Genomic DNA, 57671 nt, shown 5'->3' on the forward strand with positions numbered 1-57671 from the left:
CGCGCCTTGCCGGTCTCGGCCTGCGCGATGTCCATCAGCTCCTGCGCGTTGGCGTAGACCAGCTCGGAGAAGGCGGCGAGCACCTCGGCGCGTTCCGCCGGGGTGCGCTTGGCCCACCCTTCCTGCGCGCTTCGCGCCCGGGCGACGGCCTTCTCGAGGTCGTCGGCGGTGGCGACCGGGATGGTGGCCATCTCGACGCCGCTGAACGCCTCGAGCACCGACCGGGTCGGACGGTCGGCGGCGTTGTCGATCGCGACCAGCGCACCCAGTCGGGCGAAATACTCTGCGGTTGGCTTCGGCATGGTGCGGCCTCCTACTGCTCGGGTCCGACGAGCACGATGCCGTCGTCGTCGGAGTACACGATGTCGCCGGGAGTGAAGGTCTCGCCGCCGATGGTCAGCGGGATGTCGCGCTCGCCGACGCCGGTCTTGGTGGACTTGCGCGGGTTGGTGCCCAGCGCCTTGACGCCGATCTCCATGCCGCCGATGGTCTTGGCGTCCCGGATCGCGCCGTTGACGATGATCCCGACCCAGCCGTTGGAGCGGCCCAACTCGGCGATGATGTCCCCGACGAGTGCCGTGTGCACCGACGCCTCACCGTCGATCACCAGCACACCGCCGGGGTTCGACTCCCCCAGGATCGACTTGAGCAGCGCGTTGTCCTGGAAACACTTCACCGTGGTGACGCGTCCGACGAACTCCCGATTGCCCCCGTACTGGGTGAACTGCAGATCGCAACTACGGACGGAATCGCCGATCTCGTCGACCAGGTCGGCGGTCGGGGTGAAGGTCAACTCGCTCATGTCGACCAGCATAGGTGTAACCGCAAGTAGCGGGTTACTGGTGGGTAGGTTCTGGCGCCGCACCCCCGCCGCCGGCATGTGCTCGCGTGTCTACCGCTTGCGCGCGATACATCCCGAGCAGATGGGAGAAACGCGAGCACTTGGCCACCGGGGTGTCCGGTGGCCAAGTGTCGAGCGCCGCCTACGAGCTGCAGATCCGGTTGATGATGGCCCGGTTCACCGGCGAGGTGGTGGGCAGTGAGTAATAGGTCCGCCCCACCCAACGCACATTCTTCTTCAGCTTCGGCGACCACACCGCGTTGTCACGGATCCCCAAGATCACACAGCCACCCATCTGCGCCGCCCTCTTCAACTCGCCCGAAGTATGCAGCCAGCGCGCGATACCGGCGTAGGGAAGTCCCGAACTCCCATAGGCCGGGACAAGTCCGGTCTCGTACAGCGTTCGTGTCTGAGCGGTGGTCAGCACAGTGTTCTGCTCCATGACAACACCCGCGTCCGGCCAGTACCGCGGCCCGTAGACCGCGGGGAAGGGTGGCCACCCAGGTACGGCCGCCGGTGTCGCCTCCGCAGCGAAAAGCACCCCATCGGCTCCGCGATTCTCCGGTGGCGCGGCGACGGCCACAGCGCTGAATGCACCCGTCAATGCGAACGTCGCCGAGATCACGACCAATGCCATTCGTGTCCATGTCCTCATGTCGTACCTTTCCATTCGTAGTGAGCTGTTCAGTAGTTGGAATTGTTTTGTCCGCCGTCGACGCCAGAGTTCGTGCGACCGCCTCCGTCAACGCCAGAGTTCATGCGGCCGCCGCTGCCACGATGGAAGATCAGTTCCCCGCCGCAAATCTTCTTGTTTCGTACGCCGTACAACGTGGCCGTCGGCACACCAAGGCGACACACTCGGAACTTCGAGACGCCGTACCTGGGTAACCGCCAGGTGTTGCGGGCGTCGATCTTGCCTGTGGATTCGAGCGTGCCGAGGTTGCGCCACAAGCCATCGGGAGCGCCGACGCGGACATGCTTGTGCGCCAGTACCACGACGTAGACGCCACCTGTGCGGAACAGTGCCCACACGCCTCCGTCGTTGTCAGTGGCTGCGAGCCACCCGATCGCCTGGCCTGAGGGTTCATCGACTCTCCACCACTGCAGCGGTTCAACCGCCGACGCTTGCCCTGTCCCGACCAGCGTGCCCACTGCCATCGCAGCTGCGGTGGCGAGGCCTACGATGAATTTCTTCAAGGTTGTGTGCTCCTGTCGTGAAGCGAGGCCCGTCCCCCGCTTCACCGATGGTCACAACGGAGAAGTCGACACACTAGATGCCCGACTACGCACTTCTGCGTCTGCGACTACGCATGTCCCCGACCGCCCACCTTGTCTCGGGCACGCAATGCGTGACCGTCAACGGTCGGGATGCTGATTCCGAGCCGGTCTGCGATCTCCCGTCGGGTGAGTCCCGCATCGACCATGGCGAGGACTTCCTGCTCGCGGATGGTGAGCACCGCGTCGAACGCGGCGGCCCGGATCGCCGGGGTGATCAGCCCGTCACACCGAGCGCACAGTTCCGCCAACCGGGGCCGTAGTCTGCGTGCCTCACGCGGGCGGCCGTCCTCGATCAGGATGGTGATCGACTGCGCCAGCGCGTCGGCGGCGTGCGTCGGGTACCCGAGCGCCTCGAAGGCAGCCGATACATCCTCGACGGCCCGCGCATCGCGATCACCGATCGATCGGCCATATCCCGCGTAGACCGGCATCAACTCCCCATCACATTGCCGCGCATACTCTTCGACGACCGAGGCTGCTTCCCGGTCACCGAATCGCAGCGCCCAGTGCGCGGCCTGGGCCGCGAAGACCAGGCGACCCTCGGCCGCGGCAACACCCACGGCCTCACGGGCACGCGCAATGGGGATGGTGATCTCCCCACCTGCCATGTGCGCGAAGCCATCGGCCAGGATTCCGAACACCGCGCTGCCGTTGCGCCCGGCACCCACGAGCCGTCCGCATTCGTCGGCGGCCCGACGTGCACCGTCGGCATCGGAGCGCAACGCGCTACCCATCGTCGCCAGATAGGTTGAGCCACAACGCAGGCCCGAACGGTCTCCCTGGGCGAAACCCGCGATCGCACTGTGCGCGAATCGCTGCGCCTCCGCGATCCGGCCCGCAGCCAAAGCAGTCGTCGCCAACGCATTGCACGCCACGGCCTGCTCCACCGGAAGCCCCACCGTCGCGTCGAAGAACTCCTCGGACCAACGCTGCGCCTCGTCGAGCCGGCCGGCGGCGTAGAGCCCCTGCGCGATCGTCGTTCGCACCGCGATGCTGATGAGCGGATCGGCCGCGGTGGCGTCCTCGAGCGCCTTGCGCGCCGTCGTCAGTGCCTCGTCCAACCGGCCGAGTTGATACAGGGCCTCGCCGGCCTGAAAGCCCGCGGTCGCGTCCGACCACACGGTGGCTGCCGGATCGGCGAGCACGGCTCGCGCGAAATCCAGTGACTCGACCAGCTTTCCGGTTGTCATCAAGATCGATCCACGCATGGCCGTGACGGCGAGACGAAGCTGCGGGGTCGCGATGCGGGGCTCGAACTTCTCCACCAGCTCGAGGGCCGCCGGCGCATCATCGAGGTAGGTCAGCTGATTGTTGGCGGTCGCGACCGCGTACACCGTCAGGTCCATCTCGGCCAGCGAGTCTGGATCGACCTCGGCGAGAAGGTCGTCGGCCTCCTGCGCCCGCCCCATCGAACTGACTGTCCGCGCGAGCAGCAACCTCGCCTGCACGTCGGCGCCGGCCGTCATCGCCGCACGAGAAAGCCTCTCGCACAACGCCCGATCACCAAGAGTGTGCGCATGGCGGGCACACTTCACCAGTTCCTCCGCCGGTAGCGAGTGGCCGACGTCGACGCAGATCTGAGCCCGATGCAGTCGCTCGGATCTCGTGAGACGCACGCGGCCCAGGGCATCGACCAGGGTGGCCGCCAGATGACCGCGCTCGATGGCGCCCATCCGATCCCGGACCACCTCGATCAACACGGGATGGGCGGGCCGCATCCGACCATCGGCCACCACGGCCAGGAACTCTCCTGCGTGCGGCTCGTAGGAGACCCCAGCACATCCCAACAGGCCCAGAATCTCCACCGACAGCGGACTCATCAGGCTCAGAAACCGCAGGAGTTCAAGCACTTTGGGGGGTGCTGCGCGCAATGCGCCCGCGGTCGCCTCGCGGATCTCGTCGGTCATCACGAAGTCCGACGAGAGCACCCACCGTCCGTCGGCGATCTCCGCCAGATGCCCTGATGCCAGCGCACCGCGAATCAACTGGCGAAGGTAGAAGGGATTGCCCTCGGACGTGACGTGCACCCGCTGCACCGTCAAGACGTCCACGGGGCCACCGAGATACTCCTCGATGAGGGCGGTCGTCTCGTCGAAGCCCAATGAATCGAGAGTCACGGTCTGCACTCGCGGGTCCTCGAGGGCGTCGGACAGCGGCGGTGCCACCGGCTCTCCCGCGCGTCGCGTCATCACCACCGACCGTGTGAGGCGTTCCGGGCTGTCCAGGATCGCCGCGATCACCGCGGCAGACGCCCCGTCGAGGAACTGGATGTCGTCGACCACGAGCAATCGTCGGCTCTGGTCGAGTTCGGCGCGCAGCACCTGCACTGCCATCGCGGGATCCGTCAGGCGGTGGTCGAGCGCCATCGAAAGCGCCGACAGCGGAATAGTTTTCGCCGATTGCGCGCCCATCACCCACAGCGTGTCCTGTCGCAGCCGATCACACGCCAACCGCGCCAGCGTCGTCTTACCGATACCTGCCGGGCCGTCGAGGACGACCGCACGACCGCCCGTCACGCCCTGCCGGATCGCCTCGAGCGCCTGCCGGTCGGGACGATACGGCCACGTCATCGAAGCTCGCCGCCGACGGTGAACAGCTCGACGAGTTCACGCCGATTGCGTGCCCCGGTCTTTCCACACGCCCGCAGCACGTGCCCCTCGACAGTGCGCACCGATACCCCGAGCACGTCCGCGATCTCCCGATTGCTGCGGGCGGCCACAACAAGTCGCACGATCTCGTGCTCCCGCTTGGTGAATCGCACGTTCTCGGATGCCACCAGCCCCATCGCCGGCGACGACACCGACCCTTGCCCATCGACGATCGTCCGTGTGCGAGTGGTGCAGGCGATGGCGTGGAATCGATCGCCGTCCCGACGATGGGCGTATGCCGCTTGCGCCATCACATCGGCGGCCGCCATCCCTCGCCCGGCAGCGGTGTGACGGAGCGCTACCCGCTCGAGATCGGCGCCGCTGTACGCCCTCCACGCCACGGCATGCTCGACGAGGAGTCGCGCACGGTCGGTCACGACGTCACCGATGCGAGGGTCCGCATCAAGATCTCCGACGAGCTGTGCAAGGTGGGCCGCATCGGGGGCCGCACCGAATCGCAGGGCGAGCTCGCAGAGCACGATCACCGAGACGAGTTCGCCGCGGTCGCGCGCCGCCGCCGCCGAATCGAGCAGTACTGCTGACGCTGTGTCGACGTCTCCCGCCGTCGCCGACCACCAGGCCCGGTTGATGCTCCGCAGGGCCGAGCGCACACCCCGAAGGGCGACGGGCCCGCCCGGATCGTTGTCTGTGAAGTCGCCGGCCGATGGTTCCGGGCGTTGTCCGGACAGTCTGGACTCAATCTGCCGGAGGAGGCCGTCGGCAGTCTGCGTCCACCCTTCCGGCACGTCCTCGACAACCACCTCACGAAGCTGGTCGGCCGAGACCCGGAGGTTGCCGCCCACCCACTGTGCAAATGCTGACGCCAGCACGACGACGCCGTTTGCCAGCCGTCCGCGGCCATCCTGACTGCGCAATGCCCGCTCGCCGAGCGTGCATGCGTGCGTCGCGTTGCCGCTCAGCGCGGAGATGGCGATCTCGGCGGCATCCAGGTAGGCGACCAGCGTGCCGTCTGCCGTCGCACCGTCGTCGGCCAGTGCCGATCTGGCGAATCGGAGCTGCTGCGCAGCGTCGTCCGAATGTCCGGCAAGACCTTCGCGCACCGCAGCGAACAGCCCCACCCACGCACCGACGTTGCCGCCTGCCTCGATCGCCGCATCGGCATGCGGCGCGCGTCCGGTCGCCGATTCGCCGAGCAGTGCGACCACTGCCGCCAACGATCGCCACTGAGGATCATCCCTCGCCGCGAGGTCACCCAGCATCGCGTGAACCCCGTCGGTGTCACCCAGGTGCAGCCGTGCCCAGCCTTCGATCGGTGTCGGCGACGCGGCAAGTTCGACGCGGCCGGACTGTGCGGAGCCCAGCATCAGCAGGGCCATGTGCGGGTCTCCCCACCGCAATGCATGGCTCGCCGCCTTCGACCGCAACGCCGGTGTCGGCGGCACGGGACCGTCCAGCCGGAGAGCACAGGCCACCAGCGCGGCGCGGCCGCATTCCGGATCCGGGAGCGCAACGGCCAGAATTTCATCGCTGAGCGAGCCGACCAGATGGTGTCGCTCCACGCATCCGAGCCAGCCGGCCGGCGACCGCGCCAAGGCCGGAACACGCAGCCGCACATGGCGATTGCGCGCTTCGATGATGCCGCGACGCTCGGCGCCGATCAGATCGGCAATGTCGGAGCGCGCGGTGAGGGCAGCCAGCGGCAGCCAACCGTCCGCGAACTTCTCCACGACGTCCGAACACGCTCCGAGCAGAGCGACGAGCTGTTGCAAGCCCGGGCCCAGGTCGGCGAGGTCGATGGTCAGACGATCCGCCAATTCGGTGGTGACGGGTGGCATCCCATCGATTCGGGCCAGACCCGACGACGTGTTCCAGGTCCCGTGCTCGGTCGCCGTGGCCACGACGGCGACGAGCCCCGTGGGCGATCCTCCGCAATAGCGCAGCACCTGCCGCACCGTGCTGCCGACCGGCGCGAGTCCCAGCGCGCTCCGGATGTACTCTGCGACGTCGTCCGCATCGATGTGCCGAAGGTCGTATCGCCGCAGATAGCCGTCCTTCCACAGGGCAGTGATCGCCGCCGGGTGTTCCGCGGGCGCCACACGCCGGCACGACAGGTAGACCGGCACCACGTGATGCACCACCAGCGAGAGGACCACCAGCGCACATTCCGCATCGAGCAAGTCCACGTCGTCGATGAACACGGCGGCCGCCGAACGGCCGGCCAGCGCGGTCCGCACGGCGGCCTCGGTTGCAGGCGCGTCGTCGATCATCGAACCGAAGACACCGGTGGTCGTCCGGGCCACCCCGGTCAGCCACATCGCGTCACCGGCGTATGCGTCGTGCAGCGCACGCAAGGCAGTCGTACGGCCGCTGCCGGCATCACCGACGATGACACATCCCTCGGTGCAATCGGCCATGTTCACACCGGCTCGTCGGAGTGCCTGGCGGCCGGTCAGTTCGTTGCCATCGCGGCCCTCGGGCCGTGCTGGGGTGCGATCGGACCCTGAGTCCACCGCAACCGACATATCGCCGAATTCTGCCACCGCGCGAGCATGTCTGTTTGCATATCGTGGATGTCCGATTTGATACTCAACTGTTCGGACGACACACGTTCCGCCCTCACGCCCCCGGCCATACCTCGTCGACGATCCCGGCTACCTCGTCGGGCTTCTCCAGGACCAGGAAATGCCGCGCCTCGACGGTCCTAAGCCGACCACCGACGACGTCGGCGTACCGACGCTGCTTGGCCCGCCAGAACCGTTGCCAGGCGGGCATTCCCGACAGCGCCGCGACCACGATCACCGGCACCGCGGGCATCGGCCGGGTTCGTCGCAGCCGACGCAGCGACGCGTTGATGGTCGGGAACGCGGCGTTCTCGACGAGCGTGGCCAGCACAAACCCGGCGCTGCCGAAGAAGTGGTCGCCCCAGAAGTGCTGGTTCGCGTCGAAACCCTCCGGCGGCGCGGGCAGCACCTTGGTGCGCAGCCGTCCCCGACCGCGAATCCGTATCCGGGTCCGGTCCCCGACCGCCCGCACCGCAGACATCGCCCGGTGCGCATTGCCCACCCGGAATCGCGCAGGCACCAGACGCCACGGAACCAGCACATACGATCCGTCGAGGATCACCACTCCGGCCGTGTTCGACGGGTGCGCGCGCGCGAAACCCTCCACGTAGAGCGACGCCATCGAGTGGCCGACCAGGGTGACCGGCGCCGTCACACCGAGCGATGCGAGCACCTCACTCATGCGGGAGATCTCGGCATCCAGCGTCGGCACCCGACCACGTCGCACCGAATCCGACAGACCGTAGCCGGGCCGGTCGTAGCGGATCACCCGCCACCCGCGGATCACCAGGCGGGTGGCGAGCGGGTCGAGGTCGAACCAGTTGCTGCCGAGCGCGGCCATCAACAGGAGTGGCGCACCCGACCCCTCGTCGACCACGTGCAGCCGATCGCCGTCCACGGTGACAAAACGGCCCGGGGGTTCAGGCATCGGCGTGACTCACGAATCGGCAGGTTTGACCATCGGGAAGGCCAGCGACTCGCGGATGGACTGCCCGGTGATGAGCATGACGACGCGGTCCACGCCGACGCCGAGTCCGCCGGTGGGTGGCATCGCATACTCCAGGGCGGCCAGGAAGTCCTCGTCGAGTTCCATCGCCTCCGGATCGCCGTCGGCGGCCAGAATCGACTGCGCGGTAAGCCGTTTGCGCTGTTCGACAGGGTCGGTTAGCTCGGTATAGGCGGTCCCCAGTTCGACGCCCCACGCGACGAGGTCCCAGCGCTCGGCCACGCCCGGCTTGCTGCGGTGCGCCCGGGTCAGCGGCGACGTCGAGGTCGGGAAGTCGGTGTAGAAGGTCGGGAACGTGGTGCGATCCTCGCCCAGGTGCTCATAGAGCTCCAGAACCACTTGCCCCGCATCCCAATCCGTGCGGTGCGCGATGTCGAGGCGGTCACAGATCGCCCGCAACTCCTCCACCGGGGTCTCCGGCGTGATCTCCACACCGGCGCCCTCCGACACCACCTCGTGCACTGTGCGCACCGGCCACGGCCCGGAGATGTCCACGCGGGTCTCGTTGCCGTCCTCGTCGGTCCGCACGATCACCGGTTCTCCGTAGGCCGCAGTCGCAGCGTGCTGGATCATCTCGCGGGTGAGGTCGAGCATCTTCAGGTAATCACTATGCGCCGCATAGGCTTCCAAGCTCGTGAACTCAGGGTTGTGGCTGAAGTCCACGCCCTCGTTGCGGAAGTTGCGACCGATCTCGAAGACCCGCTCGACGCCGCCGACACAGAGCCGCTTGAGGTAGAGCTCGGGCGCGATGCGGAGATATAGGTCGAGGTTGTAGGCATTGATGTGGGTCTGGAACGGTGTCGCGTTGGCGCCGCCGTGGATCTGCTGCAGGATCGGTGTCTCGACCTCGAGGAAGCCACGTTCGGCGAGGAAGTCGCGCAGTGACTTGACCACCACGCTCCGGATGGCCAACAGCTCGCGGCTGCGCTCGTTGATCGCGAGGTCCACATAGCGTTGGCGCACACGGGCTTCCGGGTCGGTCAGCCCCGACCACTTGTCCGGCAGCGGCCGCAGGCATTTGCCGTTGATCCGCCAGGCGTCGATGAGCACCGACAGCTCGCCGGACCGGCTGGCGCCCATGACACCACGGGCCTCGATGAGGTCGCCGAGGTCGACGTCTGTGCCGAAATCCGGTGTCCCCGGGATGATTCTGGACTCCTCGACCAGAATCTGCACCTGTCCCGACCAGTCGTGCACGTCGGCGAAGGTCACCTTGCCGAAGTCGCGGAGCCGGGTCACGCGGCCGGCGATGGTGACCTGTGTGCCCTCCGGTTCGGCGATCGCCTGCGCGATGGTGTGCGTCGGCGCGTCGGCCGGCGGGTACGGGTCGAATCCCTCCTCGACCAACCGCTCGAGCTTGGCCAATCGGACACGCACCTGCTCGGGCCGATGCACCTCGACCGACGTCCGATCCTCCTCGGCGGCGAGTTCGGCAATCAGTGCCGGTGCGTCCACGCCGGCCGGGATCGCGGACCGTCCCTCGGTGTAGTGACGCCTGCGACCGAACCGGGGAAGCGTGACGAAGCCTTCGGTGACGATCGTCGCCAACCCCACGCGGGGCAGGATGCGGTTGTCCTCGAAGCACAGATACCGCGGTTCCCAGTCGGGCAGATACTTCGCGTTGGACTTGTAGAGCGACTCCATCTGGAAGAACTTCGAGCCGAACATCAACACGGAATACCCGAGACGCATGACGGGTCCGGCGCCGATCTGCGGGCCCTGCTCGAAGAAGGCGCGGAAGGTCGCGAAGTTCAGCGAGATCTCGGTGATGCCGAATTGCTCTGAGCTACGGCACAACTCGGTGACCATCGTCTCGACGACGCCGTTGATCCCGCCGCGATCGCGACGCATCACGTCCAGCGAGACGCCGCGTCGGCCCCACGGGACAAACGACAGCATGCCGATGACCTTCTCGTCGGCGGTGCCCTCGTGCTCGACCGCCTCGACGAGCAGGCAGTCGTCGTCGGCCCGATCCCCGAGACGCCCGAGGGCCATCGCGAAGCCGCGTTCCTCGTCGGTGTCGCGCCACGCATCCGCCCGCGCCACCATCTGGGTGAGCTCCTCGTCAGACAGCTCGCTGTGCCGACGAATGCGGACCGTGACCCCGGCCCGACGGGTGCGGGTGACCGCCTGCCGCACGGCCTTCATCGCCGAACCGCTGATGCTGAATTCGCGGGTGTGCAGGATCGCCTCGTCGCCGATGTTGAGCGAGCCGAACCCGGCCGCGTCGAAGGCGGCCGCGCCCCGGGAACTCGACCCCATCGCGGCGGGATGCCAGCCGTAACGCTCACACAGAGTGAGGAATTCTTCGATCGCCTCCGGCCACGACTCCGGGTCGCCGACCGGGTCGCCACCGACCAGTCCGACGCCGACTTCGACGCGGTAGGTGAGGGCCGCACGCCCGTCGGGTGAGAACACCACCGCCTTGTCGCGGCGGGTGGAGAAGTAGGCGAGCGAGTCGTCGTCGTTGAACCGGGTGATCAGGGCACGGATCAGCTTCTCGTCGTCGTTGGTCATCAGCGATTGCAGCCGCTGCGATCGGAACAGGACGGTCGCGGCGAAGATCAGCGCCAACGCACCCAGAAGGCCGAGCAGGCTGTCGATGAACACGTGGGTGTGGTGTTCGTCGAAGGTGCGGTCGTCGATCGAGCCGAACGTGACGACCCGGTTGAAGGCGTACGGCAACCGCTCGCCGCGTTCGAGAGAACCGGGCCACGCCCACACCAGCGCCCATCCGATGAGGGTCGCGAGAGCCAGGCCTGCCACGAGTGCGCCGAGGGCGCGCAGGATCGCGCCGCGTCGGACGCGTGTGTAGAACTGCCGATAGGTGACGATCAGGAAGATCAGCGCTGCTGCGTCGATGGCCAGACCGATGCCGATCTCGATGCGTTCGGCGCGGTCGACGCCGAACTCGGACGCGACCGGATCGATCAGCAGGATTGCGTTGCCCGCCATGAACAAGACCAAGTAGACGGTCGAGATCCACCAGGCGATGCGCTTGCGCGACGACAACGCAACAGCCAAGAGTGCCAACACGAACGCCCACGCGAAGCTCGTGTTGGGCAGCGAGATGACGTAGTTGTCGATGAAGTCGCGCGGCACATGGATGATGTGGCGGAACAGCGGGAACAGACTCGACAGCAGCGCGATGCCGGCGATGACACCCACCACGCGGCCCGCGATCTTGGGGGCGTTGCTGCCGAAACCGCTGGGCCGCCTGATCTTTTCGAGGAGATCGAAGGACCGGCGGTCGGCTTCCGTGCTCGCCCGGACCGATCCGGTGCGGTGGTGTGCGGGGTCGTCGGTCTCCGTCGGCGAGGGGTGTGCCGCGGGGGTCTCGATGGCCATTGCTCAACCGTAGTCCCCGACACCGCCAATCCGTTCGGATCGAGACGACGATTTCGGGCAAGATCGGTGATCGTGGACGATGTTTTTGACAACCTCGACGACGTTCCGATTCGCGACGACGTGATCCGGCTCGGTCAATTCCTCAAACTGGCGAACTTGATCGAATCCGGCGCGGAAGCAAAAGAGGTGATCGCGGACGGGCTGGTACTCGTCAACGGCGAGGTCGAAACTCGGCGCGGCCGCCAGCTGAACGTGGGCGACGTGGTCGAGTTCGGTGGCGGCGCGGCTCGCGTCAGCCGTGCAGACGCTTGAGCTCGGCCGGGGTGATCAGCCGCTCGGCCTCGGCCGGGAACATGCGTGCGGTGCGGACGCGGCCTAGACGGCCTCCGCTGATCGAGCTCAACATTGAACTGCGACGGGGAGAATGAAGTGTGTCGGCGAACTTCATGACCAATCAATCCCTGGTTGTCTCTACACTGTTTTCGGCGCCGTATCTGATACGGCTCGTTTTCACTATGGCGTAGTGAAACTTTGTCTCACTGTAGTCGGTCGGCTGCCAGGTTGTCTTCACCAATTCGCGTGGCCTTCGCCACCCGCCGGCTGACGACACGGGGTCGATCAACGTACCGGCTACATCGATCGTCGCACGTCAGGTGTTACCCATCGGTGTGCGACGCGCATCACATTCGCGATCGAATGACATTGGATTCTGGATGCAGAATGACTCAGTTAGACTTCGTCGACATCGATGGGATCGGGGGATTCATGAAACTCACTGCAGTACGACTGTGCGCTACGGCAGCGGCGGTTGCTTCCATCGCGGGTGGCCTGACGCTCGCCGAACCGGCAGCGGCGTCGGCCTACCCGAAGTCGGGTTCGTGCGACACGCACGGAAGCAAGGGGCGCAGCCTCGACTGCGACTGGCAAGTCCAGGACTACAACGTCTATGTGACGATCACCAACACCTCGTCGGTGAGCTCGATCCGCTGCGACGTCGAAGGCATCTCCCTCGAGAAGAAGTCGATCGATCTGCGGCCACGCGCCAAGGGCACCGTCGTGATGAAGCGCGACCCGGAGTGGACGCGGTGGTACGACGTCGACTGCAAGAGCTTCACCGACCAGCGCGAGCGCATCGAGCAGACCAGCAGCTTCGCAGTCCGGGGCGACTGAGTCCAGTTCGGGACATGTCCGACGCTCAGCCGGCTTTACACAACCCATCACGATCGGGGGAACGAGATGAAGGGCAACGCAGCACGACTATGCGCCACTGCGGTGGCGGTGGCGGCCGTCGTCGGCGGTGTCACGTTTGCCGCGCCGGCCGAGGCCGCGACCAGCGGTTTGTGCAACTTGTCGGGCACTGAGAACATCTTCGGGCGCCAGATCTGGTGCAAGTGGTCAACGGGCGGCAAGTACGTTTCGATCACACTCTCGAACGCGTCGAAGAGCAAACTTCGCTGCACCATCGACGGGTCTGAGTCGTCTGCCAAGACATACGATCTGTTCTCCGGCTCAGTGAACGATTACTCGGTGGAGCGCGACCCCGACAGTTCCACTCGGGTCGACATCGACTGCACGAGTTTGCCCGGTGAGTCGCAGCAGATACATCAGAAGGGCAGCTTCTCCGCCGACCCACCTGCCGACCAGACAGGTGGGTGCTCGCTGTCCGGAACCGGCTCCAGGATCGGCTGCTCTTGGAAGGCCGACGCGACCACGATCAACGTCACCATCACGAACAATTCGAAGAGCCGGATTGACTGCAAGATCGACGGCTCGGAATCCTCCGCACAGAACTACACGTGGAAGCTCGGCCAGTCGGGCTACGTCGGGGTGAAGCGCGACGCCGACCGCACCACCACGGTGTCGATCGACTGCAAGAACTACTCTGGCGAGCCCGAGCAGGTTCAGAAGACGGGCAGCTTCTCGGTCGCCCGGGCCTCGTGAGACGCCTTCGGATCAGACCCAACTCCGGCCTGATCCGGCCCACAGAAAGTAGGGGAAGAAACTCGTCCCCTACTCTTGGAGTCCTCCCCGCGAATTTTCTAGGGGACGACTACGAACCCCGGGGAAGAAGTTCTTCCCCTAGATTTTGCGGGCACGACGCGGGCCCATTTCCGCAGGTCAGCGGGATTCTTACCGACTCCCCGGATCAGGCCAGCCCCGCCAGGAACTGGTGCGCCCACTGGACTGCGGTGACGCCGGGCTTCACCTGGAAGGTGCGGTAGCTGCCGTGCGCTCCGGACTGCAGGAAGTTGTCGAAGGAGATGATCTGTTCCCGGGCTCGCTTGTTGCTGAGCTCGCCGACGATCTTGCCCGGCCCACCGAGGGTGAGCAGTTCGGCGACGATTGCTCCTGCCTCGGCCTGATACTGCAGGATCTGGCTGGGCGTCGGGTTGCTGGTCTCGGCCAGGTACCCGACGATGCGTGTCAGATACCAGTCGCGCGGAACGTTGCAGTAAATATCCTTGGGTTCACAGATGGTGAAGGCGCGCGGCAGCACCCAGCCCATGCCGTCGAGCCGCGGGCCGCCGCTGCCCTCCCCGCGCACCGGTGGGCCGACGAGATTGTCCTTGCGGGAGCGGCGCGGATCGGAGATCAGCACCACCCCGGCGACCTGACCTGGTCGGATCTCGGCGCGACCGGTGCCGATCTCCGACGCCACGTCACCCGCGGCGTCGGCGCCCTGGCTGTAACCGGTCAGCGCAATCCTGGTGCCCGGACAACGACGCAGCATGCTCAGGGCCAGGCCCTTGGTGTTGGCCACGGCCTGCGCCTTGGACTTGCCGTAGATCGCTCGCTCCCACGGGAACGCCGTGGCGTCGTAGCCGACGAACGACACCTTGGTGTCGGCTCCGAGCCCACTCGTGATCTCCGCCATGATGCCGGGACTGGCGCCGTTGGCCCAGGTCCCCGGAATGGCGAGCACGTAGATCTTGGGGCAGCCCGCCGGTGCGGCGGTCGCGGTCGGCATAACCGACACCGCTACCCCGGCAACCAGCGACAACACCGCGAAACAGGCGGCGACGATTCTCTTCGACATGCGGTTCACCCTCCGGCCGGCACGTGGCTGTAGTGCTCGGCGTTGCATATCGGCGAGTCTAGGACGCCGAGGCGGGTCACGAAACCCGGCATCCGATCCGGCGACGGCGACGAATACACCTGGGAAAGCGACTCCAAGCCGAAAGGAAAGCATGGTCGACGTCAGCCGCTCATTCACCGTCGAACGTCCACTCGCCGAGGTGGCCGCCTACTTGCGGGATTTCGCCAACGCGGTGGATTGGGATCCGGGCACGCAGTCGTGTGAACAGATCGGAACAGATCCGATCAGCCGCGGCACCAAGTGGCACAACGAGTCGCGGCTGTTCGGCATCTCGACAACCCTTGTCTACGAACTCACCCGCGACGACACCGACCACATCGTGTTCACCGGCACCAACAAGACCGCCACAAGCACCGAGGACCTCTCCCTGGTCAGCGTCGACGACAGGCACACCGAGGTCACCTACCACGCGCACGTCGACTTCAACGGGCTTGCGCGCCTCGCCGACCCGCTCGCGCAGCTCGGGTTCAACCGGCTGGCGCAGACGGTGCCGCCGCAGATGACGCGTGCGATCGAAAAGGCCACTCAGTGATCTCGATCTGCAGCCGAACTCCGCTGCCTGAGGCGCGACGAGCGCTGGCGAGGAGCCTCGGAGGCCCGGCGACCGTCACTATCTGGTCGACCAATTAACTTGTCTCACTGTGCGCTTCGATGCTCGCGTAGCTAGCGCTTGCCGCCAGAAACCGCAGGTGCGGCCAGAAACCGCTGGTGCGCCTCGGGTTTCTGACCAGACACGCAGTTTCTGAAATCGCGACACGCCGACCACGCGCCTCGGAGGACGGCGAAGCCGCCCTCGCGGTCAACCATCACAGAGGTCCCCGCCAAGAAACTAGGGGAAGAAAACTCGTCCCCTACCCTTGGTGTCCTCCCCTAGAAATTCTCGCGGACGACTACGAAACTCGGGGAAGAAACTCTTCCCCGAGATTTTGCGGGCAGGCTGCCAGTTCATTTGCCCTGGTCAGCGAGCCGGTCACCCAATTCTTCGAGTCAGGCAACCTCAGCGCTGCGCGACCTGCGTCGGGTAGATCGGGGCGGGCAGGTCCGAGGCACCGGTGAGGAACGCGTCGGCGGCCGCGGCGGCCGACCGTCCCTCGGCGATGGCCCACACGATCAGCGACTGACCACGGCCGGCATCACCGGCGACGAACACACCGGGCTGCCCGACGGCAGCAAAGTTGTCGTCGCGCTTGATGTTTCCGCGCTGGTCGTACTCGACGCCGAGCTTGTCCAGGAAGTCTTCGCGCTCCGGTCCGACGAAGCCCATCGCCAGCAGGACGAGGTCGCATTCGAGTTCGAAGTCCGAGCCCTCGACCTTCTCGAAGCGACCGTCACGCATGACCACCTCGTGCGCATGGAGCGCGGTGACCTTGCCGTCGGCGCCGGTGAACTTCTCTGTGTTGACCGAAAACACCCGCTCGCCGCCCTCTTCGTGGGCCGACGAGACGCGGTACATCAACGGGTAGGTCGGCCACGGGGTCGACTCGGCACGTTCCATGGGCGGACGCGGCATGATCTCGAACTGGTGCACGATCTCGGCGCCCTGGCGCAGTGAGGTGCCCAGGCAGTCCGCACCGGTGTCGCCGCCACCGATGATTACGACCTTCTTGCCCTTCGCGGTGATCTGGCCCTCGACCTCGTCACCGAGCTGAATCCGGTTGGCCTGCGGCAGGAATTCCATCGCCTGATGGATGCCGTCGAGCTCACGTCCCGGGATCGGCAGATCGCGACCGATGGTCGAACCGTTGGCGAGCACCACCGCGTCGAAGTCGGCGCGCAGCTGCTCGACGGTCACGTCCACGCCGACGTTGACGCCGGCGCGGAAGACGGTGCCCTCGGCCTCCATCTGCGCGAGGCGACGGTCGATGTGGCGCTTCTCCATCTTGAACTCGGGGATGCCATAGCGCAGCAGTCCGCCGATCCGGTCGGCGCGCTCGAAGAGCGTCACGTCGTGGCCGGCGCGGGTGAGCTGTTGTGCGGCAGCAAGACCCGCAGGTCCCGACCCGACGACGGCCACCGAACGACCGGTCTTCTCGACCGGCAGCACCGGGGACACCCAGCCGTTGTCGAAGGCGTTGTCGATGAGCTCCACCTCGACCTGCTTGATGGTCACCGGCGGCTGGTTGATACCCAGCACGCACGACGCCTCACACGGGGCCGGACACAGCCGCCCGGTGAACTCCGGGAAGTTGTTGGTCGCGTGCAGGCGCTCGATACCCTCGCGCCACCGGTCCTTGTAGACCAGGTCGTTCCACTCCGGAATGAGGTTCCCGAGCGGGCAGCCGTTGTGGCAGAACGGGATACCGCAGTCCATGCACCGGCTGGCCTGCGTCTGCAGATCCGAGTGCGCGAAGTCGGTGTAGACCTCTTTCCAGTCCAGCAGACGCAACTCCACCGGACGACGGTCCGGCAGGTCACGTTCGGGGTGCTTGAGGAATCCTCTGGGGTCAGCCACGTGCGGCCTCCATGATCGCTTCGTTCACATCTCGTCCATCCCGCTGTGCCGCCTCGATCGCCGCGAGCACTCGCTTGAAGTCACGCGGCATCACCTTGACGAATTGGCTCTGCGTGTCGTCGAAGTCCTCGAGAATCGCAGCCGCGACCGGGGATTCGGTCTCCGCGCGATGCTCGGTGATGATCGCCGACAGGAACTCGACGTCTTCGGTGTCGAGTTCCTCGATGTCCACGAGTTCGGTGTTGAGATTGTCGGCAAACTTGCCCTCGGGGTCGTACACGTAGGCCATACCGCCCGACATGCCGGCCGCGAAGTTGCGCCCGGTGTCGCCGAGCACCACCACCCGGCCACCGGTCATGTACTCACAGCCGTGATCGCCGACGCCCTCGACGACGGCCGTCACACCCGAGTTACGCACGCAGAATCGTTCGCCGACCACGCCGCGCAAGAATATCTTGCCTGCGGTGGCGCCGAATCCGATGACGTTGCCCGCGATGATGTTGTCCTCGGCGACAAAGTCTTCCGGCGCGTTGCGGGCCGGACGGACCACGATCCGCCCACCCGAGAGCCCCTTGCCGACGAAGTCGTTGGCGTCGCCCTCGAGTCGAAGCGTGATGCCCTTGGGGACAAACGCACCGAAGCTGTTGCCGGCCGAACCGGTGAAGTCGACCATGATCGTGCCGTCCGGAAGACCCTGCGCGCCATAGGTCTTAGTGACCTCGTGACCGAGCATCGTGCCGACCGTACGGTTGACGTTGGTGATCTTGGAGCTGAACGACACCCGGGTGCCGTTGTCGATGGCCTCGCGGCTCTGCGCGATCAGCTGCTGATCGAGCGCCTTGTCCAGGGCGTGATCCTGGACGCCGGAGCAGTACAGGTCCTGGTTCATGAACGGCGACTCGGGAGCCGACAGGATCGAGCTGAGATCGAGCTTGCCCGCCTTGGCCGAACCCCAGTGCGCCAACGCCTTTCCGGTGTCGAGCGCCTCCACGTGACCCACCGCTTCCTGCAGCGTGCGGAAGCCCAGCCGAGCCAGGAGTTCGCGCACCTCCTCGGCGATGTAGAGGAAGAAGTTCTCGACGAACTCCGGCCTGCCGGTGAAACGCTCACGCAGCAGCGGATTCTGGGTGGCCACACCCACCGGACACGTGTCGAGGTGGCAGACCCGCATCATGATGCACCCGGAGACCACCAGCGGCGCCGTGGCAAAACCGAATTCCTCGGCGCCGAGCAGTGCGGCCACCACGACGTCGCGGCCGGTCTTGAGCTGACCGTCGACCTGCACCACGATGCGATCACGGAGTCCGTTGAGCAGCAACGTCTGCTGCGTCTCGGCGAGACCGATCTCCCACGGCGCACCGGCGTGCTTCGTCGAGGTCAGCGGGGTCGCGCCGGTGCCACCGTCGTGACCGGAGATGAGCACGACGTCGGCGTGCGCCTTGGACACACCGGCGGCGACGGTACCGACACCGACCTCGCTGACCAGCTTCACGTGGATACGTGCGGCCGGGTTGGCGTTCTTCAGGTCGTGGATCAGCTGTGCGAGATCCTCGATCGAGTAGATGTCATGGTGCGGCGGCGGCGAGATCAGCCCGACGCCCGGTGTCGAACCGCGCACCTCGGCCACCCAGGGGTAGACCTTGTGCGGCGGAAGCTGGCCGCCCTCACCGGGTTTCGCACCCTGCGCCATCTTGATCTGGATGTCGGTGCAGTTGGAGAGGTAGTGCGAGGTGACGCCGAAGCGGCCCGACGCGACCTGCTTGATCGCGCTGCGTCGCCAGTCGCCGTTCTCGTCGTGATGGAAGCGACGCGGATCCTCGCCGCCCTCACCCGAATTCGACCGCCCACCGAGCCGGTTCATCGCGATGGCCAGGGTCTCATGCGCTTCGGCCGAGATCGAGCCGAAGCTCATGGCGCCGGTCGAGAACCGCTTGACGATCTCGCGGGCCGGCTCGACCTTGTCGATCGGGATCGGATCGCGGTCGCCGAAGTTGAAGTCGAAAAGACCACGCAGCGAAGCGATCTTGCGCGACTGATCGTCGACGAGCTTGGTGTACTCCTTGAACACCGAGTACTGCCCGGTGCGGGTGGCGTGCTGCAGCTTGAACACCGTGTCCGGGTTGAACAGGTGGTATTCCCCCTCACGCCGCCACTGGTACTCGCCGCCGACCTCGAGCTCACGATGGGCGCGCTCGGTGGGTCGCTCGGAGAACGCCAGCGCGTGGCGCTTGGCGACGTCGGCAGCGATCTCGTCGAGGCCGATGCCGTCGAGCTGGCTGTTGAGACCGGTGAAGAACTCGTCGACGGTCTCCTGCCCGATGCCGATCACCTGGAACAGCTGGGCGCCGGTGTAGGAGGCGAGCGTGGAGATGCCCATCTTGCTCATCACCTTGAGCACGCCCTTGCCCGCGGCCTTGATGTAGTTGGCGCGCGCCTTCGCGAAGTCGATGTCGCCGAGCGCACCGCGCTCCACCATGTCCTCGATGGATTCGAAGGCCATGTACGGATTGACCGCGGCCGCACCGAAACCGATGAGCGCGGCCACGTGATGGACTTCGCGGCAATCGCCGGACTCCACGATGAGTCCCACGCGCGTGCGCTTGCGCTCACGCACCAGGTGGTGGTGCACAGCCGCGGTCAGCAGCAACGACGGAATGGGTGCCGACTTCTCGTCGGATTCCCGGTCGCTCAACACGATCAGGTTGACGCCGTCGTCGATCGCCGCACTCACCTTGGTGCGGATCTCGTCGAGCGCGCGGCGCAGACCGGCGCCACCCTCTTCGACCGGGTACAACCCGTGGACGTGCAGGCTCTGGAAGTCGGAGATGTCGCGACCGCTGGCGGTCTTGCAGTCCTCGATGTCGACCAGCTTGGCCAGCGCGTCGTTGTCCAGAACGGGCTCGGGAAGCACGATCTGGCGGCACGAGCCCGGGCCGGGATTCAACAGGTCGGCCTCGGCGCCGATGGTGCCACCCAGGCTGGTGACCACCTCTTCACGAATCGCGTCCAACGGCGGATTGGTGACCTGGGCGAAAAGCTGCTGGAAGTAGTCGAAGAGCATCCGCGGCCGCGCGGAGAGCACCGCGATCGGGGTGTCGGTGCCCATCGACCCGATCGCCTCGGCGCCGGTCTTGGCCATCGGCGCCACCAACAGGTTCAGCTCTTCGTTGGTGTACCCGAACACCTGCTGGCGCAACGCAACTCGCTCGTGTGCCATGTGAATGTGCGGACGCGCGGCGATGTCGTCGATCTCCACCAGACCGTCGTCGAGCCACTGGGCGTACGGCTGCTCGGCGGCGAGCTCGTCCTTGATCTCCTCGTCGTCGACGATGCGGCCGGCCGCGGTGTCCACGAGGAACATGCGGCCCGGCTGCAGACGCATCTTCTGCACCACGTCGGAGTGGTCGATGTCGAGGACGCCGACCTCCGACGCCATCACCACGAGACCATCCTTGGTGACCCAGATTCGGCTGGGGCGCAGACCATTTCGGTCGAGCACCGCACCCACCACGGTGCCGTCGGTGAAGCACACCGACGCGGGGCCGTCCCACGGCTCCATGAGCGCCGAGTGATAGCGGTAGAAGGCCTTGTGCTCGGGCTTCATCGACTCGTGCCGCTCCCACGCCTCGGGAATCATCATCAGCACGGCATGCGGCAGGCTGCGGCCACCGAGGTGGAGTAATTCGAGCGCCTCGTCGAATCGTGCGGTGTCCGATGCTCCCGGGCTACACGCAGGGAAGATCTTGGCAGCCGCATCGGGACCGAACGCGTCGGTGTTGATGAGCGCCTCGCGGGCCCGCATCCAGTTCTCGTTGCCGGTGACCGTGTTGATCTCGCCGTTGTGGGCGACCCGGCGGAACGGATGGGCCAGCGGCCACGACGGGAAGGTGTTGGTGGAGAAGCGCGAATGCACCAGGCCCAGTGCACTTTCCACCCGCGAATCCTGCAGATCCACGTAGAAATCGCGAAGCTGCGGGGTGGTCAGCATGCCCTTGTAGACAAAGGTCGCCCCGGACAGGCTCGGGAAGTAGACGGTCTCGCGGCCTGGACCGTCGGCACCGGCACCCTTGGTGCCCAGTTCGTACTGCACCCGCTTGCGCACCACGAAGGCACGCCGCTCGAGTTCCATCCGCTCGTCGTCCGACGGCTCGCCGGCGGCGATGGCGTCGGGCAGCGAGATGAACAGCTGACGGAACGTCGGCATCGCATCGCGCGCCAGAGCACCGAGCGAGGAGTCGACGGTGGGCACCTCACGCCAGCCGAGCAGGCTCAATCCCTCGGCCTCGACGATCTTCTCCACGCCGGCACATGCCTGGCGGGCGTCCTCGGCCCCCTGGGGAAGGAAGGCGATGCCGGTCGCATAGCGGCCCTCGACGGGCAACTCGAAGTCCACGACCTCGCGCAGGAAGCGGTCGGGTACCTGGATCATGATGCCCGCGCCGTCACCGGTGTTCGGTTCGGCGCCGGCGGCTCCTCGGTGTTCGAGGTTGACGAGCGCCATGATCGCCTTGTCGACGATGTCGCGGCTACGCCGTCCATACATGTCGACGACAAACGCGACACCACACGAGTCGTGCTCGTTGCGAGGGTCGTAGAGACCGACCCGGCCCGGAGCATGCTTCATAACTTCGCCTCACTTTGTGTGCCAGATGGGCACACGCATCCACGTCGTCAATGTCTGGGGGACACGCGAGTCCCGTGACCACGCGTCGAGACCTGCCCGAATCGGGGGCTGACCTGGGTAGATCCGACGGTCACATGGTGGTATCTCCCATCAGCGCCGTTGCTGATGCGGCTGCCAGCAGACGCGCACGCCGCCCGGCACCACCCTGCTTCACCCTCAGCTCACGTGCAGCCGTCTCGGCCCGCTCGCAGTCGTATGAGCATTGTCGGCCATTTTCTCACGCCGGGGGTCAACTATTGAAATCCGGCTACCACATCGAGACTGATCACGCAGGTTACACGCGGGTTGGCGCCACATTTACGCCCGATTTCACTCCCTGGCGAACCCTGCCGGACTACTGTCTAGCGCGTGAGCGCAACGTTGCCATTGCCCAATGAGATCGAGCTGTCCCCCGACGGACCGATCCCGGGCGAAGCGCCCGTTGGTCCCCTGGGCCCGGCGGGCAGTCGTGGTTCGTCCCGCGCGAGGGCCACCAACAGTTACCTCGCCCACGTCGCCCGCCCGCTGATGTCGTCGGCCCGGGCGTCCCATCCGAGAATCACCGCGCAGATGATCCGAGCCATGCGGCCCGGGGTCAACCGGTCGCTGACGGCGCTGTGCCCGGTCCCCACCGGCACCCGCGCGGTCGAGATCCGCGAACGCTTCGACGGCGGTGAGGTCCGTGGCGAGTGGGTCACCGGCACGCATGTCGCACCTGGTCCGATCCACCCGGACCAGCGGATCATCTACTACCTGCACGGCAGCGGGTATGTCGTCTGCTCGCCACGCACCCACCGCGGTCTGGTCGCTCGGCTGAGTAACCGGACGCGCATGTCGGCGTTCTCGCTCGACTACCGACTCGGACCCGATCACCGATGGCCGACCGGCGGCGACGACGCCATCCGCGGCTACCGGTGGCTGCTGTCCCAGGGATTCCGGCCGGACCAGATCGTCATCGCCGGTGACTCCGCCGGCGGCCACCTCGCATTCGACCTGCTCGCCGCCAACCATGCGTCCGGCACCGCACAACCCGGGACGATGGTGCTGTTCTCCCCGCTCTACGACCCGACCTTCTCACTCGCCGTCGACTTCCAGCGGGCCGGCAAGCGTGACCCCATCATCGACGCGGTCGCCGCGCAGCGAATCCTCAAGCTGTACACGCACACCGCCGACGCCGATCACCCGCGCATGCGCATTCGGTTGACCCCCGACATGGACCTGCCGAACACGTTGATCCAGTTCGGGGGCCTCGAGGTGATGGGCGCCGACGCTCGAACCGCCCACCGCGCACTGGTCCGCGCGGGTGCGACGTCGGTCCTGCAGGAGTGGCCCGATCAAGGCCACGTCTTCCAGATGTTTTCTCGTCTTGCGCCCGAGTCGCGGCACGCTCTCGCATCGGCCGGTCAGTTCATCAACGCGGCTCATCCCTTCTGACCTGACCGAGCGAGAGGCACATCATGTCCGACGTCGACGAACTCCTGTCCCGGCTCCCGATCGGCGACATCGCCAACCAGTTGGGAACCGATGAGGCCTCGGCGCGCGCCGCTGCCGCCCAGGCGATTCCGGCCCTGCTCACCGGACTGCAGGCCCAGACGCAGGACGAGAACTCTGCGCAACGCCTCGCCTCGGCACTGGAGCAGCACGACAACGACCTCGCCCAGGGCACCATCGACCTCGGCGATGTCGACACCGACGACGGATCGAAGATCGTCGCGAACATCTTTGGCAACCAGACCGACCAGGTGGCGGGGGCACTCTCCGAGCAGGTGCCCGCGGCGTCGGTGGACCAGGGCCTCATCAAGAAGATGCTGCCCATCCTCGCGCCGATCGTGCTGAGTTTCCTCGTCCGCAAGATCACCGGTGGGGCCGGAAACACCACCAACGGCGGCGGTGACCTGGGGTCGGTTCTCGGCGGCGCACTCGGTGGTGGAGGTGGCGCCGCCGGCGGACTCGGCAGCGTGCTCGGCGGCATCCTGGGCGGCGGTTCGGCGGGCGGCTTGGGGGATCTACTCGGATCGATCCTCGGCGGCCGGAAGTAGCGCTGCGGCAAGCGATTCCACCGAGTGATACCCGTCACAACGACGATTTCGCTCGCTCAGCGAATTCATAGGCTCTGCTCACAAACGGCAGGCCTGCACGATCACCGTGACCAGGGAGTTCATCGCCGCACCCACCGGCGCGCGCACTCACCCGACGTCGCCGACGGCGCTCCGAATGTCTGAATTCCCCTGTTCAGCGAGCATGATGGCGCTGTCCGTCGGACGAATGAAACAAGCGACCCAGTCGTACGACTGAACCTGAGTGCATGGTTAATATCCACCCATGAATTCACGCCGCATCATCGCAGCCATCGTGCTGTCCATGTCCCTCGCCCTCGGCGCGTCGCTGTTCTCGGCACCCGCCCCGGCCAAGGCCCAGGAAATCTACTGGGGCGCCATCGCCTACGACAACGACGGCGGCACTGCCGGCGCCTGGAACTATCCGAGCAGCAACTCCGCAGCTCGCGCCGTCCGGTCGCGCTGCGGCTACGACTGCGGCTACTTCACCTTCTACAACTCCTGCGGTGCGGTTGCCTACTCGAACGGCGGAACGCGCGTCGCCTGGGCGCGTGGCTACGAGAGCCCCGGCTCGGCGAAGCGCGCGGCCCTGCGCAAGCTCGGCCTCCGTGGCTACGTCGCCCGCTGGGTGTGCACCGACCGCTACTGACACCTGCCCCATCTGATCGAGAACACTGCGCCCCACCCGCACTTCGGGTGGGGCGCAGTTTCTTTGGTCAGGGCCTGGGCGGGCCGGGCTTGGAGGTGTTGATGCTCAGACGACGCCGCCGATTGGTTCGATCGGGTGACAGATAGCCGACCGGGCATATCCCTATAATCGGGCGATCAACATGCCTGCGCCGGATCCATATGGCTCGCAGCACTTCCCACCGCCGGCAGGAGCGGGCTTTCACCCCCACGCTCACCCCGGTGCCGCAAACCGATCGCAGCGCACCGTTCCACGGGGCTTCGTCGGTGTCGTTGTTGCTTCGGTCGTCTATGTACTGGCCTATCCGGCCAGCCTGGTACTGCAACTCGCCTACGGCAACGGGGAGTTCTTCCAGGGCCGCACCACACCGGTCACCCAGGCAGAAGTGATCACCACCATCTGCATCATCGGCGTCGTGACCTTTCTGCTCTGCGGTCTGCCCGCGATCCTCATCACATCGGGACCGGGAACCCGTCCGTTCGGACGGGCGCTCTCGGCGCGACTGGTGTGGATACCGGCAGTGCTCTCGCTCGGGCTCGTCGCCGCGACCGTGACACCGACCGACGAACCGCCCGACCCTGGGTTCTCATCGTCGGGTTGGTCCAGCTTCCTCACCCTCATCGCACTTCTCGTCGCCTGGATGAGCACTCGGCGCGCCAGCAAATGGGCACTGCTCGCCGCTCCGGTCGGGGGTTTGGTCGCGTTGGGGTGCACTCAAGCCATGGTCTCGGCGCTGAACGGACTCAGTGAGTCCACACGTCCCGGAAACATCTACGAGCAGCTCGACGCCACTCTCTCCGGGACCGAAACCCCTTACGGCGGAATCTTCTTCATCGTCCTGTTCAGCCGCGTTGGTGTGGTTGCCGCTCTTGTCGGCGCAGCCTGGCTGGGTTTCGGAATCGACCGCCTGGTCACGTCGGTCACCAAGCATCCACTGTCCCAGGAGCCGGTCAGTATGTGGGACAACGTCTCCGCCGAACGGTGGCGCGCTCTGCTCGCCGCGGCGAGCGCTCTGAGCGTGGCTCTTCTGATCCCGGCCACAGCGGCCATGGGCTCGGGTAACTGGCAGAAAATGCATGTGGCGTCGGGCGTGCTCGGCATCGTGGTGTGCACCTTGCTCGCGGTCGGCATCAGTTCCGCGGCGCCACAGGAACGTCGCCCTCTCGCGCTGGGCGCGGTCGCCGCGATGACTGTATTCGCGGTGGTGATAGGAGTTTTCGCCATACTGGAGGCACGCGGCGGGACGAGTGCGTGGCCGGCGACGTTGTGTCGGCACCTGTTCCTTGCGGCGTGTGCGGCCGGCTTCATCGTTGTTCTCGCCAAGAGCCTGTGGGCACTGCTCGCCACGCCACTCGTCTTCGCTGCTCCCTGGTCCGGCCTGCCGGATACGCCGCCGGCCGTGTACTCGGATGCCGCCGGCACGATCGCGATCGACGCATTTCTGCTCGCCGCCACTGTCGCCCTGGGGCTGGGGCTTTCGTGGGTCGCCGGGTATGTGCGGGCGCATCCGGAGATGTTCGCCTCCGCGGGCGTGGGTCCTACCCCACCCCCGCCGCTGTATGGACCGCCGCCGTATGCACCGCCCCCCTACGGTCCGCCCCAATCCAGACCGTTCGCGCCACAATCCGGGCCATTCGCGCCGCCGTCCAGGGGGTTCGCTCCGCAACCGCCCCCCGCTCCGGCGTGGCCCACCCCGCAACCGGGGCCGAGCGCTCCCCACCCGTCCGGTCCGCTACCGCCACAGCATGCGGAGCCCCGCACCGAGATCGTGCCCCGGCCCTACAAGTAAAGGTGCTTGCCACTACTCCAGGGGATCAGGCTTCGGCCTGTTGATGCTCAGACGACGCCCCCGCGTCCGGCCGCTCTCGGAGCCGAACCCCTGGACATCGGCCTCGGACGCGAGCCGGCGGTCGAGACTGGTCGGCCACTCTCGTTCGACCTGCTCGTCGAGCGCCTGCAGCCGCTCGATCAGTGGGGCGTCCTGCACGTCGGGGCATTGCGCGATGAGGTTTTCGAAGAGCGCACGGAGCCGGCGCTCGACCTGTGCCGAACCCGCCCCGTACTGCCGGATCTGATCGGTTCCGATGGCGACATAATCTGCCCAGCTGCGACGGTAGCCCCGGATCATCGACAGCGAGCCGGACTGTTGATCGGCGAAGACTCGCGGCGCCAGCATCAGCAGCAGGTTCTCGATGTGATCGAGCGCCTGCACCGCGCGACTGGGATCGTTGATGGCCGGCGACAGTGCCTTGAGCGCAACGTCGGTGATCGCCTGCAGTGCCGCGGCCGGACTCACCTCGGGCAGGTGGGTGTCACCGAACAGCAGGCAGGTGAGCAGTTGATGCGGATGTACCCGGCGACGATCGCCGAACACCTCGAAGACCCCGGCATTGTTCGGGACGAAGTCGCCGATCCCGATCAGCAAGTCCACCTGGACATCCCACCGAATTGCCAGCCGCTGGATACGCGCGAGATCGATGGCGAGCAGCACCCTGCCACGCGTGGGAATGTCCCGCAGGGTGACGATCATTCCCGGCTCTGTGTCGGTGCCCCGATCGTCGTCGGAACCAATGCGCGCAACGGTTCGCTCCATGTCGACAGGCATCTCGTCGGGATACAGCCTGCGGATGGCGCCGCGTCCCTCGGTTTCCACCCAGCGCAGCAGTTGCGACGAATTCAGGATGCTGCCGACCTTGCCGATCAGGATGATGAACATGTACACGCTCAGCAGCGTCATTCCCAGTGCGACACCCGTCGAGATCCCGGGCCCGCCTTCGGCACCCGTGGCCAGGTCGAGCGCGATGATCAGCGTGAACGCGAAGGTCGACAGGAACACCCCGATCGACCACCGCATCACCGGATCCTGCTGGAACATCGGGATCACCCGGACCGAGATCTGCGACGCCCCGAACTGCATCGCCAGGGTGACCGCGGTGAACACCAGGCCGGTGAGTGTGGCCATCGCACCGGCGATCACGCCGAGCAGGGTTGCTGTCGTCCCGACGTCGAGCTCGCGGAGTTCGAGGTCGTCGTCGACCAGCGCGGCAATCACGGCCACGACGATCGAGACCGACACCATGGTGACCGGCAGACGCCACGGCGGCCGGCGCTCCAGATGCCTCCGCGTCCGGCGCCATCGGATGGCCGACGCGACCCGGTTGGGCGCGCGCCGCGGATGCTGCGGGTTCGGCGGCACGACGACGGGTTCGGCGGGTGCTTCCGGAATCCCGAACCGTCCGGCCAGCGCTTCCTGCACCACCACCTTCCACCGGATCAGCGGTTGCCGGTACCGCCGCTCACGTGCCCGCGACTTGGCCATCTTTCCCGGGTGATCGACGTAACGCCAACGTGCCCAGGGGGATTGAGGCCGTGCGACCCGGATGGCGCCGACGATCAGCAGCGGTGAGATGAACAGGCCGAGGAAACCGGTCCAGAGTTTGCCCTTAAACAGGGTGATGATCGCCAGCAGTCCGACGATGGCGACCAGGACGATCACCGCGATCTTCTCCCCGACTGTCGGGGCGTTCTGCACATCGGCGACATCGGCAAACCCCACCGGCCGGAATCCCACCAGGAACAGCAGCACGAACGCGATGGCGACGAACACCGCGTCGACCGACGCGCGCCCCTCCTCCTCCCAGTACACGTCACGCAGGTGGAGGAGCAGTGCGAACTCGTCGAGCACCAGGGCAGAGCCGATCCCGAACACCACGGCCAAGACGCAATCCGCCACGGGGGTATGGAAGTTGGACAGCACCACGAAGGAGAAGCCGGAGATCAGCATCAGCATCACACCGAAGAACTCGTGATGCATGTGCAGGCCACCGGGTGTGACGTTGCCCGGCCACCAACTCACCTCGGCACGGATCATCCGGACGCTCAACCGGATGAACAGGAACGTCAGGACAAACGCGATGAGCAGAAAGAACAGCGGCAATCGCCCGTTGTCGACGATGTCGCGCGCGAACCACTCCGCCATCACAGAAGGCTATCCCTGCATGTCCCCCGATCGGGGGAAGTCCCGTTCATCCGATCCATCAGATGGTTGGCGGAATCCGCCCGGAACCGATCCACGGCAAAGTTCTCGGTGTCAGGCAAGACCACAGGAGAACCCCGCCGCACACCGAGGAGAAACCCATGAACACCACCACCCGCCGCATCACCGCAGCCGCCGCCGGAGTCGCCGGAATCGCCGCCGTCGGAGCAGGATTCGCCGGTATCGCGAATGCCGGCACCCTGCCGGTCACGCACCCCGGCGAGCCGACCATCGCGATGACGATCACCAACCACACCAACAAGACCGAGCATCTGCTCAGCACCGGCACGAGCGGCAACGGGGTCGTCGTCAGCGGAGCCCGCCAGACACTGGCACCGGGCGCCAGCGAGACCATCTCCGTCGTCGCACCGCACGGCACCAAGCTCGCCGCGACCGTCGCCTACCGCATCGGCGTCGGCGGGCCGACCGCCACCTACGAGGTGCTGAACTCGCAGGCCAACACCAACACCGGGACCACCGGTGTGTCGGGTGCGAGCGCCGGCCAGTACCGGATCAACCACAACTTCACCAGCCACTACCCGAACACCAACGTCGGCTTCGACCTCTGGTGAGGACGAACAATCCGGGCCCGTGACCGAGAGGTCGCGGGCCCGGCGCGTCGTCGGATGACATGATCGACGGGTGAGCACAATCGTCTTCGTCCACGCCCACCCCGACGACGAGGGAACGGGCACCGCGGGCACCATGATTCGCGCTGCGCGGGAGGGACATCGGGTGGTCGTCGTCTACTGCACCGACGGCGATCCGGGCGATGACCCAGGTGATCTGGCCCCTGGCGAAACAGTGGCGATTCGACGCCGCGGCGAGGCGGAGGCGTCGGCGGCCATCACCGGTACCGCGCGGGTGGAATGGCTCGGCTACGGCGACTCGGGCATGACGGGATGGTCGCAGAACGGTGCCGACGGAGTGTTCTCACGCGCCGACCTCGGCGAAGCGGCACGCCGCCTGGCCGACCTGCTCGACGAGGAAGATGCCGACGTCGTCGTCGGCTACGACTGGCACGGCGGCTACGGCCACCCCGATCATGTCATGTTGCACAAGGCCACTCGCGCAGCTGTCGACCTGGCGGCCAGAACGCCGCGCTACCTCGAGGTCACGATGAACCGCGATCTCATGCGTCAATTGTTCACGCTTGCAACCGAGATGGGCATGGAAGGGTTCGACCCGGACACCCGCGGCGACGACGGGAACCCGATCGGAACCCCCGAGGCGGAACTGCACTGGGCCGTCGACCTCGGCGACGATGTGTACACCAAACGCGAGGCGCTGGCGTGTCATGCCAGCCAGAGCGACGTGAAGCAGCTCCTGGAACTGCCGATCGAGATGTTCCCGTTTGCCTTTGGTACCGAGCACTACATCGAACCCGGCCGGCCCGACGGCATGGTTCGAGCCTGATGGCTCGACCATCCGTCGGTCAGCTGACCTCCGCGCCGCGCCGCGGCGGGCACGCCTCGAGCCAGGTGTTCTCCTCCTCGTTGAACACACGCGAGCGTGCGAGGAACCGAACCCCTTCGGGCGCTTCGAGACTGAATCCCGCGCCGCGCCCCTTGACGACGTCGATGATCATCTGGGTGTGCTTCCACAGCTCGAACTGGTCGCCGTTGATCCAGACCCGCACCGCCGGAATGGGTTCCGGGAGTTCGATCTCGCCGACCAACACATCACGTTGTCCGACACGGTATTCCCCGACCGGATAGCACATCGGGGCCGAGCCGTCACAGCACCCACCGGACTGGTGGATCATGAGTCCGCCGTGCAGCTCCGACAATTTCGTCAGGAGCTGCACGGCGGCGTCTGTGGCGACCACCCGATCAACTGCTTGCTGTTCGGTGGTCATGTCTTACACCTCTTTGGCTTAGAAGAAGACCCCGATCCGAACGAAGTTCCGGATCAGAAGAATCCTTTCGCGTTCTGAGCGTATCCAACGAGGAGGTTCTTCGTCTGCTGGTAGTGCTCGAGCATCATCAGGTGGGTCTCGCGGCCGATACCCGACTGCTTGTACCCACCGAAGGCGGCGTGTGCCGGGTAGTCGTGGTAGGTGTTGGTCCACACGCGGCCGGCCTGGATCTCGCGGCCCGCACGGTAGGCGGTCGCACCGTCGCGGCTCCACACACCGGCACCGAGTCCGTAGAGGGTGTCGTTGGCGATGTGGATGGCGTCGGCGTAGTCCTTGAACGTGGTGACCGCCAGCACGGGGCCGAAGATCTCCTCCTGGAAGATGCGCATCTTGTTGTGGCCGTCGAACACGGTCGGCTTGATGTAGTAGCCGCCGGAGAGGTCGCCGCCCAAGTCGGCGGGTTCGCCGCCGATGAGGACCTTGGCGCCCTCTTCCTTGCCGATGGCCAGGTAGGAGCTGATCTTCTCGAACTGATCGTTCGACGCCTGCGCACCCATCATGGTGTCGGTGTCGAGCGGGTTGCCCTGCTTGATCTGGCTGACCCGGTCGACAGCCTTGCCGATGAAGTCGTCGTAGATGTTCTCCTGGATGAGCGCACGGCTCGGGCAGGTGCAGACCTCGCCCTGGTTGAGCGCGAACATCGAGAAGCCTTCGAGCGCGCGGTCGAGGAAGCCGTCGTCGGCGCTCATCACGTCGTCGAAGAAGATGTTGGGGCTCTTGCCACCGAGTTCCAGGGTGACCGGGATGAGGTTCTCCGAGGCGTACTGCATGATCAGGCGGCCGGTGGTGGTCTCACCGGTGAAGGCGATCTTGCGGATGCGGTTGCTCGACGCCAGCGGCTTGCCGGCCTCCACGCCGAAGCCGTTGACGACGTTGAGCACGCCGGCCGGCAGCAGGTCGCTGATCAGGCTCATCAAGTACAGGATCGACGCCGGGGTCTGCTCGGCAGGCTTGAGCACCACCGCGTTGCCCGCGGCAAGCGCAGGTGCGAGCTTCCAGACGGCCATCAGGATCGGGAAGTTCCACGGGATGATCTGACCGACCACACCGAGGGGCTCATGGAAATGGTAGGCGACGGTGTCCTCGTCGACCTCCGAGATCGAACCCTCCTGGGCGCGCAGCGCACCGGCGAAGTAGCGGAAGTGGTCGATGGCCAGCGGGATGTCGGCGGCAAGGGTCTCGCGGACCGCCTTGCCGTTGTCCCAGGTCTCGGCGACGGCCAGCTTCTCGAGGTTCTCCTCCATGCGGTCGGCGATGCGCAGCAGGACCAGCGAACGCTCGGCCACCGGCACCTTGCCCCACTGCGGTGCGGCCTTGTGTGCGGCGTCCAGCGCGAGGTCGATGTCCTCGGCGGTCGAGCGCGCGATCTCGCAGAAGACCTTGCCGTCCACTGGCGACGGATTCTCGAAGTACTGGCCCTTGACCGGTGCGGTCCACTGGCCGCCGATCCAGTTGTCGTAGCGCGACTCGTAGCTCATGACCGAGCCTTCGGCTCCCGGCTTTGCGTAGACAGTCATGTGGTGTAACTCCTCGATGTCGGCCTCGCTGGGCGAGGACGTTGTGGTTGTCACATGAGCCACTGAGTGGTCTGCATGTGATCTGTTGCACAGAGTAGGAGTGCCTTGGTTGCACGTGCGTTGCAGCGGTTGCAACGTGGCATCTGCGCTGGTCACAGCCCTCCGGCCTCGTCGGAAATCTGTACCTGGAAGCCCCGTGAGCTGCACAGTGCACCTGGCAGACCTGCCAGGTACAGACTTCCGACGCTCAGCCGGCAATCTTCCGTCGCCCGTTGCGGCGACGCGGGCCCCGATGCATCCCCAGTCGCGCCAGGATCTGCAGCTGTTCGAGCGTCTGCGGCCACTGATGGACCACCTGTTTGTAAGTCAGATGCTGCGGGATGTAACCGAGCGCTGTCACCTTCAGGTCGCGAGCCCGGTCGCTTTCGTAGTTGTCCTCACCGGTGTGATGCGCTCGCGAATCGATCTCGAGCGCCAGCACCTCGCCGACGAGCAGGTCGACGCGGATGTCTGGTGCAATCCAGACCTGTGGGCGCACAGAGAAGCCCGCGCCGATGAATCGTTGCGCCGCGATGGTCTCGGTCCCCGACTCCGGTTTGTCGTCGGCATGGCGGACGATGTCGGTGAGGTAGGCCGGCCCACCTTTGAACAGCTTCACCATCGCGGCGCGTCTCATGAGCTTCTTGTTCAGGATTGACTCGCACAGGACGCGAAACCCAGTTCGTCGACGCAATGTGGTGAGTACAGCAGCGCGGTCGCGACGTCGTCGACGGTGCCCACCGCGGCGACATCACGCCCGTAGCGACGACACGCGTCGTCGGCCTTGATCTGCCCATGCCGGGTCACCCGGAAATGGCAGTCACGTGGATGCTCGGGTACCCACACCCCGTGCTTGCCGAGTGCAGTCAGACAGGACGCCACGCCACCGGAGCGAACAGCTTTCACCACAACGGGATCCGCGTCGCGCGTCGCGTACCAGCCGTGCCGTATCCGTGTCAGGAATCCGATTGCCATCGCTTCCCGAATCTCCCGTTCGGTGTTGCCGCACCTGATGAGCTGAGCGGTCGAGACGACGCCGCCGAACGTCTTGATCAGTTTCTCGAATTCCATGCGCGGCAGCATCGACGCCCGAAGGGCCCCGTGCGACCAGCCCAGCCCGGGCACCGCCGAATCTGTGGAGACCGTCCCAACTGTGGACAGCTCGCCTCGTCGGAAACCTGTACCTGGGAGCCTCGCCAATTGCACTGTGCACCCGACGGACCTCCCACGTACAGATTTCCGCGGGTCGAGCTAGAGGCCGTACCGCTTGTCGAGCAGCCGGATGCGTCCACCGGCGACCGCGCGGTCGGGATGTCCGACGGGGAGCCGATGCTCCAGGCGCCGCCAGGCAGCGAGGTCGTCGCGACCATGGATGGACGACGTCCACTTCCGCAGCGCCCCGACATTCCCTTCGGCGATCACCCGCGAACGCACGTCTTCGCGCAGTTCTTCGAAGATCTCGACGATGCCGGGCGCCGCCGATTCCACCAGCAGACCGCCACGGCCGAGTTCGTCGATCACCGACTCGAGTTCGCCTCCCGACGCGACCCGCGCGCGGATGTCGCCGACGTCCGACGACAACTCTGCCGTCAGCCGATACGGTCGCGAACCCACCACGTCGTCGCCGAGATCGCGACGCAGACGGGAGATCTCGGCGCGCACGGTGACCGGGTCGATGCCGTCCTCGGCCAGCTTCAGCGCCAGTTGCTCGGTGTTGAGCCCCTCGGGAAATGCCTGCAGCAGAACAAGAATCTCGGCGTGCCTGCGGGACAATGTCCTCGACGACGCGCCGGCGCGCTGCCACCGATATCCCTGGTCCGTCAGCACCGTGAGACGCGCGCCCTCGATCGTCTCGACAAAAGTACTGGGGTCTGCCAGATCAACTGCCTTGGACTGTAATTCACGCTCCACAGCGGCGACCACCGACCGCACCGCCGCCAATGCGAAAGGCGCTGCCACCTCCCGGCCTCCGGTCACGTCGATCACGCCGATCACGTGGCCGGTCAGCGGATCGTGCACCGGGGCGGCCGCGCAACTCCACTCCTGTACAGCCCCGGAGAAATGCTCCGGTCCGACGACCTGCACGCCGCGGTCGACGGCCAGCGCCAGCCCAGGCGCGTTGGTGCCGACCACCTCTTCGCTCCACACCGAACCCTCGACGAAGTTGATGTGGCTGGCCTTGTCGCGCGCACCCGTCTCGCCCTCGACCCACAGCAGCCGTCCCACCTGATCGGTCAGCGCCACCACGACACCCGAATCGGCGATCGCGTCGACCATCAGCGACTGTACGAGCGGTCGTACGGCGGTGATGGGGTGCGCCGCGCGATACTCAGTGAATTCCGACTCGCTCATCGTCGGCGTCGACGACTTGTCGGGATCGGCCTCACCAGGGTCGACACCGCGGTTGAGGGAACGCGCCCACGACTCGCGCACCACCGACCGCACGGAGTCCTCGGGCGGGGTGATACCCGACAGGAAATTCTCGTACGCCTGACGGATCCGGGAGGCCACGGCGGCTGCGTCGCTCATTCATCCTCCGTCGATTGCCTCATAGGGTTCCGATTCTGCCGTGCCAAGTGTGACCTCGGCAACATTCCCCCGACGGAGTCGCTCGCGCGTGCTCGAGTCCAGAGTAGCCCGCATGCCCGTTTCGGGGCGTGTCGGTCGAAGGTGAGACATACCCTCCCACCTGGAGTGACGATCGACAGAGTCACTTACTTGTGGTGTGTCTCGGAAAATACGTGACCAGTCTCCGGCGTTGGAGACACACCACTAGGCTTCCGTGGATGAAGCGTGTACTGATGTCGGTCGCCGTCGCGGTGCTCGCGCTCATCGGCCTGGCGATCCCGTTGATCGACGTCGACGACGACGCCGGTTCGGGAGTCGACCCCGTCAGCATCACCGAGTACCGCGCCGAATACCGCGTCGCCGCCGACGGCAGGCTCACCGCCCGCGAGACGATCACCGCGGACTTCCCGGCATCCCGGCACGGGATCTTCCGGTTCTGGGACGTCACCGACTCAGCCGACTCGCATGTTCGCTACATCCCCGAGAACATCACCGTGGCGCTCGACGACGGTTCGGTGCCGGTGGACTTCAGCTGGGAATCGGGAAAGCGGTTCCGCGTCGCCAAGATCGGGGATCCGGACAGGTATCTCACGCCCGGCATCCACACCTATGTGATCACCTACGAGATCGCCGGAGCGATCGCACCGAGCAGCGCCGAGGACATGACGGCAGGGAGTTGGAGCGGCGGCGACACGTCTCGGTTCTTGTGGCGCGTCGTGCCCGACGGCTGGCGCATGGCCATCGCCCGATCAGAGACCGTCGTCGACCTCCCGGAGGCACCGCTGGCCACCGCATGCCGCACGAGGGACGGCACGGCCTGCACCATCACGAGATCCGGCCCGACGCAGTTCACGGTGACCACCGGCGCGCTCCACCCCAACACCGGGGTGACCTTCCGCGCCGACCTGCCGTCGGCCGCACCGGAGCGAGACGCCACCGCATGGCCCGTGTTCTTCGACCCCATCCTGGGCAGATCGCTGTGGGTGGCCATCGTGCTGGCGCTGCTGTCGCTACTGACCTTCGGGATCGGCGTCGCGTGGGTGCTGCGCAGCCGCGAGTCGACGCCGCTTCTGCCGGTGATGTACGAGCCACCCACCGATCCGCAGCGGCCCGGTGGGTACCTCGGTCCGGTGCAGTCGTATTTCGTCACGCGCGAGCGGATGCCGAAACGGGCACTCGTCGCGACGTTGCTCTACCTGGCGGATCGTGGATACGTCCGCCTCGACCGCGACGGCACCGAGTGGACGGTCACCTCCCTCGTCGACAGCAGTGCGTGGCAACAGATCGACGCGCCGTCTCGGGCGGCAGCGGGGGCGCTGTACCTGACGGGAGAGGCCGGACGCAGTTTCACCACCGACGGCTCGGTCGACGCCGGCGAGAAGCTGCAGGCGGCCACCGGAGCGCTGGCGTCCGCGACGTCGAAGTGGGCGGCGGAGAGCGGCGCCATCAACACCAGCAGATTCGAATGGACCGGTCGCGCACTGGTCGCGCTGGCACTCGTGGTGGCCGCGGTGCTGTTCTTCTTCCAATGGTTGCCGTTCTCGTTGCTCGTCCTGCCGATCGCCGCCTTCGCCATCGGCGGCGCAGGACTGTACGCGGCAGGCGTCGGAACACGACGCACCTTGCTCGGACGTGACATCTGGTCCCGCGCAGGCGGATTCGAGCGTCTGATCTCGACGACGTCGAATCAGGAACGTCTCGACTTCAGCGCCCGGCGTGAGCTCTACACCGATTACATCCCCTATGCCGTCGCCTTCGATTGTGCCGATGCGTGGGCCAAGAAGTACCGGATCGCGACGGGCTCCGAACCTCCGGTACCGGTGTGGTTCGTTCCCACCTCGAGCAGCACCACGCACGGGTTCTTCGGCGACGCGAGCGGTTTCGACAGTTTCGAGTCCAGCCTGTCGTCGTCGTTGTCGGCGTATTCGGCCACCCAGTCGTCGTCCTCCTCGGGCGGTGGCGGCGGTGGATTCTCCGGCGGTGGTGGTGGCGGCGGAGGAGGTTCCTGGTGACCCGAGATCATGGAAGTACCTATGCGAAAGGCAAGTGAAGAATGACCGCACTCATCCTGATAGTCATCATCGTGGTGATCGTCGTACTTTTGGCCGTGTTTGCCATGGTCGGTTTCAACAAGCTGCGCCGCGCCGACATCGCGGCGCAGGAAGCACTCGGCGGCATCGACGTCCAGCTGACCCGGCGCGCCGACCTGATCCCGAACCTCGTCAACACGGTGAAGGGGTACGCAGCCCACGAGCGCGGCGTCTTCGAAGAGGTCACGGCCGCACGAGCGGGGGTCGCCCAAGCCGCACAGAACGGGACTGTCGAACAGAAGGCCGCTGCCGACGGCGCACTCGGCCAGGCGCTCGGCCGACTCTTCGCCGTCGCCGAGAACTACCCCGACCTCAAGGCGTCGTCGAACTTCATCCAGTTGCAGAACGAACTGTCGGACACCGAGAACAAGCTGTCGTTCGCCCGGCAGTTCTACAACGACGCCGTCGCCCGGCTGAACAGCCTGGTGCAGACCATCCCGTGGATGTTCTTCACCGGGATCGCGAAGGTCGGCAACCGCGACTTCTACCGGGCACCCGAGGGCCAGCAGGCTCCGCCGCAGGTCCAGTTCTGAACTCTCTCAGGTGAATCGGGCAGTGAACTCGCGCGGCGTCAGGCCGGTGACCGTGCGGAAGTCCCGCACCAGGTGTGCCTCGTCGGCGTAGCCGAGTTCGGCGGCAAGGGTGGCCAGCGTGCCATCGGCCACCCGAAGCCGACCGGCCGCCTCGTGCAGCCGACGACGCTGGATCAGCCACTTCGGCGTCAACCCCAGTCGGCGTCGGGTCAACCGTTGCAGACTTCGTTCGGTGAGATGGAATCGTGCACAGATCTGACCGATAGCGACCACCGTCGAATCGTTCTCCACGTAGTCGACGATCTCGTTGATCAGACGCCCGTCGTCGTCGAGCGGGAGGATCGGACGCAACCAGTCCTCGACCACACCGGTGGCCGCGCGCTGGGTGCTCTCCTCGGTGGGATCGGTGGCCATCGTCGTGCGCACCCGGTCCGCCAGTTCCGCACCTCGCTCACCGAACACCTCCGAGAGTTCGGCGTGCCGGTCGGTCCATACGTCCACCGGGCCGTCGAGAACCAGACCACCGGCCGCCGGCGTGAGCATCACACCGACGGCCCACCCCTGTCCGGTCAGCGTCGTCTCACTCAGACCGGTCGCCACTCCGTAGAACCGGGCGTACTCGCTGCTCACCACCATGAGACAGACGGGATACTGCAGGACCCGCTGCGGTGCGTCGCCGCCGGCCGGCACCGACCAGACCGGCACCCAGAATCGGCGGATCACCTCGGCCAGGTCAGGCGTCGGACCCCAACGACCGATCTGGAACGAGGTGTCGGCGGGGTCGACGAGATGAGCTCGTTCGACGTCGTCGAGGCCGTCTCGGTCGGATCTGTCGCGAATGTTCAATCCCGGACCACCTCACTCGCTGTTGACTGACATCATGACCACTTCCACTGACACCACACCAACCATCGCCGACCAGTACGCCGAACTCGCGACGGGTCTCGGCGCCGTCCTCGACACCGTCGACGCCGACGCATGGGCGGCCGCGTCGCCGTGCCCGGGCTGGACCGTCCGCGACGTCGTCGGCCACGTCATCGGCACGCAGCGCGACTTCTTCGGCGGCCACGACGTCGACCTCGGTGCCTCGCCCGACCTCGACGATCCCGCGTCGGCCTGGCGCGCACATCGCGAGAAAGTCGAGAGCGTCCTGGCCGACCCGCAGGTCGCCGAGTTGACCTTCGACGGCCACTTCGGCCCGACGACCGTCGGCGAAACACTGCTGAGGTTCTACGGTTTCGACATGATCGCCCACCGCTGGGATGTCGCGTCCGCCGCAGGTCTCGACCTTCGATTCACCGACGACGAACTCACGCAGATGGAGACCGCCGCCGACGGATTCGGCGACGCCCTCTACAGCGAGGGCGTGTGTGAACGCATCGATATCCCCGACGACGCCGACCGTCAGACCCGGCTCCTCGCACGTCTCGGTCGACGCAGCGATCAGCGGTAGGCGGCCTCGGGCGAGTCGGAGGGCACGATCTCGGCACCGAGCGGCAACAGCGAGATCGGCACCATCTTGAAGCTGGCGATCCCCAGCGGAATCCCGATGATGGTGATGCACATCAGAATTCCGGCCGTGATGTGGGCGATGGCGAGCCACCAACCGGCCACCACGATCCAGATGATGTTGCCGATCAGCGACATCGCACCGGCACCGGGCTTGCGCACGACAGTGCGCCCGAACGGCCAGAGTGCGTAGTTCGCCATCCGGAAGGACGCGATCCCGAACGGGATCGTGATGATCAGGATGAAGCACACGATGCCGGCCAGCACATAGCCAATGGCCAGCCAGATACCGCACAGGATCAGCCAGATCACATTCAGAATTGTTCGCATGCCCGCATTCTCCCCCGGAAACGTCTCCCAGGCGTCGATATGCTGTGGAGATGCCAGGACCGGGACGGGGACGCGAGGTGGCCTGGGCGATCCTGACCACGCTCACCCTGGTCGTCCGGATCCTCGCCACCATCGCCCTCGTGCTCCTCGCGATCGGCTGGGCGGTCGCGTCGATCCGCTCCTCGATCGACAACGACTTCCTCTGGCCCGCGGTCGCGAGCGCCGCCGCCCTGCTCGTCAGCACCTATCTCTACAGTCATCTGCGGGCGCGGTACCCACGCCGAAATGGCTGGATTCCGTGACTCCGATCACCCATCCACCAGGGGTTCGGGGTCCGAATACCTGGCATGACACTCACCGGTGAGCCCGGCCCACGATCGATCGCCGTCATCGGCAGCGGCGTCGCGGGTCTGACGGCGGCACATGTCCTGTCCTCGACCGCTCGCGTCACCCTCTACGAGTCCGACGACCGGCTCGGCGGTCATGCCCACACCCACGCGGTGACGATGCCGTCGGGCGCGACGGTCCCGGTGGACTCCGGCTTCATCGTCCACAACGACCGCACCTACCCGACCCTGCTGCGGCTGTTCGACGAACTCCGCGTCGCGACCCAGCCGACCGACATGTCGATGTCGGTGTCGTCGCGGATCACCGGCCTGGAGTACGCCGGCGCGCTCGGTGTGTCGGGCCTGTTCCCCACCGCGCGGAACGTGACCCGGCCACGGTATCTGCTGATGCTCGCGGAGGTGAAGCGGTTCCATCGGGCGGCGCGAACGCTGCTCGACGAGCCCGACGACTCCGGCCGTGACATCGCGCTCGCCGAGTTCGCCGAGCAACAGGGCTTCTCGTCGTACTTTCGCGACAACTTCCTGAACCCGCTGGTTGCTGCCGTGTGGTCGTGTGATGAGGCCCGTGCCGCCAGATATCCGGCGCGCTACCTGTTCACCTTTCTCGACCACCACGGCATGCTCTCGGTGTTCGGTTCGCCGCAGTGGCGGACGGTGGTCGGCGGGTCGATCAGCTACGTGTCCGCCGTCGCCGACGAGATCGGCTCGCGCGGCGGCGACGTCCGCACCAACGCACCGGTCACCCGCGTCACCGAGTCCGACGGTGGGGTCGAGGTGACCGCCGACGACGGCGCGGGCCCGTCGAGGTTCGACGCGGTGGTGATCGCAACTCACCCGCACCAGGCGCTGGGCATGCTCGCCGACGCGACCCCGCTACGACGCAAGGTTCTCGGCGACATCACTTACCTGCCCAAACCGGCTGCGCTGCACACGGATACATCGCTCATGCCCCGCGCGCGTCGGGCCTGGGCGTCGTGGAACTACCAGATCCGTTCCGACGGCGACGAGGTCGCGGTGACCTACGACCTGACGCGACTGATGCGGTTGCCGACGACAGACTCGCGGATGCTCGTCACCCTGGGCCGTACCGATCTGATCGACCCCACCCAGATTCGCGCGGAGATGACCTACGAGCATCCGCTGTACACCACCGAATCCGTTGCCGCTCAGGCGCTTCTCCCCCAGATCGACTCCGACACCATCGTGTTCGCGGGGGCCTATCACGGTTGGGGCTTCCACGAGGACGGCGCCGCCTCCGGTGCACGTGCCGCCGCTCGACTGGGCGTGACCTGGGGTCCCGATGTGACTCGACGGGTGATGGCATGACCCTCTCGAGCTCATCAATAGTCCCCTGCACGATCGGCCACACTCGTCGGACGCCGATCCGGCACGCCTTCACCTACCGCAGTTACACCTGGTTCGTCGACATCGACGACTTGCCGCAGCTGCCGCGCCATCTGCGTCCATTTGCCCGCTTCGTCCCCGACGACCACTTCCCCGAACCACCGACTCCCGGTGCTTCCCTGCGTGATCGGCTCGACCGTCACGTGCGCGACGCGGGTGTCGAGCCGGTCGACGGCCGGGTCACCGCGTTGCTCGCGGCGCGCGTCGCCGGGCATGTGTTCAATCCGCTGAGTGTCTTCTGGTGCCATCGCGCCGACGGTTCACTCGCCTACGTGGTCGCCGAAGTGCACAACACCTACGGCCAACGACACTGCTACATCGTCGCCACCGACACCGCCGGACGCGCAACCGTCGACAAGCGTTTCTACGTGTCGCCGTTCCATCCGGTCGACGGGCATTACACGCTGTCGCTCCCCGAACCCGATGCGTCGGGCCGGGTGTCGATCTCGGTGACCCTGCAGCGCGAAGGCCAGGGACCGTTCGTCGCGACTCTGCGCGGTCGCGCGACGCCGGCCACCCGCCGGGCGATCGTCGCCGCCCAGCTGCGAATGCCGCTCGCGCCGCTGGCGGTCTCGGCACGAATTCGACTGCACGGCATACGACTCTGGTTGCGGCGGCTGCCCGTCGCGTCGCGGCCGACACATCCTGAAACCACCACCGTCCACCTCGAGGAGGTCAACCGATGAGCACCCCCACCCAGAATCACGGCGGCAACCCGACCCCATCCGTCGACGCCGCGCGCTGGCCGGACGTCGCCTCCCTTCCCGGCGGCATCTCGTCGCGCGTGCGAGCGCGCGCGGCCGCAATGCTGTTCCGACGCAATGTGAATGCCCTCGACATCCGCGTAGAGTATCCCGACGGATCGCTCGGCGGACGACGCGCCGACGAGTTGCAGCCGCGGATGATCGTGCGCAGGCCCGACGAGTTCTGGCGCCGGCTCGGCTCCGGTGGTCTGATCGGTTTCGGCGAGGCGTTCATGGCCGGCGATTGGAGCACCGACGACCTGGTCGGCGTCCTGACGCCATTCGCCAACCGTGCGGCCCGGCTGGTTCCTCGCGCACTGCAGCCACTGCGCTCCCTGGTGTTGCCGAGACATCCTGCGGCAGAGGAGAACACGACCGCCAATACGCGCAGCAACATCGCGCGGCACTACGACCTCTCCAACGAGATGTTCGCCACCTTCCTTGACGAGACGATGACCTACTCCAGCGCCGTCTTCGACCAGCTCTCGCCCGAATCACCGCCCGCGTGGGCGGATCTCGCGGATGCGCAGCGCCGCAAGATCGATCGGCTCCTCGACCTGGCGGGCGTCGGGCCCGGCTCCCGCGTCCTCGAGATCGGCACCGGCTGGGGCGAACTGTGCATCCGTGCCGCCCAACGTGGCGCCACCGTGCGATCGGTGACCCTGTCGAGTGAACAGCGCGACCTCGCGCGTCGCCGCGTCGCCGTGGCCGGCTTGTCCGAGCGGGTGCAGATCGATCTCCTCGACTACCGCCATGTGCAAGGAAGTTACGACGCGGTGGTCTCCGTGGAGATGATCGAGGCCGTTGGCGAAAAGTATTGGTCCACATACTTTTCCACCATCGATTCGGTGCTCGCCCCGGGTGGTCGGGTGGCCATTCAGGCCATCACCATGCCGCACGACCGCATGATGGCCTCCCGCAACACGCACACCTGGATTCACAAGTACATCTTCCCCGGTGGCCAGCTGACCTCCGTACCGGCCTTGCGTGCCGTCGTACGTCGTCACACGGAACTTCGCCTGACACATGGGATCTCGCTCGGCCCGCACTATGCGGAGACGTTACGGCTGTGGCGCGAACGCTTCCTCGCCCACAGCGACGACGTGCTGCGCCTCGGCTTCGACCAGACCTTCCTGCGCATGTGGCAGTTCTATCTTGCCTACTCCGAGGCCGGATTCCGCGCCGGCTACCTCGACGTGTACCAGCTGGTCTTCACCCGGGAGCCGTCCTGATGTCCGGGTGGTCTGGGTTTCTCGTACTGACCGTCGCCGCGCTCCTGCTGCTGGCGGTGATCCAGGGCGTGGCGATGTTGATCGGCCATCGCATCGGTCGCTACAACGTCGTCGACGTCGTGTGGGGACTCGGTTTCGTCGGCGTCGCCTGGCTCGCGGTGGCCATCGGTGACGGCGACGCCACCCGTCGCTGGCTGCTGGCGATCCTGACCTCCGTCTGGGGGTTGCGCCTGTCCTGGCACATGCACGTCAAGTCCCGCGGTAGGGGCGAGGACCCGCGCTATACCGCGCTACTCGAACGTGCCGGCGCCGGGAGCGCAGCGAGCGGGCCGAATGTAGCCGGCGCCGGGAGCGCAGCGAGCGGGCCGAATGTAGCCGGCGCCGGGAGCGCAGCGAGCGGGCCGAATTTGGCCGGCGCCGGGAACGCAGCGAGCGGGCCGAATGTAGCCGGCGCCGGGAACGCAGCGAGCGGGCCGAATGTAGCCGGCGGCAACGGCCTCGGGATCGTGGCGCGCAAGATCTTCGCGACACAGGGCGCATCGCAATGGTTTGTCTCGTTGCCGATCCAGGTGTCGGCGGTACTGGGATCTGGCGGAACCCTGGCCACGGTCCTGACCGTCGTCGGGACCCTGCTCTGGGTCGGCGGGTTCGGTTTCGAGGCGATCGGCGACGCGCAGTTGCGGCGGTTCAAATCCGACCCCGCCAACAAGGGCGTCATCATGGACCGCGGGCTGTGGTCGTGGACCCGCCACCCCAACTACTTCGGCGACGCGTGCGTCTGGTGGGGCATGTGGATCATCGCCGCGTCGGTGTGGCCGGGCGTGCTCACCCTGCTCTCACCGATCGCAATGACGTACTTCCTCGTGTACGCGACCGGCGCACGGCTCCTCGAGCAGTCGATGAGCAAGCGACCGGGCTATCCCGAGTACCAGGCACGCACGTCGTACTTCTTGCCTCGGCCGCCGCGCAAGGTCACGGCAGCGCCATGATTCTCGCGCCGGGTCTGTTCTCGAGCGTCGTCGGTGCGCCCGCGTTGTTGAGCGCCTCGGGCGGGCGCACTAATGTGACCCTCGATGACCGCGTTGAGATTCGGCCCGCTCGCGTGACCGCACAGTCCTCCACCGAGGTGGCGAGGCTTGCCGGCCTGCTCGCGCGAGTGGCAGCCCGGGATCAGGCGGCATTCGCGGACTTCTACGACGCCACGAGCGACCGGGTGTACGGAATGGTGCTGCGCGTACTGCGCGACCCCGGATACAGCGAGGAGACCACCCAAGAGGTGTTTCTGCAGGTCTGGCGCACCGCGGATTCCTACTCCCCCGACGCCGGGTCCCCGCTGTCGTGGCTTCTCACCCTGGCGCACCGTCGCGCGGTCGACCGGGTTCGCAGCGAGACCGCCAGTTCCGCGCGCGAGGCGCGCTATGGCGCGGAGAACTACGAATCCACCTTCGACACGGTGAGCGAGGCGGCCGGGTCGGCCGAGACCACCGAGGCGGTCCTGGGGTGCCTGGACTCGCTGACCGACACGCAGCGCCAGTCCGTCGACCTCGCCTACTACCAGGGACTCACCTATCGGGAGGTCGCCGAGCGGCTCGCGGTCGCGCTGCCGACGGTCAAGAGCCGCATTCGCGACGGTCTCACCCGGCTGCGACGCTGTCTGGGAGATCGTGATGTCTGACGACGAGCTCCTCGAACTAGCACCCGTGGTCGGACTCAACGCGCTGTCCGACGACGAGCTCCGCGAGGTCGAAGCACAACTGGCCGACGCCTCACCCGCGACGCGCGACGAGTTCGCGCGCCAGGTCCGCGCCACCAGGGAGGCGATGGCCTCGGTCAGTTCGGTCACCGCGACCGCACCTCCGTCGACGCTCCGCGACCGAATCCTCTCGTCGGTGACCGAGGGTGAGGAAACCGCGACCAGCGAGACGTCGAACGTGGTGTCACTGCCGAATCGGCGCCGACGGATCATCTATTCGGCTGCAGCCGCGGTGGTCGCCATCGCGGTCGGTGCGGTCGGCTGGGCGATCGGGTACTCGATGACCGACGACGACGCGCCGCCACCCGGGCCCGAGCAGGTGTTCGCAGCCAAGGATGTCCAGTCCTCCGCCGGCGCTGTCGCCACCGGAACCGCGACCGTCTACTTCTCGCACAGCACTGATTCCGGTGTCCTGGTCATGAATTCGGTCCCACCGCCCAAACCCGGCACCGTGTACCAGATGTGGCTGGTCGGCCCCGAAGGTGCACGATCGGCCGGCACCATGACCGAGAAGGACGTCCAACCGGTCACCACCGCGGTCATCCCGAACCTGCAATCGGCGACAGCGCTCGCCTTCACCGTCGAACCGCCCGGCGGGTCCGCCAGTCCGACGACTCCGTTCGTCGCGCAACTCCCGCTGAGCTGATCCGACGAGCTTGGTGACCGCCGCGCGAACTGCGGAAATCCGTACCTGGGAGGCGCGCCGAGTCACAATGCATGTGGTCGGGTTGAGGTGTACAGCCATCCGACGGGTCGCGATCTGAATGCGTCGCCCTCGGCAACCACGCTCTTCCCACCTCCACGATCGCTGACGTAGCAACGCTGACTCGAGAGATTCGGTGAGCGACGCTGTGAACTGGGGAAATGCGTCAGCGTCCTGCCGAAAAATCTAGGGGAAGAACTTTCTTCCCCGGGGTTCACAGTCCTCCGCAAGTAATTTCTGGGGGAAGACACCAAGGGTAGGGGACGAATCTTCGTCCCCTAGTTTCCCGGGCGAATCGGTGAGACGACAACGCAGACTCACCACGTTTCGGGGCTGCACAAACACCAGCGCTCGCGTTCTCCGATTCGGCACCGGCGACACTTCGCACGCCCCACTTGACACGTGACCTCACGGATCGCACACTTGTTGCGTACACCGCTATCTGTTGCATATGACGCAACTTACCCATACTGGACCGCCGCCGATCCGATCACCGTCAATCACGAACATCCGTCACAGAGATTGGTACCCGCTGTCACGATGACCCCTCACCTCGTCTCGAGTGCAGACAGCAGCGTCACACCAGCCACCCAGCGCCTCATCCGCGACCGGGTCGTCGGGCAGAGTCTGCCCGCGCCCTTCTACGTCGACGACGAGTTCTTCACGCTCGATCTCGACGAGGTGTTCTCCAAACGCTGGATCTTCGTCGCCACCGAGGCCGAGATCCGCGAGCCGGGCGACTACGTGACCATCGACTTCGGCACCCGTTCGGTCATCATCGCCCGCGACGACGACGGCCGAATCAAGGCGCACCACAACGTGTGTCGTCACCGCGGGGCCCGACTGCTCACCGAGCCGAGTGGCTCGACCGGCACAATCGTATGCACCTACCACTCCTGGACCTATGGGATGGACGGCCGGCTGATGTTCGCCGAGGCCCAGGCACCGGGCTTCCAGAAGTCCTGCTACACATTGCGTTCGGTCCACGTACGATCGATCGCCGGCCTCATCTTCATCTGCCTGGCTGCGGACCCGCCCACCGACATCGATGATGTCGCCGAGATCGTCGAGCCGTACCTTGCCCCGCACCGTCTCGCCGAGGCGAAGGTCGCAAAGCAGACCGACCTCGTCGAAGACGGCAATTGGAAACTCACGATGGAGAACAACCGTGAGTGCTACCACTGCGCGGGGCATCCGGAACTGCTCAACGTCTTCTTCCCGACATGGGGTTACAGCACCGACGACGCAATCCCCGCGCGACTCGAACCCGTCTTCGCTCGCTACCGGAAGGCCACCGCGGAGGCGAGAGAGGTGTGGGATTCCTACGGCCTTCCTCACCCTCGCATCGAGCAGCTGGACACGCGCACAACGGGTTTCCACATCGAGCGTGATGCCATGGACCTCGCCGGAGAGTCGTTCACACTCGACGGCACGGCGGCCTGTACACGTCTGCTGACCGACATGGACGAAAAGCGCCTCGGGCGGCTGTCGATGCACCTGCAGCCCAACATGTGGTTGCACGTCACGAGTGACCACGCTGTGCTGTTCTCGGCGATCCCGCTCGCCGCGGACAAGACCGTCGTGCGCACCACCTGGCTGGTGCACGCCGACGCGGTGGAAGGCATCGACTACGACCTCGATCGCCTGACCTCCGTGTGGGAGATCACCAACCAGCAGGATGCCGACCTCGTTGCGCTTGCCCAGCAGGGCATCCGCAGCCCCGCCTACGAGCCTGGTCCCTACGGTCCGTCCGAGTTCCAGGTCGAGGCATTCGTCAACTGGTACATCACCACTTTGCGCACCAACCTCGGAATACCCTCCATTGCAGCGCCAACGGGGCAGACCGCGTGACCGGCGCCGGGAGCGAAGCGAGCGGGCCGAATGTCACCGGCGCCGGGAGCGAAGCGAGCGGGCCGAATGGGAACAAGCCACGACCCACCGATCATCTCCTTGCCTGTGTCGATCGCAGCGACACCACCCGAGAGATGGCGACCTTCACTTTCCGGGTTCTCCCACACATCGCGGACGGGGAAGGCGGCGAGGAGGATTCGCAGACGATTGCCTTCGAGCCGGGACAGTTCTTGTCGTTCACCCTCGACATCGACGGACGTTCGGTCCAGCGCTGCTACAGCATCTCATCACCGCCGACGCGGCCGGGTACCTTGTCCATCTCCGTCAAACGTGTTGCCGGTGGCCATGTCTCGAACTGGCTGCACGACAACATGGCACCGGGGATGGTGATCGCGGCCAGCGGCCCCCTGGGCCGGTTCACCTACACTGCCCGTCCTGCCGAGAAGTACCTCTTCATCTCCGCGGGCAGCGGGATCACACCGGTGATGTCGATGGTTCGTGCCATCACCGACGCCAACGCTCCCACCGACATCGTCTTCGTCCACAGCGCGCGCAGTGTCGACGACATCCCGTTCCGCGACGAACTCGAAGACCTCGCACAGCGGCATCCCAACCTCACTCTCGCGTTCGCCGCCACCCGCATGCCCGACGACGAGCTCCCGGAATGGACAGGTCATCGCGGCCGCGTCGATCGCGCGATGATCGAACGTGTCTGCCCCGAGCTTGCCGATCGCATCGTATTCCTCTGTGGACCAGGACAGTTCCGCAGCGGCGTCCGCTCCGCACTCGTTGCGGCCGGGGGCGACCTCGCACTCATCCACGAGGAGAGTTTCGGCAGCCGGATGCCCACCGTGCCGCCGGACGACGATGCCGGAGTCGTCGTCGACTTCACCCGCCGCGCACGACGTATCACCGTGACTCCAGGCACCACGATCCTCGCCGCGGCGGCCGCGGCAGGTGTCACCCTGCCGTCGACGTGCGGCATGGGTCTGTGCGGATCGTGCAAGGTGGTCAAGTTGTCCGGCGATGTCGTCATGAATCATCAGGGCGGAATCCGCGCCCGTGAGATCTCACAGGGCAAGATCCTGCTCTGCTGCTCCGAACCACTCTCCCCGGTCGAGATCGACTTCTGATGAGAGATCGACTTGTGAAAGGGACGACGATGCAACAGCCCGAACATCCCGGCCACCTGTGGCGCAACCCCGACCCCAAACCCTCCTACGACGTTGTCATCGTCGGCGGCGGAGGACACGGGCTCGCGACCGCGCACTACTTGGCGCGCAACCACGGAATCACCAACGTCGCAGTGCTGGAACGTGGTTGGCTGGCCGGCGGCAACATGGCCCGCAACACGACGCTCATCCGGTCCAACTACCTGTGGGACGAGAGCGCCGGCATCTACGAGCACTCGCTGAAGCTGTGGGAGACACTCGAGGAGGAACTGGGCTACCCGATCCTGTTCAGCCAGCGCGGAGTTCTCAATCTCGCGCACACCGAGCAGGACGTCCGCGATAGCGTCCGACGCGTGGAAGCCAACCGCCTCAACGGAATAGACGCGCAGTGGCTCGATCCCAAGCAGGTCGCCGAGGTGTGTCCGATCGTCAACACCTCGCAGGACATCCGCTACCCCGTGCTGGGCGCGACCTTCCAGCCACGTGGTGGTATCGCCAAGCACGACTATGTCGCTTGGGGATTCGCGCGCCGGGCGAGCGAGGCCGGTGTCGACATCATCCAGAATTGCGAGGTCACCGGGTTCGTCACCGACGGCGGACGCGTCACCGCGGTCGAGACCAGCCTCGGGCGCATCGGAGCGGGTACCGTCGCCCTGTGCGCCGCCGGGCACACGTCGACACTCACCGACCAACTCGGCATCCCGGTCCCCGTGCAGAGCCATCCATTGCAGGCGTTGGTCTCCGAACTGCTCGAACCCGTCCACCCGACGGTCGTCATGTCCAACGCGGTTCATGTCTATGTGTCCCAGGCACACAAGGGCGAACTGGTCATGGGAGCGGGCGTGGACTCGTACAACGGCTACGGCCAGCGCGGCGCCTTCCACATCATCGAGCGTCAGATGGCGGCCGCCGTCGAGTTGTTCCCCATCTTCGGCCGTGCCCGGCTCTTGCGGACCTGGGGTGGCATCGTCGACGTCACACCCGACGCCTCACCGATCGTCGGCGCCACCCCCTTCGACAACGTGTACCTCAACTGTGGTTGGGGAACAGGCGGATTCAAGGCCACCCCGGGTGTGGGGTGGTGCATGGCGCACACCGTCGCCACCGGTCGGCCACACGAGATCAACGCACCTTTCACCCTCGACCGTTTCGTCACCGGCGCACTCATCGACGAACACGGCGCAGCCGCCGTCGCACACTGATCCCAAACGGAGACCACCAGCCATGCAGATGATCCCCTGCCCGCACTGCGGACCACGCGAGGAGACCGAGTTCCATTACGGTGCCGCCGCGGGCATCGCCTATCCGGCCGACCCTGCCGCGCTCGACGACACAGCCTGGGCGCACTACCTGTTCTTCCGCCCCAATCCCAAAGGTGTGCTGCGTGAACGGTGGTGCCACAGCGCCGGGTGCCGGCAGTGGTTCACCGTCGAGCGAGACACCGTGTCGTACGCCGTCACCGACCGTCCCCTCCCGTCGCGCGAGGTGAACCAATGAGCAACCAGTTCCGTACCGCGAGTGGTGGCCGCATTGATCGTGACCGCCCGATCGACTTCGTCTTCGACGGCACCACCTACACCGGGTATGCCGGCGACACCCTGGCATCGGCGCTGCTGGCCAACGGGATTCGCCCCGTCACCACCAGTGTGAACCTCGGCCGCCCTCGTGGCATCACCGGATCGTGGGCCGAGGACCCGACAGCGCAGGTCGGCATCGACGCACCTTTTGCCGAACCGATGGTTCCTGCCACGACGGTCGAGTTGTGTCCGGGTCTCGTGGCGCGCGGCGTGCCGGGTCGGGGCACGCTCTCCGCCGATCCCGACAACGCCCGCTACGATGCCCTGCACCACCATCCGGACGTCCTCGTCATCGGCGCGGGCGCAGCGGGTTTGATGGCTGCACTCATCTCGGCTCGCGCGGGCCTCGAGGTGTTACTCGTCGACGATCGGGCCGAACCCGGCGGGGCCACCCCGTGGGCACCGTGGGTCGAGCACGCCGTGGCGGAGTTCGACGCGTTCCCCGAGACGCGCCGACTTGTCCGTACCACTGCATTCGGTGGCTACGACGACGGATTCGTCCTTGCTGTCGAACGACGCACAGACCACTTCGGTGTCGATGCGCCGACACATCTGTCCCGGCAGCGGGTGCACCGAATCCGGGCTCGACGCATCATCGTTGCCACGGGTTCGCACGAGCGTCCGATCGTGTTCGCCGACAACGACCTTCCCGGCGTGATGCTGGCCGGTTCGGCTCTCGACCACCTCCGCCGGCACGGTGTGCTGGTCGGCAGTCGCGCCGTTGTGTTCACCGCATGCGATTCCGCCTACGACGCTGCGTTCGCGCTCGCCGAAGCCGGGGTCGAGGTGCCGGCCATCGTCGACGTGCGGCCGGTCGTGTCGGCCGATCTCGTGGAAACCGCGCGGCGACTCGGTATTCCGCTGCACACCGACGCCGTGGTGCGTCGTGCCATCGGCGACGATGCTGTGGTCGGCGCAGAGATCACCGGCGCCGGGAGCGGAGCAAGCGGGCCGAATGTCACCGGCGCCGGGAGCGGAGCGAGCGGGCCGAATGTCACCGGCGCCGGGAGCGGAGCGAGCGGGCCGAATGTCACCGGCGCCGGGAGCGGAGCGAGCGGGCCGAATGTCACCGGCGCCGGGAGCGGAGCGAGCGGGCCGAATGTCACCAGCTCTGGAATCGAGGCGTCCTTCACCATCGACTGCGACACGCTCCTGGTCAGCGGTGGATGGAATCCGGCCGCGCACCTGTGGAGCCAGCTGCGTGGTGCCATCGACTTCGACGAGCACTTGGGTGCCTTCGTCCCCACTGGATCTGTACCGAACACCGAGATCGTCGGGGCTGCAGCGGGTCTACTTACGGTCCAGGGTTGCCTCGCCGACGGGCGGCGCGGTGCGCTGGCAACCCTGCTCTCGTTGGGCACGGTGCTCCCCGAGTTCCGTGCGGTCCCCCGCGTCGACGAACGGACCCCTGCGGCCACCGCTGTCTGCTGGCGCGTCCCGGGAGATCCGGACACCGCGACCACGTCGTTCGTCGACCTGCAGCGTGACGCCACCGTCGCCGACATCGCACGCGCGATCGGTGCCGGTATGCGTTCGGTGGAGCATGTGAAGCGCTACACCACCATCGGGACCGGACACGACCAGGGCAAGACATCGGGCGTCCTCGCCTCGGGTATCGTCGCGGAACTCCTCGGCATCCCCGTCGGCGATGCGGGAACCACCACCTTCCGACCGCCGTACACGCCGGCGTCTTTCGCCGCTCTCGCCGGTCGTGCGCGCGGCGAGCTCTACGATCCGGTGCGCCGAACACCTGTTCATGAGTGGCATGTCGACCGGGGTGCAGTCTTCGAGGACGTCGGTCAGTGGAAGCGGCCCCGCTACTATCCACGCGGCGGGGAGGATATGGATTCCGCGGTGCTGCGCGAATGTGCCGCTGTCCGAAGCGGAGTCGGCATCCTCGACGGCTCCACCCTGGGTGTCATCGACGTCGCCGGGCCCGATGCCGGCGTCTTCCTGGACCTGCTCTACACCAACATGATGAGCAGTCTGGCCGTCGGCAAGGTCCGCTACGGCGTGATGTGCGGCCCCGACGGGATGGTGCGCGACGACGGTACCGTGCTCCGCGCCGCCGACGATCGCTACACCGTCTACACGACCACCGGAAACGCGGCCGCCATCCTCGACTGGATGGAGGAATGGCATCAAACCGAATGGCCGCACCTGCGTGTCTTCACCACCTCACTGACCGACCAGGTCGCCACCTTCCCCGTCGTCGGTCCTCGTTCGCGCGACGTCGTCGGGACCGTCTTCGCGCAGCTCGATGTCAGCAACGACGCCTTCGAGTTCATGGGCTGGCGCGACACCACTTTCGGTCGCGTTCCCGTTCGCATCGCTCGGATCAGTTTCTCCGGCGAACTCGCCTTCGAGGTCAACGTGGATGCCGGCCACGCCAGGGCCGTGTGGGACGCACTCATCACCGCCGGTGAGCCGCATGGGATCACGCCATACGGCACCGAGACGATGCACGTCCTGCGCGCCGAGAAGGGCTATCCGATCATCGGGCAAGACACCGATGGAACGGTCAGCCCGCACGATCTCGGGATGTCCTGGGTGGTGTCGAAGCGCAAGCCCGACTTCATCGGCAAGCGCTCGTTCGCCCGCGCGTCCAACCACGACCCTCGCCGCAAGCAGCTCGTCGGATTGCTCCCCACCGACCGGGTCACGCGGCTACCGGAGGGGTCGCAGATCATCGGCTACTCCGACGACCGCAGATTGCCGCCACCGCCGATTCCGATGCTGGGTCACGTCACGTCGAGCTACCAGAGCGCCGAACTGGGAAGACCGTTCGCGCTCGCACTCCTCCAGGGCGGATCGGCCTTGATCGGTGAGCGCCTCGACGTCCCCATTGGCGATGTCTTGTGCGAAGTCGAGGTCACCTCAACAGTTTTCGTCGATGCGCAAGGAGAACGCCGCGATGGATGAACTCACCATGGCCACCCCGCTGACCGCGTGGGCCGACCGGTTCGCGTCGCACGCCCCGGCGGTACTGCTGGCCGAAACCCCTTGCGCGCAAGTCAGTGTGCGCACCGACGACGCTGAGGCGATCAGTCGGCTCGGACTTCCCGGGGTCTGCCGCATCACACGTGATCGCCGCGGATCGGAAACCGCTGTGTGGCTCGGGCCCGACGAGTGGCTGTTGACGTCGACACACCGGACATCATCAGAGTGGCTCGCCGAGGTGGAGCGTCGTGCCGGAGCGAGCTGCTATGTCTCCGACGTCTCGGGCCAGCGAACACGCGTCGAACTCGGCGGCGCTCATGCGAGAACGATTCTCGCTCACGGTTGCTCCATCGACCTGTCTCCCCGCTCTTTCGCTCCCGACGAGGTGGCGCAGACCCTGATCGCCCAGACCGGAGTCATTCTGCATCGCAGCGAAGACCACGAACGGTTTGTGCTCTATGTGCGCAGCTCGTTTGCCGAGCACCTCGCCGCGTGGCTCGTCGACGCCGCCCACGAGTATGTCCATCCACTACCGACGCCCGGGAGTTGACCATGTCTCACGTGTTCACACTGACACTGCGCTGCCCGTCCCGCGCCGGGATCATGCATGCCATCAGTTCCTTTCTCTACAGCCACGGCTGCGAGGTGATCGATCACCGGCAGTTCGACGACCCGGTGACCCACACCCTGTTCGTGCGAACCGAATTCACGTCAGCGCGCACCTCCACCGGCGCGGAACTCGCCGCCGCCTTCGACTACCTCGCGACCGGGCTCGACGCCGCCTACGAGGTCAGTGACAACAGTCCGCAGCGCATCCTGGTGATGGTGTCCACCCTCGGGCACTGCCTCAATGATCTCATCTTCCGCTGGCGCGCAGGCACTCTCGGTGGCGAGCTGGTCGGGGCGGTATCCAATCACACCGAGCTCGCCCCGATGGCCGAATCCGCAGGCCTCCCGTTCCACCACATACCCGTCGCACCGGATACCAAGTCGAGCGCGGAGACCGAGATGCTGAGCCTGGTCGATCGATACGACGCCGACCTGGTGGTGCTGGCCCGATACATGCAGATCCTGTCCGACGAGACCTGCTCGGCGCTACGCGGAAGAGTAATCAACATTCACCATTCGTTCCTCCCGGGATTCAAGGGCGCCAAGCCCTATCACCAGGCACATGAACGCGGCGTCAAGTACGTCGGCGCCACCGCGCATTACGTGACACCGGATCTCGACGAAGGACCGATCATCGAGCAGGAAGTGATCCGCATCGATCACGCACACGACCCGCGGCGACTGGCAACTGTCGGAAGCGATGCCGAGGCACTTGCCCTGTCCCGCGCGGTGCGCTGGCACGCCGAGCGGCGCGTCCTCATGAACGGCACCAGCACCGTCGTCTTCTGTTGATCCCGTCTTCAGTTGATCCCGATCCCCCAGAAGGATTCCTCATGACCACACCGAAAGCCGTCATCGTCGGCGCCGGCATCGTCGGGTCGTCACTGGCCGACGAACTGACCGCCCGCGGGTGGACGGACGTGACCGTCCTCGATCGCGGTCCTCTGTTCGCCACCGGCGGTTCGACCTCTCACGCCCCCGGCCTCGTCTTCGCCACCAACCCGTCGAAGACCATGACCGAGCTTGCCTCCTACACGCTCGAGAAGTTCTCGTCCCTGGAGCATCCGGACGGCTGGTGCTTCAACCATGTGGGCGGCCTGGAGGTGGCCACCACCGAGGCACGCTGGACCGACCTGCATCGCAAGGCCGGTTGGGCGGCTTCGCGAGGCGTCGAACACGAGTTGCTCGATCCAGCGGAATGCGTTGCGCTGCATCCGCTCATCGACCCCGACACCATCCTCGGCGGCCTGCACACGCCCCGCGACGGGCTGGCCAAGGCGCTGCGGGCCGTCGAGGCACAGGCCACTCGGGCGATGGCTCGCGGTGCCCGATTCCTACCGCATCAAGACGTCGTCGAGGTGGTCGAGTCCAACGGCGCCGTTCGTGGCGTGCGCACCACCACCGGCATCGTCGACGCCGACATCGTGGTGTGCTGCACCGGATTCTGGGGCCGCGAGTTCGGCAGGCGAGTGGGTCTGACGATCCCGCTGGTCCCGATGGCCCATCAGTACGCGATCACCACCCCGGTCGCCTCCCGAGCGGGCGTGAACTCCCCGCTCGCCGAGGCGTCGCTGCCGATCCTGCGTCACCAGGACCAGGATCTCTACTTCCGCGAGCACGGCGATCGCCTCGGCATCGGTTACTACGGTCACCGACCGATGCCGTCCGACGTCGGTGCACTCGACTACGACGCGGTGATCTCACTCGACGAGATGCCGTCCAAACTTGCTTTCACGCCAGGCGATTTCGAGGAAGCGTGGCTGCAGAGCGCGGCGCTGCTGCCCGAATTGGGCGACGGCAAGGTCGAGGAGGGTTTCAACGGCATCTTCTCCTTCACCCCCGACGGCCACTCGGTCATGGGCGAACACCGTGAGCTGTCCGGATTCTGGGTCGCCGAAGCGGTGTGGGTCACCCACTCGGCGGGCGTCGCACGGACCATGGCCGAGTGGATGGTCGACGGCACGCCCGGCATCGACGTCCACGAGACCGACCTGTACCGCTTCGAGGATGCCGCGCTCACCGACGACTTCATCCTGACGACGAGTTCCCAGTCGTTCGTCGAGGTGTACGACGTCATCCATCCGCACGACCAGCGCAAGGCGCCACGGCAGGTGCGTACCAGTCCGTTCTACGAACGTCAGGTCGCGCTCGGTGCCCAGTTCTGGGAGGCAGGTCTGTGGGAGCGCCCGGCCTGGTTCGAATCCAATGGTGCGCTGCTGGATTCGCTGATCGCAGATGGCCTGGAGATCCCCGCGCGGGACGCGTGGTCGGCGCGACACTGGTCGCCGATCGCGGTGGCCGAGGCCGCGTGGACGCGCAGTCACGTCGCCGCCTACGACATGACGCCGCTGACCCGTTACGAACTCTCGGGACCCGGCGCGCTCGACCTGCTGCAACGGTTGACCACCAACAACCTCGACAAGTCGGTCGGTTCGGTGACGTACACGCTGATGCTCGACGAGAAGGGTGGTGTGCGTTCCGATCTGACCGTCGCGCGCCTTCGTGAACAGACCTTCCAGGTCGGCGCAAACGGTCCCACCGACTTCGACTGGATCAGCCGCCATCTTCCCGACGACGGTTCGGTCTCCCTGCGCGACATCACCGGAGCCACCTGCTGTATCGGACTGTGGGGACCGCTGGCTCGCACTGTGCTGGGTCCGCTGACACCGCTCGATCTCACCAACGACGGATTGCGCTACTTCCGATCGGCCGCGACCACCATCGGGTCGATTCCGGTCACGCTGATGCGGGTGTCCTACGTCGGCGAACTGGGTTGGGAGATCTACACGTCGGCCGAATACGGCCGCGCACTGTGGGATCTGATCTTCGACGCCGGTGCGCCGCACGGCATCATCGCGGCCGGCCGAATCGCGTTCAACAGCTTGCGGATCGAGAAGGGCTACCGTTCGGCGGGTACCGACATGACCATCGAACACACTCCGTCGGCCGCCGGACTCGACTTCGCCGTCCGCATGTCGAAGGACACCTTCATCGGGAAAGAGGCACTTCCGCAGCGTGATTCGACGTCGCAGCTACGCACCCTGCGTCTCGCCGATCCAGCCGCCGTCGTGCTGGGCAAGGAGCCGGTCTCCTTCGGCGACGACGTCGTCGGCTATGTGACCAGTGCGGGCTGGTCGCCGACTGTCGGGGCCTGTCTCGCCTTCGCATGGCTGCCGTCGGACGTCTCCGACGGAACCGAGGTCCACGTCGCCTACCTGGAGACCACCTACCGTGCGACCGTCGTGGCCGATCCGGTGGTGGATCCGGAGATGAAACGCATCCGCCGATGAGCGAACCGGTCGTGGTCCCGGGCTTCGTCAACCGGCGCGGTAGTGTGGGTCTCGCCATGTCTGATGCGTCCGATTCCGAGAAGTCCGCAGGCGGCGCCGTCCAATCGGTTGACCGCGCGCTGCAGTTGCTCGAACTGATCGGACGCGCCGGCTCGGCAGGCGTCACCGAGCTGTCCGTCGAGCTGGGCGTACACAAATCGACTGTGTCGCGCCTGCTGGCGTCGCTCGAGTCCCGCGGGTTTGTCGAGCAGTTGTCCGGTAGCCGCAAGTACCGCATCGGATTCACGGTGGTGCGTCTCGCCGGGTCCACCACGGCCACGCTCGACTTGGCGCGGCACGGTCAGGACATCTGCGACGCCCTGGCGATGACGACCGGGGAGACGACCAACCTGGCGGTGCTCGGCGGCCCGCAAGCGATCAACGTGGTGGAGGCGCAGGGGTCGTCCAGCGTCGCGTTGCAGACGTGGGTCGGACAGTCGTCGCCGGCGCACGCCACGTCGTCGGGCAAGGTGTTGCTCAGCGCCCTGACCGCCGCGGAACTGCGCAAGACGCTGCCACGGAAACTGCCGCAGTACACCGAACACACCATCACCGATTTCGACGCTCTGGTGACCGACCTCGCGACCATCACCGAACGCGGCTGGGCCATCGCCGAAGAGGAGTTGGAGGTGGGACTCGTCGCCGTCGCCGCGCCCGTGCGCGACCAGGCCGGCCGCGTGGTGTCTGCACTGAGCGTCTCCGGCCCGCGCTATCGCCTCGACCCCGACGACGCCCCCGACCTCGCCGACAGCATCATGCGGTCGGCCGCCGAACTGAGCGCCCGGTTCGGGTATCACGGCTCGCGCACAATCTAGGGGAAGAAGTTTCTTCCCCTATCCTTGGAGTCCTCCCCACCAATTTTCGCGGGGAG

48 protein-coding genes (1 of these 48 cut by a window edge) are annotated in these 57671 nt (G+C 66.3%); 29 read left to right on the plus strand and 19 right to left on the minus strand.

The genetic code is table 11. From position 1 onward, the window contains the following. The 8 genes from MKW15_RS09675 to lysX all read right to left on the minus strand — a co-directional run. Nucleotides 1–302: the beginning of a succinic semialdehyde dehydrogenase gene (locus MKW15_RS09675; protein ID WP_240857395.1), read on the minus strand. It extends 1252 nt beyond the left edge of the window; the window shows 302 of its 1554 coding nt (coding positions 1–302); it begins with the start codon at nt 300–302; its stop codon lies off the left edge, out of view. A gap of 11 nt (nt 303–313) precedes the next feature. Further along, nucleotides 314–802, minus strand: coding sequence for a ribonuclease E activity regulator RraA (gene rraA, locus MKW15_RS09680; protein ID WP_240857396.1), 489 nt, complete (start codon nt 800–802; stop codon nt 314–316). Nucleotides 803–983: 181 nt separating this feature from the next. Next, nucleotides 984–1478: a hypothetical protein gene (locus MKW15_RS09685; protein ID WP_240857397.1), complete on the minus strand. Its 495-nt coding sequence runs from the start codon at nt 1476–1478 to the stop codon at nt 984–986. A gap of 47 nt (nt 1479–1525) precedes the next feature. Continuing rightward, nucleotides 1526–1999: a hypothetical protein gene (locus MKW15_RS09690; protein WP_240857398.1), complete on the minus strand. Its 474-nt coding sequence runs from the start codon at nt 1997–1999 to the stop codon at nt 1526–1528. Nucleotides 2000–2145: 146 nt separating this feature from the next. Then, a complete protein-coding gene (locus MKW15_RS09695) occupies nt 2146–4689 on the minus strand; it encodes a LuxR C-terminal-related transcriptional regulator (RefSeq protein ID WP_240857399.1) in 2544 nt (847 codons plus the stop codon). After that, on the minus strand, nt 4686–7268 hold the full coding sequence (locus MKW15_RS24540; RefSeq protein WP_240857400.1) for a helix-turn-helix transcriptional regulator: 2583 nt from the start codon (nt 7266–7268) through the stop codon (nt 4686–4688). The genes MKW15_RS09695 and MKW15_RS24540 overlap by 4 nt, the downstream gene beginning before the upstream one ends. Nucleotides 7269–7344: 76 nt before the next feature. Continuing rightward, complete coding sequence (locus MKW15_RS09705) at nt 7345–8217, minus strand: alpha/beta fold hydrolase (RefSeq protein ID WP_240857401.1); 873 nt, start codon at nt 8215–8217, stop codon at nt 7345–7347. A 9-nt stretch (nt 8218–8226) separates the two neighbouring features. Next, nucleotides 8227–11643 carry a bifunctional lysylphosphatidylglycerol synthetase/lysine--tRNA ligase LysX gene (gene lysX, locus MKW15_RS09710; protein WP_240857402.1) on the minus strand — a complete coding sequence of 1139 codons (3417 nt, stop codon included), beginning with the start codon at nt 11641–11643 and terminating at the stop codon, nt 8227–8229. Nucleotides 11644–11715: 72 nt separating this feature from the next. Between lysX and MKW15_RS09715 the strand changes: the two genes are divergently transcribed. The 3 genes from MKW15_RS09715 to MKW15_RS09725 all read left to right on the plus strand — a co-directional run bounded on the left by MKW15_RS09715 (nt 11716) and on the right by MKW15_RS09725 (nt 13584). Continuing rightward, nucleotides 11716–11955 (plus strand): RNA-binding S4 domain-containing protein, encoded by a 240-nt coding sequence (locus MKW15_RS09715; protein ID WP_240857471.1) that lies wholly within the window; start codon nt 11716–11718, stop codon nt 11953–11955. A 408-nt stretch (nt 11956–12363) separates the two neighbouring features. After that, complete coding sequence (locus MKW15_RS09720) at nt 12364–12813, plus strand: hypothetical protein (RefSeq protein WP_240857403.1); 450 nt, start codon at nt 12364–12366, stop codon at nt 12811–12813. A gap of 66 nt (nt 12814–12879) precedes the next feature. Next, nucleotides 12880–13584 (plus strand): hypothetical protein, encoded by a 705-nt coding sequence (locus MKW15_RS09725; RefSeq protein WP_240857404.1) that lies wholly within the window; start codon nt 12880–12882, stop codon nt 13582–13584. Nucleotides 13585–13789: 205 nt separating this feature from the next. On the opposite strand, the gene MKW15_RS09730 is transcribed toward MKW15_RS09725, so the two are convergent. Further along, on the minus strand, nt 13790–14611 hold the full coding sequence (locus MKW15_RS09730; protein WP_240857472.1) for a cutinase family protein: 822 nt from the start codon (nt 14609–14611) through the stop codon (nt 13790–13792). A gap of 220 nt (nt 14612–14831) precedes the next feature. On the opposite strand from MKW15_RS09730, the gene MKW15_RS09735 reads away from it, so the two are divergent. After that, nucleotides 14832–15272: an SRPBCC family protein gene (locus tag MKW15_RS09735; protein WP_240857405.1), complete on the plus strand. Its 441-nt coding sequence runs from the start codon at nt 14832–14834 to the stop codon at nt 15270–15272. A 465-nt stretch (nt 15273–15737) separates the two neighbouring features. Here the strand turns inward: MKW15_RS09735 and MKW15_RS09740 are convergent, their stop codons facing one another. Continuing rightward, nucleotides 15738–17192 carry a glutamate synthase subunit beta gene (locus MKW15_RS09740; protein WP_240857406.1) on the minus strand — a complete coding sequence of 485 codons (1455 nt, stop codon included), beginning with the start codon at nt 17190–17192 and terminating at the stop codon, nt 15738–15740. Further along, nucleotides 17185–21816: a glutamate synthase large subunit gene (gltB, locus tag MKW15_RS09745; RefSeq protein WP_240857407.1), complete on the minus strand. Its 4632-nt coding sequence runs from the start codon at nt 21814–21816 to the stop codon at nt 17185–17187. The genes MKW15_RS09740 and gltB overlap by 8 nt, the downstream gene beginning before the upstream one ends. A gap of 408 nt (nt 21817–22224) precedes the next feature. Between gltB and MKW15_RS09750 the strand changes: the two genes are divergently transcribed. The 4 genes from MKW15_RS09750 (at nt 22225) to MKW15_RS09765 (ending at nt 26389) form a co-directional block, all read left to right on the plus strand. Continuing rightward, the gene (locus tag MKW15_RS09750; protein WP_374246829.1) at nt 22225–23289 is read left to right on the plus strand and encodes an alpha/beta hydrolase; all 1065 of its coding nucleotides are present in this window, start codon (nt 22225–22227) and stop codon (nt 23287–23289) included. A 23-nt stretch (nt 23290–23312) separates the two neighbouring features. Beyond that, entirely contained in the window at nt 23313–23894 is a 582-nt protein-coding gene (locus MKW15_RS09755; RefSeq protein WP_240857408.1) for a DUF937 domain-containing protein, read from the plus strand. Between the two features lie 283 nt (nt 23895–24177). Further along, on the plus strand, nt 24178–24561 hold the full coding sequence (locus MKW15_RS09760) for a DUF4189 domain-containing protein (protein ID WP_240857409.1): 384 nt from the start codon (nt 24178–24180) through the stop codon (nt 24559–24561). 181 nt (nt 24562–24742) lie between these two features. Next, the gene (locus MKW15_RS09765; RefSeq protein ID WP_240857410.1) at nt 24743–26389 is read left to right on the plus strand and encodes a hypothetical protein; all 1647 of its coding nucleotides are present in this window, start codon (nt 24743–24745) and stop codon (nt 26387–26389) included. Nucleotides 26390–26401: 12 nt separating this feature from the next. Here the strand turns inward: MKW15_RS09765 and MKW15_RS09770 are convergent, their stop codons facing one another. Continuing rightward, nucleotides 26402–28579 (minus strand): DUF2254 domain-containing protein, encoded by a 2178-nt coding sequence (locus MKW15_RS09770; protein WP_240857411.1) that lies wholly within the window; start codon nt 28577–28579, stop codon nt 26402–26404. Nucleotides 28580–28737: 158 nt separating this feature from the next. Between MKW15_RS09770 and MKW15_RS09775 the strand changes: the two genes are divergently transcribed. Then, nucleotides 28738–29208, plus strand: a complete 471-nt coding sequence (locus MKW15_RS09775) for a hypothetical protein (protein ID WP_240857412.1) — start codon at nt 28738–28740, stop codon at nt 29206–29208. A gap of 70 nt (nt 29209–29278) precedes the next feature. Then, nucleotides 29279–30052, plus strand: a complete 774-nt coding sequence (locus MKW15_RS09780; protein WP_240857413.1) for a PIG-L deacetylase family protein — start codon at nt 29279–29281, stop codon at nt 30050–30052. Between the two features lie 19 nt (nt 30053–30071). On the opposite strand, the gene MKW15_RS09785 is transcribed toward MKW15_RS09780, so the two are convergent. The 5 genes from MKW15_RS09785 to MKW15_RS09805 form a co-directional block, all read right to left on the minus strand. After that, nucleotides 30072–30494, minus strand: coding sequence for a DUF779 domain-containing protein (locus tag MKW15_RS09785; protein WP_240857414.1), 423 nt, complete (start codon nt 30492–30494; stop codon nt 30072–30074). A gap of 53 nt (nt 30495–30547) precedes the next feature. Beyond that, on the minus strand, nt 30548–32071 hold the full coding sequence (gene adh / locus MKW15_RS09790) for an aldehyde dehydrogenase (protein ID WP_240857415.1): 1524 nt from the start codon (nt 32069–32071) through the stop codon (nt 30548–30550). Nucleotides 32072–32318: 247 nt separating this feature from the next. Further along, on the minus strand, nt 32319–32747 hold the full coding sequence (locus MKW15_RS09795; protein WP_240857416.1) for a hypothetical protein: 429 nt from the start codon (nt 32745–32747) through the stop codon (nt 32319–32321). An 11-nt stretch (nt 32748–32758) separates the two neighbouring features. After that, nucleotides 32759–33181, minus strand: coding sequence for a type IV toxin-antitoxin system AbiEi family antitoxin domain-containing protein (locus MKW15_RS09800; protein WP_240857417.1), 423 nt, complete (start codon nt 33179–33181; stop codon nt 32759–32761). A 180-nt stretch (nt 33182–33361) separates the two neighbouring features. Continuing rightward, nucleotides 33362–34639, minus strand: a complete 1278-nt coding sequence (locus tag MKW15_RS09805; RefSeq protein WP_240857418.1) for a GAF domain-containing protein — start codon at nt 34637–34639, stop codon at nt 33362–33364. Nucleotides 34640–34896: 257 nt separating this feature from the next. Here MKW15_RS09805 and MKW15_RS09810 point away from each other — a divergent pair, with 257 nt between their 5' ends. Beyond that, nucleotides 34897–36690 (plus strand): DUF2207 domain-containing protein, encoded by a 1794-nt coding sequence (locus MKW15_RS09810; protein ID WP_240857419.1) that lies wholly within the window; start codon nt 34897–34899, stop codon nt 36688–36690. A 41-nt stretch (nt 36691–36731) separates the two neighbouring features. After that, entirely contained in the window at nt 36732–37301 is a 570-nt protein-coding gene (locus tag MKW15_RS09815; RefSeq protein ID WP_240857420.1) for a LemA family protein, read from the plus strand. A 6-nt stretch (nt 37302–37307) separates the two neighbouring features. Here MKW15_RS09815 and MKW15_RS09820 read toward each other — a convergent pair whose 3' ends face one another. Continuing rightward, complete coding sequence (locus MKW15_RS09820) at nt 37308–38147, minus strand: AraC family transcriptional regulator (protein WP_240857421.1); 840 nt, start codon at nt 38145–38147, stop codon at nt 37308–37310. A gap of 34 nt (nt 38148–38181) precedes the next feature. On the opposite strand from MKW15_RS09820, the gene MKW15_RS09825 reads away from it, so the two are divergent. Continuing rightward, nucleotides 38182–38754: a TIGR03086 family metal-binding protein gene (locus MKW15_RS09825; protein ID WP_240857422.1), complete on the plus strand. Its 573-nt coding sequence runs from the start codon at nt 38182–38184 to the stop codon at nt 38752–38754. Here MKW15_RS09825 and MKW15_RS09830 read toward each other — a convergent pair. Beyond that, nucleotides 38745–39140 carry a YccF domain-containing protein gene (locus tag MKW15_RS09830; protein WP_240857423.1) on the minus strand — a complete coding sequence of 132 codons (396 nt, stop codon included), beginning with the start codon at nt 39138–39140 and terminating at the stop codon, nt 38745–38747. The two genes, MKW15_RS09825 and MKW15_RS09830, sit on opposite strands and share 10 nt — an antisense overlap. Before the next feature lie 50 nt (nt 39141–39190). Here MKW15_RS09830 and MKW15_RS09835 point away from each other — a divergent pair, with 50 nt between their 5' ends. From MKW15_RS09835 to MKW15_RS09910, 16 genes are all read left to right on the plus strand, one after another. Beyond that, a complete protein-coding gene (locus MKW15_RS09835) occupies nt 39191–39442 on the plus strand; it encodes a hypothetical protein (protein WP_240857424.1) in 252 nt (83 codons plus the stop codon). A 45-nt stretch (nt 39443–39487) separates the two neighbouring features. Continuing rightward, entirely contained in the window at nt 39488–40813 is a 1326-nt protein-coding gene (locus MKW15_RS09840; RefSeq protein ID WP_240857425.1) for an NAD(P)/FAD-dependent oxidoreductase, read from the plus strand. After that, nucleotides 40810–41577, plus strand: a complete 768-nt coding sequence (locus MKW15_RS09845; RefSeq protein WP_240857426.1) for a DUF1365 domain-containing protein — start codon at nt 40810–40812, stop codon at nt 41575–41577. The genes MKW15_RS09840 and MKW15_RS09845 overlap by 4 nt, the downstream gene beginning before the upstream one ends. Next, complete coding sequence (locus tag MKW15_RS09850) at nt 41574–42866, plus strand: SAM-dependent methyltransferase (RefSeq protein ID WP_240857427.1); 1293 nt, start codon at nt 41574–41576, stop codon at nt 42864–42866. Before MKW15_RS09845 ends, MKW15_RS09850 begins: the two co-directional genes overlap by 4 nt. Then, nucleotides 42866–43855 (plus strand): DUF1295 domain-containing protein, encoded by a 990-nt coding sequence (locus MKW15_RS09855; protein ID WP_240857428.1) that lies wholly within the window; start codon nt 42866–42868, stop codon nt 43853–43855. The genes MKW15_RS09850 and MKW15_RS09855 overlap by 1 nt, the downstream gene beginning before the upstream one ends. Continuing rightward, complete coding sequence (gene sigK, locus MKW15_RS09860; RefSeq protein ID WP_240857429.1) at nt 43852–44541, plus strand: ECF RNA polymerase sigma factor SigK; 690 nt, start codon at nt 43852–43854, stop codon at nt 44539–44541. The genes MKW15_RS09855 and sigK overlap by 4 nt, the downstream gene beginning before the upstream one ends. Next, nucleotides 44534–45265, plus strand: a complete 732-nt coding sequence (locus tag MKW15_RS09865) for an anti-sigma factor (protein ID WP_240857430.1) — start codon at nt 44534–44536, stop codon at nt 45263–45265. The genes sigK and MKW15_RS09865 overlap by 8 nt, the downstream gene beginning before the upstream one ends. Before the next feature lie 597 nt (nt 45266–45862). Then, a complete protein-coding gene (locus MKW15_RS09870) occupies nt 45863–47173 on the plus strand; it encodes an aromatic ring-hydroxylating oxygenase subunit alpha (RefSeq protein WP_240857431.1) in 1311 nt (436 codons plus the stop codon). 134 nt (nt 47174–47307) lie between these two features. Then, complete coding sequence (locus MKW15_RS09875) at nt 47308–48306, plus strand: FAD-binding oxidoreductase (protein WP_240857474.1); 999 nt, start codon at nt 47308–47310, stop codon at nt 48304–48306. A 29-nt stretch (nt 48307–48335) separates the two neighbouring features. After that, nucleotides 48336–49547, plus strand: a complete 1212-nt coding sequence (locus MKW15_RS09880; RefSeq protein WP_240857432.1) for a sarcosine oxidase subunit beta family protein — start codon at nt 48336–48338, stop codon at nt 49545–49547. A 22-nt stretch (nt 49548–49569) separates the two neighbouring features. Further along, a complete protein-coding gene (locus tag MKW15_RS09885; RefSeq protein WP_240857433.1) occupies nt 49570–49842 on the plus strand; it encodes a sarcosine oxidase subunit delta in 273 nt (90 codons plus the stop codon). Continuing rightward, nucleotides 49839–52844: an FAD-dependent oxidoreductase gene (locus MKW15_RS09890; RefSeq protein WP_240857434.1), complete on the plus strand. Its 3006-nt coding sequence runs from the start codon at nt 49839–49841 to the stop codon at nt 52842–52844. Before MKW15_RS09885 ends, MKW15_RS09890 begins: the two co-directional genes overlap by 4 nt. Continuing rightward, the gene (locus MKW15_RS09895; protein ID WP_240857435.1) at nt 52837–53412 is read left to right on the plus strand and encodes a sarcosine oxidase subunit gamma; all 576 of its coding nucleotides are present in this window, start codon (nt 52837–52839) and stop codon (nt 53410–53412) included. The genes MKW15_RS09890 and MKW15_RS09895 overlap by 8 nt, the downstream gene beginning before the upstream one ends. 2 nt (nt 53413–53414) lie before the next feature. Next, complete coding sequence (purU, locus tag MKW15_RS09900; protein ID WP_240857436.1) at nt 53415–54263, plus strand: formyltetrahydrofolate deformylase; 849 nt, start codon at nt 53415–53417, stop codon at nt 54261–54263. Between the two features lie 41 nt (nt 54264–54304). After that, nucleotides 54305–56761 carry a GcvT family protein gene (locus MKW15_RS09905; RefSeq protein WP_240857437.1) on the plus strand — a complete coding sequence of 819 codons (2457 nt, stop codon included), beginning with the start codon at nt 54305–54307 and terminating at the stop codon, nt 56759–56761. After that, the gene (locus MKW15_RS09910) at nt 56758–57615 is read left to right on the plus strand and encodes an IclR family transcriptional regulator (protein WP_374246842.1); all 858 of its coding nucleotides are present in this window, start codon (nt 56758–56760) and stop codon (nt 57613–57615) included. The genes MKW15_RS09905 and MKW15_RS09910 overlap by 4 nt, the downstream gene beginning before the upstream one ends. Nucleotides 57616–57671 lie beyond the last annotated feature (56 nt).

This window comes from Gordonia gummivorans (genome assembly GCF_022513585.1).
GTDB lineage: Bacteria > Actinomycetota > Actinomycetes > Mycobacteriales > Mycobacteriaceae > Gordonia.

Coding starts and splice junctions, on each gene's coding strand:
- rraA (WP_240857396.1), bottom strand. CDS start 802: ATGAGCGAGTTGACCTTCACCCCGACCGCCGACCTGGTCGACGAGATC.
- MKW15_RS09685 (WP_240857397.1), bottom strand. CDS start 1,478: ATGGCATTGGTCGTGATCTCGGCGACGTTCGCATTGACGGGTGCATTC.
- MKW15_RS09690 (WP_240857398.1), bottom strand. CDS start 1,999: ATGGCAGTGGGCACGCTGGTCGGGACAGGGCAAGCGTCGGCGGTTGAA.
- MKW15_RS09695 (WP_240857399.1), bottom strand. CDS start 4,689: ATGACGTGGCCGTATCGTCCCGACCGGCAGGCGCTCGAGGCGATCCGG.
- MKW15_RS09705 (WP_240857401.1), bottom strand. CDS start 8,217: ATGCCTGAACCCCCGGGCCGTTTTGTCACCGTGGACGGCGATCGGCTG.
- lysX (WP_240857402.1), bottom strand. CDS start 11,643: ATGGCCATCGAGACCCCCGCGGCACACCCCTCGCCGACGGAGACCGAC.
- MKW15_RS09720 (WP_240857403.1), top strand. CDS start 12,364: ATGACTCAGTTAGACTTCGTCGACATCGATGGGATCGGGGGATTCATG.
- MKW15_RS09725 (WP_240857404.1), top strand. CDS start 12,880: ATGAAGGGCAACGCAGCACGACTATGCGCCACTGCGGTGGCGGTGGCG.
- MKW15_RS09730 (WP_240857472.1), bottom strand. CDS start 14,611: ATGCCGACCGCGACCGCCGCACCGGCGGGCTGCCCCAAGATCTACGTG.
- MKW15_RS09735 (WP_240857405.1), top strand. CDS start 14,832: ATGGTCGACGTCAGCCGCTCATTCACCGTCGAACGTCCACTCGCCGAG.
- gltB (WP_240857407.1), bottom strand. CDS start 21,816: ATGAAGCATGCTCCGGGCCGGGTCGGTCTCTACGACCCTCGCAACGAG.
- MKW15_RS09755 (WP_240857408.1), top strand. CDS start 23,313: ATGTCCGACGTCGACGAACTCCTGTCCCGGCTCCCGATCGGCGACATC.
- MKW15_RS09760 (WP_240857409.1), top strand. CDS start 24,178: ATGAATTCACGCCGCATCATCGCAGCCATCGTGCTGTCCATGTCCCTC.
- MKW15_RS09765 (WP_240857410.1), top strand. CDS start 24,743: ATGCCTGCGCCGGATCCATATGGCTCGCAGCACTTCCCACCGCCGGCA.
- MKW15_RS09770 (WP_240857411.1), bottom strand. CDS start 28,579: ATGGCGGAGTGGTTCGCGCGCGACATCGTCGACAACGGGCGATTGCCG.
- MKW15_RS09775 (WP_240857412.1), top strand. CDS start 28,738: ATGAACACCACCACCCGCCGCATCACCGCAGCCGCCGCCGGAGTCGCC.
- MKW15_RS09785 (WP_240857414.1), bottom strand. CDS start 30,494: ATGACCACCGAACAGCAAGCAGTTGATCGGGTGGTCGCCACAGACGCC.
- adh (WP_240857415.1), bottom strand. CDS start 32,071: ATGACTGTCTACGCAAAGCCGGGAGCCGAAGGCTCGGTCATGAGCTAC.
- MKW15_RS09795 (WP_240857416.1), bottom strand. CDS start 32,747: ATGAGACGCGCCGCGATGGTGAAGCTGTTCAAAGGTGGGCCGGCCTAC.
- MKW15_RS09800 (WP_240857417.1), bottom strand. CDS start 33,181: ATGGAATTCGAGAAACTGATCAAGACGTTCGGCGGCGTCGTCTCGACC.
- MKW15_RS09805 (WP_240857418.1), bottom strand. CDS start 34,639: ATGAGCGACGCAGCCGCCGTGGCCTCCCGGATCCGTCAGGCGTACGAG.
- MKW15_RS09810 (WP_240857419.1), top strand. CDS start 34,897: ATGAAGCGTGTACTGATGTCGGTCGCCGTCGCGGTGCTCGCGCTCATC.
- MKW15_RS09815 (WP_240857420.1), top strand. CDS start 36,732: ATGACCGCACTCATCCTGATAGTCATCATCGTGGTGATCGTCGTACTT.
- MKW15_RS09825 (WP_240857422.1), top strand. CDS start 38,182: ATGACCACTTCCACTGACACCACACCAACCATCGCCGACCAGTACGCC.
- MKW15_RS09830 (WP_240857423.1), bottom strand. CDS start 39,140: ATGCGAACAATTCTGAATGTGATCTGGCTGATCCTGTGCGGTATCTGG.
- MKW15_RS09835 (WP_240857424.1), top strand. CDS start 39,191: ATGCCAGGACCGGGACGGGGACGCGAGGTGGCCTGGGCGATCCTGACC.
- MKW15_RS09840 (WP_240857425.1), top strand. CDS start 39,488: ATGACACTCACCGGTGAGCCCGGCCCACGATCGATCGCCGTCATCGGC.
- MKW15_RS09845 (WP_240857426.1), top strand. CDS start 40,810: ATGACCCTCTCGAGCTCATCAATAGTCCCCTGCACGATCGGCCACACT.
- MKW15_RS09850 (WP_240857427.1), top strand. CDS start 41,574: ATGAGCACCCCCACCCAGAATCACGGCGGCAACCCGACCCCATCCGTC.
- MKW15_RS09855 (WP_240857428.1), top strand. CDS start 42,866: ATGTCCGGGTGGTCTGGGTTTCTCGTACTGACCGTCGCCGCGCTCCTG.
- sigK (WP_240857429.1), top strand. CDS start 43,852: ATGATTCTCGCGCCGGGTCTGTTCTCGAGCGTCGTCGGTGCGCCCGCG.
- MKW15_RS09865 (WP_240857430.1), top strand. CDS start 44,534: ATGTCTGACGACGAGCTCCTCGAACTAGCACCCGTGGTCGGACTCAAC.
- MKW15_RS09870 (WP_240857431.1), top strand. CDS start 45,863: ATGACCCCTCACCTCGTCTCGAGTGCAGACAGCAGCGTCACACCAGCC.
- MKW15_RS09875 (WP_240857474.1), top strand. CDS start 47,308: ATGGCGACCTTCACTTTCCGGGTTCTCCCACACATCGCGGACGGGGAA.
- MKW15_RS09880 (WP_240857432.1), top strand. CDS start 48,336: ATGCAACAGCCCGAACATCCCGGCCACCTGTGGCGCAACCCCGACCCC.
- MKW15_RS09885 (WP_240857433.1), top strand. CDS start 49,570: ATGCAGATGATCCCCTGCCCGCACTGCGGACCACGCGAGGAGACCGAG.
- MKW15_RS09890 (WP_240857434.1), top strand. CDS start 49,839: ATGAGCAACCAGTTCCGTACCGCGAGTGGTGGCCGCATTGATCGTGAC.
- MKW15_RS09895 (WP_240857435.1), top strand. CDS start 52,837: ATGGATGAACTCACCATGGCCACCCCGCTGACCGCGTGGGCCGACCGG.
- purU (WP_240857436.1), top strand. CDS start 53,415: ATGTCTCACGTGTTCACACTGACACTGCGCTGCCCGTCCCGCGCCGGG.
- MKW15_RS09905 (WP_240857437.1), top strand. CDS start 54,305: ATGACCACACCGAAAGCCGTCATCGTCGGCGCCGGCATCGTCGGGTCG.
- MKW15_RS09910 (WP_374246842.1), top strand. CDS start 56,758: ATGAGCGAACCGGTCGTGGTCCCGGGCTTCGTCAACCGGCGCGGTAGT.